Annotated in this window: 58 protein-coding genes, 5 tRNA genes and 1 pseudogene; 16 read left to right on the top strand and 48 right to left on the bottom strand. The window is 57.7% G+C overall.

Annotation, left to right across the window (positions count from 1 at the left end; translation table 11 throughout):
* From ACFIQF_RS23320 to ACFIQF_RS23295, 6 genes are all read right to left on the bottom strand, one after another.
* A partial coding sequence (locus ACFIQF_RS23320) for a GTP-binding protein (protein WP_243738762.1) occupies nucleotides 1–110 on the bottom strand: 110 nt, incomplete at its 3' end.
* 68 nt (nucleotides 111–178) lie between these two features.
* Nucleotides 179–253 (bottom strand) — tRNA-Thr (locus ACFIQF_RS23315).
* 38 nt (nucleotides 254–291) lie between these two features.
* Nucleotides 292–365 (bottom strand) — tRNA-Gly (locus ACFIQF_RS23310).
* Between the two features lie 52 nt (nucleotides 366–417).
* Nucleotides 418–503 (bottom strand) — tRNA-Tyr (locus ACFIQF_RS23305).
* A 152-nt stretch (nucleotides 504–655) separates the two neighbouring features.
* Nucleotides 656–732: transfer RNA gene (locus tag ACFIQF_RS23300), tRNA-Arg, on the bottom strand.
* Between the two features lie 567 nt (nucleotides 733–1,299).
* Nucleotides 1,300–1,887, bottom strand: a complete 588-nt coding sequence (locus ACFIQF_RS23295) for a hypothetical protein (protein WP_393946053.1) — start codon at nucleotides 1,885–1,887, stop codon at nucleotides 1,300–1,302.
* Between the two features lie 86 nt (nucleotides 1,888–1,973).
* On the opposite strand from ACFIQF_RS23295, the gene ACFIQF_RS23290 reads away from it, so the two are divergent.
* Nucleotides 1,974–2,627 carry a serine integrase family protein gene (locus ACFIQF_RS23290; RefSeq protein ID WP_393946052.1) on the top strand — a complete coding sequence of 218 codons (654 nt, stop codon included), beginning with the start codon at nucleotides 1,974–1,976 and terminating at the stop codon, nucleotides 2,625–2,627.
* Nucleotides 2,628–2,656: 29 nt separating this feature from the next.
* On the opposite strand, the gene ACFIQF_RS23285 is transcribed toward ACFIQF_RS23290, so the two are convergent.
* From ACFIQF_RS23285 to ACFIQF_RS23225, 13 genes are all read right to left on the bottom strand, one after another.
* Nucleotides 2,657–3,829, bottom strand: coding sequence for a GIY-YIG nuclease family protein (locus tag ACFIQF_RS23285; protein WP_393946051.1), 1,173 nt, complete (start codon nucleotides 3,827–3,829; stop codon nucleotides 2,657–2,659).
* Nucleotides 3,822–5,876, bottom strand: coding sequence for a DEAD/DEAH box helicase (locus tag ACFIQF_RS23280; RefSeq protein WP_393946050.1), 2,055 nt, complete (start codon nucleotides 5,874–5,876; stop codon nucleotides 3,822–3,824). The genes ACFIQF_RS23285 and ACFIQF_RS23280 overlap by 8 nt, the downstream gene beginning before the upstream one ends.
* Nucleotides 5,873–8,641, bottom strand: a complete 2,769-nt coding sequence (locus ACFIQF_RS23275; RefSeq protein ID WP_393946049.1) for a class I SAM-dependent DNA methyltransferase — start codon at nucleotides 8,639–8,641, stop codon at nucleotides 5,873–5,875. The genes ACFIQF_RS23280 and ACFIQF_RS23275 overlap by 4 nt, the downstream gene beginning before the upstream one ends.
* A 100-nt stretch (nucleotides 8,642–8,741) precedes the next feature.
* The gene (locus ACFIQF_RS23270; RefSeq protein WP_393946048.1) at nucleotides 8,742–8,999 is read right to left on the bottom strand and encodes a hypothetical protein; all 258 of its coding nucleotides are present in this window, start codon (nucleotides 8,997–8,999) and stop codon (nucleotides 8,742–8,744) included.
* Complete coding sequence (locus tag ACFIQF_RS23265; RefSeq protein WP_393946047.1) at nucleotides 8,996–9,262, bottom strand: hypothetical protein; 267 nt, start codon at nucleotides 9,260–9,262, stop codon at nucleotides 8,996–8,998. The genes ACFIQF_RS23270 and ACFIQF_RS23265 overlap by 4 nt, the downstream gene beginning before the upstream one ends.
* 10 nt (nucleotides 9,263–9,272) lie before the next feature.
* Nucleotides 9,273–9,812: a hypothetical protein gene (locus ACFIQF_RS23260; protein WP_393946046.1), complete on the bottom strand. Its 540-nt coding sequence runs from the start codon at nucleotides 9,810–9,812 to the stop codon at nucleotides 9,273–9,275.
* A 4-nt stretch (nucleotides 9,813–9,816) separates the two neighbouring features.
* Entirely contained in the window at nucleotides 9,817–10,713 is an 897-nt protein-coding gene (locus tag ACFIQF_RS23255; protein WP_393946045.1) for a WYL domain-containing protein, read from the bottom strand.
* Nucleotides 10,714–10,734: 21 nt separating this feature from the next.
* On the bottom strand, nucleotides 10,735–11,160 hold the full coding sequence (locus ACFIQF_RS23250) for a guanosine-3',5'-bis(diphosphate) 3'-pyrophosphohydrolase (RefSeq protein ID WP_393946044.1): 426 nt from the start codon (nucleotides 11,158–11,160) through the stop codon (nucleotides 10,735–10,737).
* A gap of 85 nt (nucleotides 11,161–11,245) precedes the next feature.
* Entirely contained in the window at nucleotides 11,246–11,470 is a 225-nt protein-coding gene (locus tag ACFIQF_RS23245) for a helix-turn-helix transcriptional regulator (RefSeq protein ID WP_393946043.1), read from the bottom strand.
* A 102-nt stretch (nucleotides 11,471–11,572) separates the two neighbouring features.
* The gene (locus tag ACFIQF_RS23240) at nucleotides 11,573–12,379 is read right to left on the bottom strand and encodes a hypothetical protein (protein ID WP_393946042.1); all 807 of its coding nucleotides are present in this window, start codon (nucleotides 12,377–12,379) and stop codon (nucleotides 11,573–11,575) included.
* 125 nt (nucleotides 12,380–12,504) lie between these two features.
* A complete protein-coding gene (locus tag ACFIQF_RS23235) occupies nucleotides 12,505–13,755 on the bottom strand; it encodes a tyrosine-type recombinase/integrase (protein ID WP_393946041.1) in 1,251 nt (416 codons plus the stop codon).
* Between the two features lie 163 nt (nucleotides 13,756–13,918).
* Nucleotides 13,919–13,994, bottom strand: a tRNA-Arg gene (locus ACFIQF_RS23230).
* 96 nt (nucleotides 13,995–14,090) lie between these two features.
* Nucleotides 14,091–14,801, bottom strand: a complete 711-nt coding sequence (locus ACFIQF_RS23225) for a TetR family transcriptional regulator (RefSeq protein ID WP_393946040.1) — start codon at nucleotides 14,799–14,801, stop codon at nucleotides 14,091–14,093.
* A gap of 140 nt (nucleotides 14,802–14,941) precedes the next feature.
* Here ACFIQF_RS23225 and ACFIQF_RS23220 point away from each other — a divergent pair, with 140 nt between their 5' ends.
* The 4 genes from ACFIQF_RS23220 to ACFIQF_RS23205 all read left to right on the top strand — a co-directional run bounded on the left by ACFIQF_RS23220 (nucleotide 14,942) and on the right by ACFIQF_RS23205 (nucleotide 21,988).
* Nucleotides 14,942–16,240, top strand: coding sequence for an efflux RND transporter periplasmic adaptor subunit (locus ACFIQF_RS23220; RefSeq protein WP_393946039.1), 1,299 nt, complete (start codon nucleotides 14,942–14,944; stop codon nucleotides 16,238–16,240).
* 15 nt (nucleotides 16,241–16,255) lie between these two features.
* Nucleotides 16,256–19,495 carry an efflux RND transporter permease subunit gene (locus ACFIQF_RS23215; RefSeq protein ID WP_393946038.1) on the top strand — a complete coding sequence of 1,080 codons (3,240 nt, stop codon included), beginning with the start codon at nucleotides 16,256–16,258 and terminating at the stop codon, nucleotides 19,493–19,495.
* 2 nt (nucleotides 19,496–19,497) lie between these two features.
* Entirely contained in the window at nucleotides 19,498–20,925 is a 1,428-nt protein-coding gene (locus tag ACFIQF_RS23210; RefSeq protein WP_393946056.1) for an efflux transporter outer membrane subunit, read from the top strand.
* A gap of 196 nt (nucleotides 20,926–21,121) precedes the next feature.
* A complete protein-coding gene (locus ACFIQF_RS23205) occupies nucleotides 21,122–21,988 on the top strand; it encodes a c-type cytochrome (RefSeq protein ID WP_393946037.1) in 867 nt (288 codons plus the stop codon).
* A gap of 64 nt (nucleotides 21,989–22,052) precedes the next feature.
* Here the strand turns inward: ACFIQF_RS23205 and ACFIQF_RS23200 are convergent, their stop codons facing one another.
* Entirely contained in the window at nucleotides 22,053–22,613 is a 561-nt protein-coding gene (locus ACFIQF_RS23200; RefSeq protein WP_393946036.1) for a DUF2946 family protein, read from the bottom strand.
* A gap of 159 nt (nucleotides 22,614–22,772) precedes the next feature.
* Here ACFIQF_RS23200 and ACFIQF_RS23195 point away from each other — a divergent pair, with 159 nt between their 5' ends.
* The 3 genes from ACFIQF_RS23195 to ACFIQF_RS23185 are packed head-to-tail and all read left to right on the top strand — an operon-like array spanning nucleotide 22,773 to nucleotide 24,811.
* Complete coding sequence (locus ACFIQF_RS23195; protein ID WP_393946055.1) at nucleotides 22,773–23,366, top strand: LemA family protein; 594 nt, start codon at nucleotides 22,773–22,775, stop codon at nucleotides 23,364–23,366.
* A 6-nt stretch (nucleotides 23,367–23,372) separates the two neighbouring features.
* On the top strand, nucleotides 23,373–24,299 hold the full coding sequence (locus ACFIQF_RS23190) for a TPM domain-containing protein (protein WP_393946035.1): 927 nt from the start codon (nucleotides 23,373–23,375) through the stop codon (nucleotides 24,297–24,299).
* On the top strand, nucleotides 24,299–24,811 hold the full coding sequence (locus tag ACFIQF_RS23185; protein WP_393946034.1) for a TPM domain-containing protein: 513 nt from the start codon (nucleotides 24,299–24,301) through the stop codon (nucleotides 24,809–24,811). Before ACFIQF_RS23190 ends, ACFIQF_RS23185 begins: the two co-directional genes overlap by 1 nt.
* A 114-nt stretch (nucleotides 24,812–24,925) precedes the next feature.
* On the opposite strand, the gene ACFIQF_RS23180 is transcribed toward ACFIQF_RS23185, so the two are convergent.
* The 9 genes from ACFIQF_RS23180 to ACFIQF_RS23140 all read right to left on the bottom strand — a co-directional run bounded on the left by ACFIQF_RS23180 (nucleotide 24,926) and on the right by ACFIQF_RS23140 (nucleotide 32,067).
* On the bottom strand, nucleotides 24,926–25,342 hold the full coding sequence (locus ACFIQF_RS23180; protein WP_393946033.1) for a F0F1 ATP synthase subunit epsilon: 417 nt from the start codon (nucleotides 25,340–25,342) through the stop codon (nucleotides 24,926–24,928).
* Nucleotides 25,343–25,416: 74 nt separating this feature from the next.
* The gene (gene atpD, locus ACFIQF_RS23175) at nucleotides 25,417–26,820 is read right to left on the bottom strand and encodes a F0F1 ATP synthase subunit beta (protein WP_393946032.1); all 1,404 of its coding nucleotides are present in this window, start codon (nucleotides 26,818–26,820) and stop codon (nucleotides 25,417–25,419) included.
* A 34-nt stretch (nucleotides 26,821–26,854) separates the two neighbouring features.
* Nucleotides 26,855–27,724 carry a F0F1 ATP synthase subunit gamma gene (gene atpG / locus ACFIQF_RS23170; protein WP_393946031.1) on the bottom strand — a complete coding sequence of 290 codons (870 nt, stop codon included), beginning with the start codon at nucleotides 27,722–27,724 and terminating at the stop codon, nucleotides 26,855–26,857.
* Between the two features lie 18 nt (nucleotides 27,725–27,742).
* Nucleotides 27,743–29,302 (bottom strand): F0F1 ATP synthase subunit alpha, encoded by a 1,560-nt coding sequence (gene atpA, locus ACFIQF_RS23165; RefSeq protein WP_393946030.1) that lies wholly within the window; start codon nucleotides 29,300–29,302, stop codon nucleotides 27,743–27,745.
* A gap of 41 nt (nucleotides 29,303–29,343) precedes the next feature.
* Nucleotides 29,344–29,892, bottom strand: a complete 549-nt coding sequence (locus ACFIQF_RS23160; protein ID WP_393946029.1) for a F0F1 ATP synthase subunit delta — start codon at nucleotides 29,890–29,892, stop codon at nucleotides 29,344–29,346.
* An 11-nt stretch (nucleotides 29,893–29,903) separates the two neighbouring features.
* Complete coding sequence (locus ACFIQF_RS23155; protein WP_393946028.1) at nucleotides 29,904–30,374, bottom strand: F0F1 ATP synthase subunit B; 471 nt, start codon at nucleotides 30,372–30,374, stop codon at nucleotides 29,904–29,906.
* 35 nt (nucleotides 30,375–30,409) lie between these two features.
* Nucleotides 30,410–30,658 carry a F0F1 ATP synthase subunit C gene (atpE, locus tag ACFIQF_RS23150; RefSeq protein ID WP_021025615.1) on the bottom strand — a complete coding sequence of 83 codons (249 nt, stop codon included), beginning with the start codon at nucleotides 30,656–30,658 and terminating at the stop codon, nucleotides 30,410–30,412.
* Between the two features lie 52 nt (nucleotides 30,659–30,710).
* A complete protein-coding gene (atpB, locus tag ACFIQF_RS23145; RefSeq protein ID WP_393946027.1) occupies nucleotides 30,711–31,574 on the bottom strand; it encodes a F0F1 ATP synthase subunit A in 864 nt (287 codons plus the stop codon).
* 19 nt (nucleotides 31,575–31,593) lie between these two features.
* The gene (locus ACFIQF_RS23140) at nucleotides 31,594–32,067 is read right to left on the bottom strand and encodes an ATP synthase subunit I (RefSeq protein ID WP_393946025.1); all 474 of its coding nucleotides are present in this window, start codon (nucleotides 32,065–32,067) and stop codon (nucleotides 31,594–31,596) included.
* A 219-nt stretch (nucleotides 32,068–32,286) separates the two neighbouring features.
* Here ACFIQF_RS23140 and ACFIQF_RS23135 point away from each other — a divergent pair, with 219 nt between their 5' ends.
* From ACFIQF_RS23135 to lipA, 3 genes are all read left to right on the top strand, one after another.
* Nucleotides 32,287–32,598: a YbeD family protein gene (locus ACFIQF_RS23135; protein WP_393946023.1), complete on the top strand. Its 312-nt coding sequence runs from the start codon at nucleotides 32,287–32,289 to the stop codon at nucleotides 32,596–32,598.
* Between the two features lie 62 nt (nucleotides 32,599–32,660).
* Nucleotides 32,661–33,353, top strand: a complete 693-nt coding sequence (gene lipB, locus ACFIQF_RS23130; RefSeq protein ID WP_393946022.1) for a lipoyl(octanoyl) transferase LipB — start codon at nucleotides 32,661–32,663, stop codon at nucleotides 33,351–33,353.
* A gap of 9 nt (nucleotides 33,354–33,362) precedes the next feature.
* Nucleotides 33,363–34,343: a lipoyl synthase gene (gene lipA, locus ACFIQF_RS23125; RefSeq protein WP_393946021.1), complete on the top strand. Its 981-nt coding sequence runs from the start codon at nucleotides 33,363–33,365 to the stop codon at nucleotides 34,341–34,343.
* 75 nt (nucleotides 34,344–34,418) lie between these two features.
* Here lipA and ACFIQF_RS23120 read toward each other — a convergent pair whose 3' ends face one another.
* The gene (locus tag ACFIQF_RS23120) at nucleotides 34,419–35,462 is read right to left on the bottom strand and encodes a YwqG family protein (protein ID WP_393946020.1); all 1,044 of its coding nucleotides are present in this window, start codon (nucleotides 35,460–35,462) and stop codon (nucleotides 34,419–34,421) included.
* Nucleotides 35,463–35,553: 91 nt separating this feature from the next.
* Between ACFIQF_RS23120 and ACFIQF_RS23115 the strand changes: the two genes are divergently transcribed.
* Nucleotides 35,554–35,679: a hypothetical protein gene (locus tag ACFIQF_RS23115; RefSeq protein ID WP_393946019.1), complete on the top strand. Its 126-nt coding sequence runs from the start codon at nucleotides 35,554–35,556 to the stop codon at nucleotides 35,677–35,679.
* A gap of 27 nt (nucleotides 35,680–35,706) precedes the next feature.
* Nucleotides 35,707–36,141, top strand: a pseudogene (locus ACFIQF_RS23110) (GNAT family N-acetyltransferase); the annotation flags it as partial.
* A gap of 3 nt (nucleotides 36,142–36,144) precedes the next feature.
* Here ACFIQF_RS23110 and ptsP read toward each other — a convergent pair.
* The 4 genes from ptsP to ACFIQF_RS23090 all read right to left on the bottom strand — a co-directional run bounded on the left by ptsP (nucleotide 36,145) and on the right by ACFIQF_RS23090 (nucleotide 39,502).
* Nucleotides 36,145–37,923: a phosphoenolpyruvate--protein phosphotransferase gene (gene ptsP / locus ACFIQF_RS23105; RefSeq protein ID WP_393946018.1), complete on the bottom strand. Its 1,779-nt coding sequence runs from the start codon at nucleotides 37,921–37,923 to the stop codon at nucleotides 36,145–36,147.
* A 200-nt stretch (nucleotides 37,924–38,123) separates the two neighbouring features.
* Nucleotides 38,124–38,393 (bottom strand): HPr family phosphocarrier protein, encoded by a 270-nt coding sequence (locus ACFIQF_RS23100; protein ID WP_393946016.1) that lies wholly within the window; start codon nucleotides 38,391–38,393, stop codon nucleotides 38,124–38,126.
* A complete protein-coding gene (locus ACFIQF_RS23095; RefSeq protein ID WP_393946015.1) occupies nucleotides 38,362–38,811 on the bottom strand; it encodes a PTS sugar transporter subunit IIA in 450 nt (149 codons plus the stop codon). The genes ACFIQF_RS23100 and ACFIQF_RS23095 overlap by 32 nt, the downstream gene beginning before the upstream one ends.
* Nucleotides 38,812–38,962: 151 nt before the next feature.
* The gene (locus tag ACFIQF_RS23090) at nucleotides 38,963–39,502 is read right to left on the bottom strand and encodes a hypothetical protein (protein ID WP_393946014.1); all 540 of its coding nucleotides are present in this window, start codon (nucleotides 39,500–39,502) and stop codon (nucleotides 38,963–38,965) included.
* Between the two features lie 236 nt (nucleotides 39,503–39,738).
* Here ACFIQF_RS23090 and ACFIQF_RS23085 point away from each other — a divergent pair, with 236 nt between their 5' ends.
* Both ACFIQF_RS23085 and ACFIQF_RS23080 read left to right on the top strand, forming a co-directional pair.
* Complete coding sequence (locus ACFIQF_RS23085; protein WP_393946013.1) at nucleotides 39,739–40,251, top strand: TlpA disulfide reductase family protein; 513 nt, start codon at nucleotides 39,739–39,741, stop codon at nucleotides 40,249–40,251.
* A 107-nt stretch (nucleotides 40,252–40,358) separates the two neighbouring features.
* A complete protein-coding gene (locus tag ACFIQF_RS23080; RefSeq protein ID WP_393946054.1) occupies nucleotides 40,359–40,853 on the top strand; it encodes a GNAT family N-acetyltransferase in 495 nt (164 codons plus the stop codon).
* Between the two features lie 27 nt (nucleotides 40,854–40,880).
* Here ACFIQF_RS23080 and ACFIQF_RS23075 read toward each other — a convergent pair whose 3' ends face one another.
* The gene (locus tag ACFIQF_RS23075; RefSeq protein WP_393946012.1) at nucleotides 40,881–41,567 is read right to left on the bottom strand and encodes a cytochrome b/b6 domain-containing protein; all 687 of its coding nucleotides are present in this window, start codon (nucleotides 41,565–41,567) and stop codon (nucleotides 40,881–40,883) included.
* A 140-nt stretch (nucleotides 41,568–41,707) separates the two neighbouring features.
* On the opposite strand from ACFIQF_RS23075, the gene ACFIQF_RS23070 reads away from it, so the two are divergent.
* On the top strand, nucleotides 41,708–42,163 hold the full coding sequence (locus ACFIQF_RS23070; protein ID WP_393946011.1) for a c-type cytochrome: 456 nt from the start codon (nucleotides 41,708–41,710) through the stop codon (nucleotides 42,161–42,163).
* A 301-nt stretch (nucleotides 42,164–42,464) separates the two neighbouring features.
* Here ACFIQF_RS23070 and ACFIQF_RS23065 read toward each other — a convergent pair whose 3' ends face one another.
* The 13 genes from ACFIQF_RS23065 to ACFIQF_RS23005 form a co-directional block, all read right to left on the bottom strand.
* The gene (locus ACFIQF_RS23065) at nucleotides 42,465–42,971 is read right to left on the bottom strand and encodes a peroxiredoxin (protein WP_393946010.1); all 507 of its coding nucleotides are present in this window, start codon (nucleotides 42,969–42,971) and stop codon (nucleotides 42,465–42,467) included.
* Nucleotides 42,972–43,098: 127 nt separating this feature from the next.
* Complete coding sequence (gene rpsQ / locus ACFIQF_RS23060) at nucleotides 43,099–43,368, bottom strand: 30S ribosomal protein S17 (RefSeq protein ID WP_393946009.1); 270 nt, start codon at nucleotides 43,366–43,368, stop codon at nucleotides 43,099–43,101.
* Nucleotides 43,369–43,379: 11 nt separating this feature from the next.
* Nucleotides 43,380–43,577 carry a 50S ribosomal protein L29 gene (gene rpmC, locus ACFIQF_RS23055; protein ID WP_184711657.1) on the bottom strand — a complete coding sequence of 66 codons (198 nt, stop codon included), beginning with the start codon at nucleotides 43,575–43,577 and terminating at the stop codon, nucleotides 43,380–43,382.
* 17 nt (nucleotides 43,578–43,594) lie between these two features.
* Complete coding sequence (gene rplP, locus ACFIQF_RS23050) at nucleotides 43,595–44,011, bottom strand: 50S ribosomal protein L16 (protein ID WP_184711656.1); 417 nt, start codon at nucleotides 44,009–44,011, stop codon at nucleotides 43,595–43,597.
* A 2-nt stretch (nucleotides 44,012–44,013) separates the two neighbouring features.
* On the bottom strand, nucleotides 44,014–44,877 hold the full coding sequence (rpsC, locus tag ACFIQF_RS23045; RefSeq protein ID WP_393946008.1) for a 30S ribosomal protein S3: 864 nt from the start codon (nucleotides 44,875–44,877) through the stop codon (nucleotides 44,014–44,016).
* Between the two features lie 16 nt (nucleotides 44,878–44,893).
* On the bottom strand, nucleotides 44,894–45,226 hold the full coding sequence (gene rplV / locus ACFIQF_RS23040; protein WP_021025597.1) for a 50S ribosomal protein L22: 333 nt from the start codon (nucleotides 45,224–45,226) through the stop codon (nucleotides 44,894–44,896).
* Between the two features lie 10 nt (nucleotides 45,227–45,236).
* Nucleotides 45,237–45,512, bottom strand: coding sequence for a 30S ribosomal protein S19 (gene rpsS / locus ACFIQF_RS23035; RefSeq protein WP_024001800.1), 276 nt, complete (start codon nucleotides 45,510–45,512; stop codon nucleotides 45,237–45,239).
* Between the two features lie 10 nt (nucleotides 45,513–45,522).
* Nucleotides 45,523–46,347, bottom strand: a complete 825-nt coding sequence (rplB, locus tag ACFIQF_RS23030) for a 50S ribosomal protein L2 (RefSeq protein ID WP_393946007.1) — start codon at nucleotides 46,345–46,347, stop codon at nucleotides 45,523–45,525.
* Between the two features lie 2 nt (nucleotides 46,348–46,349).
* On the bottom strand, nucleotides 46,350–46,661 hold the full coding sequence (gene rplW, locus ACFIQF_RS23025) for a 50S ribosomal protein L23 (RefSeq protein ID WP_393946006.1): 312 nt from the start codon (nucleotides 46,659–46,661) through the stop codon (nucleotides 46,350–46,352).
* Nucleotides 46,658–47,278 carry a 50S ribosomal protein L4 gene (rplD, locus tag ACFIQF_RS23020; RefSeq protein ID WP_393946005.1) on the bottom strand — a complete coding sequence of 207 codons (621 nt, stop codon included), beginning with the start codon at nucleotides 47,276–47,278 and terminating at the stop codon, nucleotides 46,658–46,660. The genes rplW and rplD overlap by 4 nt, the downstream gene beginning before the upstream one ends.
* A complete protein-coding gene (gene rplC, locus ACFIQF_RS23015; protein WP_393946004.1) occupies nucleotides 47,278–47,949 on the bottom strand; it encodes a 50S ribosomal protein L3 in 672 nt (223 codons plus the stop codon). Before rplC ends, rplD begins: the two co-directional genes overlap by 1 nt.
* A 212-nt stretch (nucleotides 47,950–48,161) precedes the next feature.
* Nucleotides 48,162–48,473 (bottom strand): 30S ribosomal protein S10, encoded by a 312-nt coding sequence (gene rpsJ / locus ACFIQF_RS23010; RefSeq protein WP_021025591.1) that lies wholly within the window; start codon nucleotides 48,471–48,473, stop codon nucleotides 48,162–48,164.
* 27 nt (nucleotides 48,474–48,500) lie between these two features.
* The coding region (locus ACFIQF_RS23005; protein ID WP_489672292.1) for an EF-Tu C-terminal domain-related protein at nucleotides 48,501–48,608 on the bottom strand (108 nt) is incomplete at its 5' end.

Genomic DNA, 48,608 nt, shown 5'->3' with positions numbered 1-48,608 from the left:
GACAGAACGGTAGCGATAGCAGCCGTCAGGGTGGTCTTACCGTGGTCAACGTGACCGATGGTGCCCACGTTCACGTGAGGCTTGGTGCGCTCGAATTTTCCTTTTGCCATTCTTGACTCCGAAAAAACCTAAACCTAAAGGGATTAATAGCGCAACCAGGACCGTGCGCACTTAAATATGGTGCCCATGGGCAGGATCGAACTGCCGACCTCTCCCTTACCAAGGGAGTGCTCTACCACTGAGCCACATGGGCAATTTTTAAAATTGCAACAGCATCGCTTTACTGCATGTTGGAGCGGGAGACGGGAATCGAACCCGCGTCATCAGCTTGGAAGGCTGGGGTTCTACCATTGAACTACTCCCGCATCAACCGCGCACCAGGCGCAATTGCTGCAAAGCTGCTTCTTCAACCATTTCTGGTGGAGGGGACTGGATTCGAACCAGTGTAGGCGTAAGCCAACAGATTTACAGTCTGCCCCCTTTAGCCACTCGGGCACCCCTCCGAAGAAGAACTAGATTGTAGCATCATTTTTGGGAGTTTTTAGAAACTTTCGATTTCTCTCAAATTTCTTTCAAGGCCGCAACCCCGATAAACCCGCAACAACGCTTCACTCTATAAAAAAGCCTCAAGACCAACTTGAGGCTTTTCTTTTTTTGGTGCGGCTGGCAGGAATCGAACCCACGACCCCTTGGTTCGTAGCCAAGTACTCTATCCAGCTGAGCTACAGCCGCTAAGCTGCGTATTGTAGCGCAATTTACAGACACAAATTGCAAATACTTCGAAGTCAATCCATATTTGCCATGATCTGGCAGGCATCGACTTGGCGGCTGGCGGGGATCGAAAAAACAACAAAACACTGCATGAACACTAGGTTCTAGAAATCACTTTTCAAAAGGTGCCAACAAAAGTACCAACAAAATAAAAAGTGACCTTCGATCCTTGCGTCCGTCCCTGTCAGCGGATTCAACCTTCAGATCGATGTTCCTCAACCTTTTCAGGCCATGATCTTCAGGTCATTCGGATCATGCTGACCTACATCTTCGGTAGATGTCTTGCCAACGGGGTTCATCAACTCCATCCATCTAGAACCGTCTCGTAGTCTGTTCAACTGGCTATCCACTTCCTGAATTCAATTTCTTTAGCCCAAGATCATCTATAGGCGGTCGTTGCAACCGTCTTCCTTGTTTCATTGTCGATGTCTGGTTTCCTGTCCCCCGATACGTCGATACGACGGCACCGGGGCGAATTCCGGCAGGCAATTGAACAGCGCCTGCAACTGTACTTATGGAAGGGGAGTTTCAGACGAACGACAAAGGCGCTGGCGGCTTGAATCGGCGCATCGCATCTTCATTGAAGTGAATGATGTCCAGAAGAATCGATTCTTCTAGGTCTTCCTTCGTGCGGCCTTTCAGGAGGTATTCGATCCAGCCAGCATCCCTGTACTTCGTAAAGTCGTGGTTCTTGGGGTCGGCCCACGGAAGACTGACCCATTCGGCTTCGCATATTTCAGCCCAATGATCCGCACGTATGCCCTTGGGGACTTCGATCACGCCATGAAGGTGAAATTGGGTCGCCGTATGATCGTGACGGCTGATCTTGCCTTCCTTGACCACCACGTGTTGAAGTTTGACCCGATTCCTACGGGCAGTGGCCTTCGCGCCGAACGCCTTACGGCATAGGCCGTTGTACCACCGCAGATACGTCGCAATCGCCTGTTTTTCGGTCAAACCCTCCGAATTGCAATATGTCGGAATTCCCGTGTGTTCATCTGGCAGCCACTTCCCCGGCTGGCGCTGCCTGAAGTTCAGTGTGAAGGCGATAGTTTTCCTACCTTCAAACGCACCAGCGAACCAGATTTCAAACTCTTTCTTGATTTCACGCTTCATAAATTTCTCCGAAGTTGGTTTTCGGATGTACTTACGAAAGGTGATGTATAAAATGTAATTTAATCAATGATTACAATTTATATTTCATGAAATTTGTCGCCTATTACCGCGTGTCTGAAATGCATGGGCTTGCGTTGAATTCCTTGCGAAATTCGGTAGAAAGGCATGTCACGCAAGAAGGCGGAAAACTGATCCGCGAATTCATCGAAACCGTGACGGACTTTGGGCAGGTTGGGGAAGTGTTTGAAGCTGCTGTTCGGCAGTGCCGCCGCGACAAGGCTGTGCTTGTATTGGCGGAATCAGACCCGCTGTCGCGTCAACTGGGCATGCTGGCGAGACTGGTACAGCAACACGTGTCCCTGTCTGCCGCTGGTCATTCGGATGTGAACAAGGTATTGGAACCGTTGTTCACTGATGCAAGGGCGGATGGCGGTTCTGGCGCTACAAAATCGCAGACGAAAAAGAAGTCTTCAGGCAATGCGATGCGCGGTAACCCAGAGCTCGAATGCGCCCGAAAAACATCCTCTGAAGTAAGGCGGAAAAAGGCGGATGAATTTGCCGCGAAGTACTACGATGATGTTTTCCAACTACGAACTCATGGACACTCGTTTGCAGCAATCGCAGAGTTATTCAATGCAGCGGGAAGGCAAGGGCCAAGGGGAGGCTCTTGGCACGCAACTTCCATCTCCAATTTAATGAAACGATGCCTATGTGATTCACAAAAGAGACCTACAGGTTGAAGTCGTTCGCACCAGCACCCCTGCCGACCTCAGACTTTTACAAGCTTTGCCGTTTGGGGATCATAGATGTAGTTGGTGATGCTACCGTCCTTGATGCGTTCAACGGCTTCATCGATGACAAACAGGGGGACCAAGAACCATTCTTCTGGCTGAACCGGATGCCCGAAGCGATCATTGATCGTAATGTTCAGCCGAGCAGGTGCAAAAAGCCTGTGGAATAGGCCTTCCATGCGCGTTCGATTGATGCCCGCAAGTTTGTATGTAGCGACAACTTCAACCTTCGCCAATAGATAGGTAGCCTCGTTCTCCGCATTCGCGATACGTGTCTCCACTCTGCCGCCAGTTACGCCCAATTTGTGAAGAATTTTGCGGTTTTCTGCGACATAGGGATGATCCGATAAAGACCGGAGCACATAGATGGTGCCACTTTCAACATCATCCGCGTCAAGTTCCCCGCCAAAGGAAAGCTGACCACTTTCGGGCGAAACCAACTTGCGCGCAGATTGGTCGTCGTAAAACGCCCGCTGGAGTGAACGCAGAAGCAAATTGCTTTCTGTTCCATTGGAAAAAATTAGGCGCAACCGACGATCTACTTCCCGTGCTGTGGTCTTCAGCGGATCGCCGACTTCAGCGACATACACCGTGATGCCATCCAGAATGAAGAAATCACCGACTTCAATTCCCCGGTTGCTTGCGGTAATCGGCTGCGATTGACGAAGTCCCGTCGATATTTCCGTTTGCACCTGTTCAAACAACGGACGGAAAGACTCATAGTCCTCACAAGGCTTGCGATCCGCAATCTCTTCAGCTGCGCGTTTTTCCGCGTTGGTACGGACATGACGCAAAACCGTGATGTCTTCAGCGCCATCGACACCGGCCAGCTCGGCAGCCAAGTCGTCGATATTCAACTCCGATTCTGCGTTCACGGCAGTGCCCAGCAACCCTTGGTGGTCTATGGACTCAAGCAAGGCTCGGTAGTCTGGCAAAGCGCGCAATCGGTCGAGACGCACGGCATACAGTCGTTCAAAAATGTCTCGATCTTCGCCGTGCTGCGGCACTCGCCCGTGTTGCTCCACATATCGTTGGATTTCTTCAAAACCCGCAATAACTCGCTCCTCGCTAGCCGAGCGTCCGGCTTTCTTCTCAGCTGGCGCGAACTCTGAAAGTTCTGACGCAAGTTCATCAAGGTCAGAGTCACGCATACTTTCCCTCCGCTTTGAAGCGCATAAAGGCCGCAGCCCCTTCCGCAAGGTGCTTCTCCCAGCTGTCTGATGCGGTTACCAAGGGAACTCTTCCACGTTCACGCTTGAATTCAACCGCGCGAATGGCAATGACTTTGGCCTCGTCCGGCGTGAGGTTCGTACGCTTTCCAGAAATGGTTGCGGCCACTTGCTTCAGACTTTCCTCGCTCATAGATTTCGCGAGAATCGCGTAGGCTTCTCCGAATGGATTGATACGGTCGATCAGGTCAATATCCAACTCGCGCACGTCCATTGCGAAACGGCGAACACCGTCAATCATCGCTGTATTGGGCGAGCCTTCAGTACTCTCTTGGGTCACGACACGCTTGGCCTCTTGAGTCAGATTCAGTGCCGCAATGGCGTGTTGACGCACCGCCTCTTGGTCTTCTACGTCCAAATCAGGGTACTTGTCTTTGATGATCTTGCCCATTCGAACCTGTGTCAGTTCCTCCGGCACCAGTTCTTCATCAAATAGCCCACGTTCGATGTTTCGTTTGTCTTGAACGAATGCCGCGATGACTTCGTTCAAGTCTTCTTGGCAAATTCGAGTGGCTTCCCGGCTCTTGGGTTCTGCAAGGCCACTGATTTCAATCTGATAAGCCCCAGTCTGTTCATTGACACCATAGTTGCATCGTTCGAAGTCATATCCACCATCTCCGTAGTGATAGCCCGGTGTTGGAGCGTTATCCGGATTCTTTGCCCTGAATTCGAAACGTGGGGCAAGTACTTGCTCCATCAACAGGCTCGCCGCAATCGCTTTCAACGTATCGTTCACAGCCTCTGTAACCGCGTCTTCACTGGCGTCAGGTTGGGCAATTAAGTTGGTGAAACGGGCTCGGGACTTCCCCGGTGCGTCGCGGGTTGCGCGACCGATGATTTGTACGATTTCTGTCAGGCTGGCGCGGTAGCCCACCGTCAGCGCGTGTTCGCACCATATCCAATCGAATCCCTCTTTCGCCATTCCCAAGGCGATGATGATGTCAACGTGGTCTCGGTTGTTCTTCTGTGCTGGATCCTTCAGTGCTGTGGAGACGCGGTCACGCTTGGCGGCATCGTCGTCCACAAGATCCGCAATACGCAGGATGCGGCCATCTGGACGTTTGACCAACTGGAAACCCGTTGCAGGGTCAATACCTTGCCATTCACCTAGTGCTTCAATGATGTGCTCCACCTCTCGCACTTTGTCCTTCGTACTTTCGCGCGAATTGACGTTGGGGATGTGAATGATGGTCTTCTGGGTTGGATCGAGAACATTCAGAATGTCATCGGCGTACGAACCGCTGTAAAAGAAATAGCCGATATCGAGTTGTTTAAGGTGTTCGTAACCATTGAGTTGTTCGTAATAGGTATACGTTACGGTATCGAACTTGGCTTCATCTTGAGGGGCAAGAACGGCCTCTGCGTCTCCACGGAAGTAAGATCCCGTCATGGCGACGATATGCACCTTACCGCGCCCAATGAATTCCCCGAGATGTGCCCCCAACTTGTTATCAGGGTTGGCAGAAACGTGGTGAAACTCATCGACTGCAATCAAGCGGTCATCGAACGCTTCTATGCCGAAGGCATCGACAGCGAAACGGAATGTCGCATGGGTACAGACCAGTACCTTGTCGTTACTTTCAAGGAAAGCGCCCAATGACTTCACCTTGCCGCCATTGTCGTTGCCGGGGGCGTTGCAAAGGTTCCATTTGGGTTCAACCCGCCAATCGGCCGAAAAACCGTACGTTGTCAACGGCTCGTCATTGAAACTGGAGCCAATGGATTTTTCCGGCACCACGATGATGGCTTGCTTCACACCTTGGCTGTTCAGCTTGTCCAGCGCGACATACATCAGAGCGCGGCTCTTGCCGGAAGCTGGGGGCGATTTGATCAGCAGATATTGCTCTCCACGCTTCTCGTAAGCCCGCTCCTGCATAGGGCGCATTCCAAGGGCATTGGCCTTGGTCGATACGCCGCTACGAGCGTAGGTGACGGAAACGGAAGGAACGGATTTGATTTGTTCACTCATGCATTGGCTTTCACGTTGCGCTTTCCAGCCAAGGTTGGAGAAACTTCGGCGGTCATCTTGGAATAAAGGTCAAACAGCTTTTCCAGCCGTTCTGTATCGTTTTTGAAGCGTCGTCCGATGTAGATGCGCTCCAGCACCTCGTCATTGCGTTCATGCGCTGCGAGTAGGTCGGCAGGCATGGTTTCGGGACCATAAAGATCTGCAATACTGGCCGGGAAATGGCGTTCCCGCGCCAGCAAGATCTCCTCCGCGCAGCGCGTCAAATCAGCTTTATTTTTTTCAGTCAGAAGTGGGATTGGGAATGCGTTGTAAGTAAGAAGAGATGAATATCGAATACCTGAACCGAGGCCACCAGATACGGCTTCTGCCCATACGCGATGCAAGGTAGATGAGAGTATGGCTAGTACCCAAACTTCACTAGTGAATGTTACAAATGCAAGATCAGTTGTAATCGTGTTGCTTGATACAAAGTCCGGCGTTAGATAGGGGAGTCCTTCCGCTGTATTTTTTGGAACTACGATCGAACTCGACTCTTTATGACAACGCTGCGCAAATCGATGTGGAATGCGCGAATAACCAATGGTTGTTGGCGCACTGGATTGCGCTCTAAAAACGCGAGTTGCCTCAATTCGATTTCGTACAGCCTCAATCGACATCGCGAAATCAATTTCATTGTCGTCTACCCAAATGCACCAGCGACGAATACCCTGCCTGATTTCAGTTGTACCAATTAACGGCCGAAGTATTGGTCGTGCCTTCGGTGAATCCACAAGCAGCGCTCGCTTTTCTTCCTCGGTAAAGATTAGATTGCCACCATCTCTTGCCATGTTTCCTGAAACCAGCTTTGGAAGTTGCGTTGACAGTGCTCGACTTGCCTGCCGAATGTAATCTTCTTTCCCTGATATCAAGTATGGAGAAATTGACGCAACTTGTCGGACCACATCTACTTCGAAGATACGCCGAACTTTAGATTTATCTCGCGAGACACCGACGATGACACACCATACACCTGCATTCAACTTTGCATTATTCGACCACCTGAACTGAGTATGGCCAAAAAAAATCGAGTCACCATTTGAATATAGCCGAGACCATAAATGTTCGACCTGCTCACCTCTGGAAATAGAGTTCGTAGATACGAATGCAAAGTCAGTTGGTGCAACATTCGAAAAATTCGATGCTTTGATGTACCACGCCGTTACATAATCGCAATCTTTGTAGGCATTCCCTCCGCCAAATACCAACTCTAAATCAGATTTTTGAGCAGCGGTCTGCTTTCTAGCCCCTTTAAAAGGAGGATTTCCGCAGATGTAAGTTTCGCCACCTTCATTCTCGAAGTCGATTTCACTTGAGTTTGTCGGTGTATCGAAGAGGCCTTCACCCTGAATTTTTACGCTTCGACCTGTTGGCGGGCAGACACTTATCCAGTCAAGTCGTAGCGCATTTCCAGATATAATCCAGTTTTCATGCCGCAATGGAAGGAATTCGGCAAGCGCCAGTCTTTGACCACGATATAGCACGTCACATTGATATTCAGCAATAACCAAAGCCAAGCGTGCAATTTCCGCAGGGAAATCACGTAGTTCAATACCGCGGAAATTGGTAAGTGGAATGCCAGAAGGTCGATCTGGCTCGTGACGTCTTCTGTTTATTTCAGCCTCGATAGCTCGCATTTCCTTGTACGCGATGACTAAAAAATTCCCTGAACCACAGGCTGGGTCAAAAATTCTTACTCGGGAAATTCGCTTGCGAAGGTTAAGCAGGACTCGAGCATTATCACCAGCTTCTGCCAATTTTTCCCGCAATTCGTCGAGAAACAATGGATTCAACACCTTCAGAATATTCGGCACGCTGGTGTAATGCATTCCCAGCTCTCCACGCTCCTCGTCGTCAGCAACCGCTTGAATCATGGAGCCGAAAATATCTGGATTGATTTGGGTCCAGTCCAACCCACCAACGTGTAGCAGATAGGATCGAGCGATCCTGCTGAAAATTGGCACGTCATCCGCGCCAGAGAACAATGCACCGTTAACGTAGGGGAAATTTGCGGCCCATCGAGGCGTTTGACTTACCACCCGATCTTCGGGCCTTGTGTTCATGACTCGAAACAGTGTTGCAAGCACTTCATGCGTGTTGGATGAGTCCTTCGCACTCATCCGAGCAACGGTATCAGTAAAACGTCCTTGTCCGACAAAGATATCCGTATCTTCCGCAAAGAAACAGAAGATCAGCCGGGCCATCAACTTGTTCATGTCGTGACGCCGTTCCGCAGCCCCCCACGCGGGGTTGTCCTTTAATAGTTCGACATACAGTCGGTTCAGGCGGCTGGTTGCCCGGATATCGAAGGCGTTTTCACTGATCTGACGGACAGTGCTGATCCCCGCCAAAGGTAGGAAGAACCCGAAATGGTCAGGGAAATCCTTGAAGGCACAGGCAATGGTTTCGCCACTGGTCAGGTCTTCGGCCTCGAAGTCTGTGCCGTCTGTCGCTAGAACAAATTTGGCCTTGGCCTTAGTGGTGGCGGGGCTTTCTTTGAGTGCTTGGAGCGATACGGTCACTTGACCTACATCACAGGCAAGGAGGTGAATGTGGTTGGTCTGTAGAACGCCGTTCAGATCAGACTTGTTAGAGGCCCCAGCCCGCAGGCGCTTGATGGTAGTTGCCTTGTTGCCAAAGGCCTCCAAAAAGGCATAGGGAAACTCAACGGGGTCAAAAGGTCGCTCCGCAAGGTCGGTGATAGCTTGTTCAATTTCTACGGCATTCATGGGCTGGGACTCTTTACGGGCAAGCCCGTCAGCTTACTATCTTTCTTATGACCGTTTGGCGGTGCCCTGAACCTCGCGGGCCGCGTCTTTCCCTGCCAAGTTATCGATGGACATTCGAGATTTCATTGACGACTGCATCGAGACGGCTACTGTCAGCACCTGACATCAGGCAGTCTTCCCAGAACCACTTTTCGAACACTTGGACTATGGCTGGTCGTAGTGGTGTTCCAGCGGCTACTAGGGACGCAATTTCTTCAGCTTGAAATTCGTATTCATCGCGCATGTCTTCGTCGCCAGCGCATCCGGTTCGCATGGGATCAAGCTGCCAAAGGACGATTGATATCTTGTCTGTGTTCATGTGTTTTTGGGGACGACTTTATTTCTGCTGTAAGGCCTATGCGCGACAGCAAAACAATCATCGTTCCCATCTTGAGATCGTCTGGCATTGATCTCTTGCGCGAATTTTTCAGCGGCCTCCTCGCTGGGAAATTCACTAGTCCCTTCAAAACGATCCCCCCAGCCTTCTTCACACTCGTAGACATCAACACACCAAACCTGCGGCCCTGCGGGTGGGGAGACTGTTTTAGGCTTCTTTCCAAATTTTGACTTCATCTTGGACATTGCTGACTCCTTATTGATGGGGTTTTCTTGTCACTCCGGCAGGGGCATCTGTGCGAAATTTATGGATCGCATTGCCGTACTCCGTTTCAATAACGGCGCATGGAACGGGCAGATGGTCTCCGTCTTTGAAGATTCCATAGCCATATTTCGAATACATCAAGCCCACTTGGGTCGACGGCGCAATCGGTATGCGACCACAGCCCCGAAAGCCGATATAGCGCGATGACATGTCGGCAGATCGAAAGGCATCATGGATACCGTCGTGGATTTCAATGCTGGTCGTATCGAAGCCATCTTCATCTGGAAGAAATAGTCCGAATTTGTAGCTAAATGTACCATCGGTATTCAGGTACACCGCTTGAACGTCGCAGCTGTTCTCGACATCTTTTAGGTGAACTTTCACGTGGCCGGTCAACAATTCCAGATAGCGACCGAAAACATACCAGTCATAGCTGTGTCGACACAGCATGTCTGCCGTACTGGACGTATCCGTGATCTCATGTATGGACGTAAGGTCTGACCTTCCCTCGTCCCTTCGAAATGAATTCATGACATCAACCCTCTTTCTTGGATACGAGAAAGCCCGGTGAAAGCGCGGCACTGCCCGCGTCATTCAGTTCACTGGGATCGGCCAGCCGTAAGCGGATTTCATGTCCACGCATGCTGGCGTCTGGACTGCAATCCACCTGCCATTGACGCATCACGTAGCCAGCCACGGCCCCGCGCAGTGAGACTTTCAACTTCCCATCCTTCATTCCAAAGTCTTTCGCGATGACCTCAGGATGCGGGCGTGATGGATGCGGAATCAGAGTCAGTGTGAATGTGCGATTCCATTGAATGTCGGCGGTGATTTGTTCCTGTGGACTTGGGGGTATGCAATCAGTCAGCGTCCGAACTTCTTCCATGCGCGTCAACACCAAGTCTCGAAAATGGCCCTTGGTACGGTCGAACGCGCGAACATGCCAGCGCAGCCCCGAATCCACCAACGAATGGGGAACAATGACCCGTGGACTGGGGCCTTTCTTCATAGAAAGATAAGTCAACGCCAGAACCTGACCACCGTGAATGGCGCGAGTGACGGTCGCCAACGTGTCTAGGTCAGGTTGGTTCAATCGCTTCGGCGAAGCATGGGATATTGTTTCGCTACTTGTCCCAGAATCAGCCGCTGTGGCACCAGTGGTCAGCGCCATCAACACCTTGTCTGGATCGTGCTGAAACAACGGCTTGAAGGTCGACTGATAGTGGTACAGCTTGTGTTCGTAGCCCACGTTGTTCGGGGCCAATTGCTTGTACAGCATCAAGTCACGGGTACCCGCAGCAGTTGCAACTTCAAAGCGTTCCAAGACATGTTTCCGCGCCACTGATCCATAGAACCACACGCGAAATTCGATGAAGATCAGACGCAGGCGTTGCGCTGCGGACAGACCAGAAAGTAGTTCTTCGTTATGCATTGATGACATCTTGCGTTTGAACTACCCAGCAGCAAGAAGAATGGCGCGCACCTGTTCGTACTCGCGATGGCGAGCGAAGTCAATTTCGGTGGGGTTCGGAGTCCGCGACAAATCCATGTTCAGCCCGTTATCAACCAACTTGACGGTTCTGGCGATGAGATTAAGCGCCGCACGCTTGGCGGTCTCTATGCGCGTTTCACCGGGGCGCTTGGTCAGCGCGTCAACCGCGTCCACTACCTCCGGCGGAAAACCCTCTTCTCTTAAATCGTCAAGAGTGAACGCAGAGTCTTCCACCACGTCATGCAGTATCGCCACCATCTTCTCCAACTGGCCGCTGACATTAATCATGACTTTCGCAGGATGCACGATGTACGGGAGTCCCGCCTTGTCGTACTGCCCCTCGTGGGCGATCCTCGCAATCTGAATGGCTCGTTTCAGTGTTGGCATGATCATCCTTTAACGTAGTTTGATCAGTGCATCTTAACAAATAAGATCAAATTGATCTTATTTTTCGGATCAAATTGATCTTATTTTAATGGTGTTGCGCTGAATGCACGCGGGCGGTGTTATGTACAAGTGGTGCTGCATCGCGCCAATTCTGTAGTTCGGAAGCGTTGAATACGGTACAGCGTGGGCCGAGTTTTCGGGCCTTGGGAAAGTCACTTCGATCCTTTGACCAGCGCCACAGTGTGCTGACTCCGATTCCCAAGTATTCGGCGGCGGCTTTCGGGCGAAGGGACGAATTAAATTGAACCATTGATGAACTCCATATTGATGCCCGCTATCACTTGTGTTGGGCGGTATGGAGCAATTTCAGCATGCGAGTCTTCTGGCCGAAAGGGGTAGCATGCTGGCATAGTCATGACGATGCCGGTGAGGTCGTGACGGTGCAGGCAGACGCGGCATGCCATTCACGACACCAGCGTTTAATGACATCTGCACTGGTCAATTCCTCGTACTTGAACATCATGTCGCGTGCGAAGGCCGCAGCACTTTTGTAGTTCTGTGGGGCAAGCTGCCACATCTCCCAGCATTCTTTAACTTGTTGCTTCGCGATGGCTTTCGGATCATTCCCCCATCTGGCTTCGGCACCAGATTTCGCCATGGCGCGTCTGGAATTCTTCAGAACTTCAGTTTCAATCTTGCGTATCTGATCTGTTGTTACGTTCGGCAGTTGCGCCAACACCTGTTCTCGTTCGGCGGTGCAGACCATTTCCATGGCCTCGATGGCAAGCGTGGACGCTTGATACATGGATTGGTCTATGGATCGTCCAACCTTGCTTTGTTCAGAAAACAAGGCATCGACCATGAACACCTTTTCCAGCGCAATCAGGGCGTAGCACTGTGCGTCTGTCGGACAGCCTTCCTGTGGGTTCCGTCGCCGTTGATGAAGAATTTCCTCCAAGATTTCAATGTCTGAAAACTGCTGGTCAGGGTATCCATCGGGCAGCCGGGTCGGATCGGGCCAGTTGTTCAGTAGCGCGATTGCATCTTCGCCGATGAAATTCCATGCGCCGTCGTCATCACGCATATAGTCTGGAAAGAATTGAAGCTCCCAGCCTCCATCCTGAATCAGACGACGCGCGAATTCACCGCCGAACTCTTCCAATTCCTTGGTTTGCAAGCTGGCCTTCAGCGCGTCCATTTCTGTTCGGAGTGTGTTCATGTGGGCTTGCCATTGATTGCGATTGCAACCATTAAGAACATGGCTTGCGCGCTGATAGATTGCGCCAGTCAGCGGAAACTGCGTGTGCGGGTGTTGATTCATTGCACTACTGCCATCCAACTTCATCAACGCTGGCCGACTGACTTGAATGGAATCACGTCAGCGCCAGCCTTCAACTTGTCCAAGTAGTCCGCCCATGTCTGCATCATGGTTCGACGTTGATCCATAAACTCGGCCCGGTCATACGCGGCACCTAGCGGGCCAGACTTGCCGTGCGCAAGCTGGGCTTCGATAACGTCGGTATGAATTCCCGGCAACCGTTCTATGATCAATGTTCGCGCCATCGCCCGGAAACCATGGGCCGTCATTTCATCGCCGGAATAACCAAGACGGCGAAGCGCGGCGTTGATGGTCATGTCGGACATTGGGCGGCCCTCCCCCCGGGTGGAAGGAAAGACAAATGTTCGATACCCGGTCAGTGGTTGAATCTCGCGCAGTACCTCCACCGCCTGCGGGGCCAGCGGAACAAAGTGCGGTCTGCCATTCAATTTCTGAGCGACAGTGCGCTTCATGGACACTGAAGGAATGGTCAGCATTCCAGCGTCAAGGTCGATCCAAGACCATTCCATCTTACGAATGTTGGCTGGGCGCTGGAATAGAAGTGCCGACAGTTGCAACGCCGCCTTGGTGATGGGCTGACCACTGTAGGTGTCGAAGGCCCGCAGTAGCTCTCCAACCTTCAATGGTTCCAAAACGGCAGGCATGTGTTTCACGACTACTGGTTCCAAGGCTCCGCGCAAGTCTGGCATGGGGTTATGCGTACAGCGACCGGTCTGGATGCCATACCGAAACACTTGTCCTGAATTCTGGGTCAAGGTATGTGCGGCGTCGCGGTTGCCTCGCTTCTCGACCTTCCGCACCGCGTCCAGAATCATCGGCCCAGTGATGTCAGGCAATGGCAACCGCCCCACATACGGGAAGATGTCTTTTTCCAGTCCACGCAGCCACTTGGCGGCGTACTTTTCGCTCCAGCCAGACTTTTTGATGCCATGGTATTCACGGGCTACCGCTTCGAACGTACTTTCACCCGCCACCACGCGGGCAATCTTGGCAGCATGTTTGACAACCCCGGGGTCAAAGCCATCTGCCAATTGGGCCTTGGCCTCGTCCCTGCGCTTTCTGGCCTGCGCCAGAGTGACGACAGGGTAGACCCCAAGGGCCAGAGTCTTTTGCTTGCCTCCGAACCGGTAAGCCATCCGCCAATACTTGCCTGCGGCCTTAATGTGAAGGTACAGGCCACCACTATCACTGTGTTTGTCGCCAGCGGGCTTGCCCGAGTGTTTGGCCTGTTTGATGAAGGTATCGGTAAGTGGCATTGTTGGTATCTAGGGCTGTTGGTACGTCAGATACCAACAAAAATACCAAGAAAATGTTGGTATGTCCATAGACCAAATGAGACTACCCTAGACAACAAAAAACCCGCAATGCTAGAAAACATGCGGGTTTCAAGATGATTCGAGACAATCTGGGATGACTCGTTGGCGCGGCTGGCGGGGATCGAACCCACGACCCTTGGCTTCGGAGGCCAATACTCTATCCACTGAGCTACAGCCGCGCATACACATGCTGTCTTTCGACAACGGCGTGATTATGGCATGGGAAACCCGCTTGCCGCCGTGTGATCGCGACAGCGAAACCCCGCCACCCCGGCCTAGCGCTTGGCCGGGAAGCCCAGGCCCGACAAATAGGCTTCCACTGACACCGCGCCGATTTGCCTCAGGGGAAAATTTCCCCCAGTCAACACCCAGCCATGTATGAGACCGACAAACAACGAGTGCAAACCCAAGGCGGCATCTTCCGGTGACATGGGCATTTGCACACCCAGTTCTTGCGCGGCCCGTGCCAGGTCGCTGGCAAATTTGCGCTGCGAGAACTCGAAGCTCTCCACATGGCCTTCGCGCACGCTTTCCAGCTCGCCCACGTATTCGAGCTTGAAGAGCGCCGTGTCGAACACCTTGCGCCTGCGCTCATCGCCATCCATACTGTCAAACACTGCATATATGGATTTGCGTATGCGTTCGAGCGGCGCCAGCTCCTGGTACTTGTCGTCGCACAGCTCCTCGAAAGGCATGCAGATGCGCGAGAGCATGGAGGTGAAAACATCCACCTTGTCCTTGAAATGCCAATACACCGCCCCGCGCGTAGCACCGGCACGTTGCGCGATTTCATTGAGCGAGGCTCGCGCCACACCCTTTTCAAAGAACACCTGTTCTGCTGCATCCAACAGCTTGGTGCGGGTTTCATCCGCTTCTGCTTTTGTGCGCCGGGCCATAGCGAGTTCATCTACTCCTGTTAAAGCGTTGCCCACAAGCCTCGCTTGAGGCCAATGACCATTTTTTACGAAAACGATGCAATTATACATGTATGCATGTATGTATAATCACGAAGCAATTTTCTGGGGATTGGGGCCAGCCGCGTCCTGGCGAGCTCCTCCCGCACCGAACCCTCCGGGGTTCGCTTTGTTTTTCACTCACACCTTCCGAAGGGACTTTCATGCAGCCGATGTATGAAGCAAACCAAGCCGCAGAGCAACGACCGCACCATATCCGCCGCAGCCGTGCTGGCGTTTTCGCGTTGACTCTGGCGGCCGCGCTGGCCTTGACGGCCTGTGGCGATAAAAAGCAAGAACAAGCCCCGCAGGGCGCCCAGAAGCCGCCAGAAGTCAGCGTGCTGACGGTGCAACTGCAAAGCATTCCGCTGGTGTCCGATCTGCCAGGCCGTCTGGAGCCTTTCCGCGTAGCCCAAGTGGGCGCCCGTGTCGCCGGCATTTTGCAAAAGCGCCAGTTCACTGAAGGCTCGGACGTGAAGGCCGGCCAGACGCTGTTCCAAATTGACAATGCGCCCTACCGCGCCAGCCTGGAAAGCGCACAAGCCACGCTGGCCCAAGCACAGGCCAATCTGGCGCAAGCCGCATCGACCGCCAAGCGCTACAAGCCGCTGGTCGAAGCCAACGCCATCAGCAAGCAAGATTACGACGTTGCTGTGGCCAACGAAAAAGCCGCACAGGCCCAAGTGGCTGCTGGCAAGGCTGCGGTGACCAATGCTTCCATCAACCTCGGCTATGCCACCGTGACGGCTCCGATCTCCGGCCGCATTGGCCGCGCCCTGGTGACCGAAGGCGCTTTGGTCGGCCAAGGCCAGGTGACCGAGCTGGCAGTCATCCAACAAATCAATCCGCTGTACGTGAACGTCACGCAGTCTTCGTCTGAAGTGCTGCGCATGCGTGAAGCGCTGAACTCCGGCAAGCTGGCCAAGGCTGGCAACAACGCTGCCAAGGTCAAGGTCTACACCGATGACGGCAAAGAGTTTGGCCAGGAAGGCAAACTGCTCTTCACGGATTTGACGGTAGACCCGACGACCGGCCAGGTGAGCCTGCGCGCCGAGTTGCCCAACCCCGATGGCATGTTGCTGCCCGGCATGTACGTGCGCGTGCATATCGAAGAAGCCCAGGTGGACAACGCCGTGCTGATTCCGCAGCAGGCTGTGACCCGCAACGAAAAGGGCAATACCGTGATGATCGTCGCAGACGACGGCTCGGTGGCTCCTCGCGCTGTGCAGGTGAGCCAGTCCAAGGGATCAAACTGGGTGGTGACCGATGGTCTCAAGCCCGGTGACAAGGTCATGATCGACGGCTTCATCAAGCTGGGCATGGGCGCCAAGAAGGTCACGCCAGTGCCATGGAAGAGCGATGCCAAGGGCGCTGCACCAGCCGCTGCAGGCAACGGTGCCGCAGCTGCTGCACCTGCAGACAAGGCTCCCGCAGCGGGCGAGGCAGGCAATAACGCAGCCGCCAGCAAATAAACAGGACCCAGCGGAATGTCAAAGTTTTTTATTCACCGACCGATCTTTGCCTGGGTGATCGCGATATTCGTGATCCTCGCAGGTATCGTGTCCATTACCCGCCTGCCGGTGGCGCAGTTCCCATCGGTGGCGCCTCCAACCATCACGGTGCAGGCCACCTACCCCGGTGCCACCGCCCAGACGATGACGGACTCCGTGTTGCAGCTGATCGAGCGCGAGATGAACGGCGCCGATGGTCTGATGTACATGGAAGCTTCTGCCGCAGCTACCGGCACCGGTACGCTGACCATCACCTTCCAGCCGGGTACCAACCCCGAACTGGCCCAGGTGGACGTGCAAAACCGCTTGGCTCGCGCCACGCCGCGCCTGCCTTCCATCGTGCAATCGCTGGGTGTGCGCGTCGACAAGTCGATGAGCAACTTCCTGATGATTCTGGGCTTCCAGTCAGAGACGGGCGAGACCTCGCGTGACGATATCGCCGACTACGTCAACCGCAACGTGTTGCCGGAAATCCAGCGTGTCGAAGGCGTGGGCAAGGCCCAGCTGTTTGCCTCGGGCCGCGCCATGCGCGTGTGGGTTGACCCCACCAAACTGCAGGGTTACGGCATGTCGATCACGCAGATCAACGGTGCCATCGCTGCGCAAAACCAGCAGATTTCCGGTGGTGCCTTGGGTGATACGCCCAGCCTGCCCGGCACCAACATGAACGCCACCATCGTGGTGCCAGGCCAGCTCAAGACGCCAGAAGAATTTGGCGAAGTGGTGCTGCGCTCCAACTCGGACGGTTCCACCGTGCGCTTGAAGGATGTGGCCCGCGTTGAGCTGGGTACCGAGAACTACGGTTTCAACTCCCGCCTCGATGGCAAGCCTGCCGTGGCACTGGCCGTGCAGCTGACCTCAACCGCCAACGCCATGGCCACTGCCAAGGCCGTGTACGCCAAGATGGATGAGCTCGAAGCCTTCCTGCCCGCTGGCGTGAAGTGGTCAGCACCTTACGACACCTCGAAGTTCGTCAAGATCTCGATCGAAAAAGTGGTGCACACCCTGCTCGAAGCCATCGTGCTGGTGTTCATCGTGATGCTGATCTTCTTGCAAAACATCCGCTACACGCTGATCCCCACCGTGGTGGTACCTATTGCACTGCTCGGTACGTTCGCGGTGATGTTCAGCATCGGGCTGACCATCAATATTCTGTCGATGTTCGCCATGGTGCTGGTGATCGGTATTGTGGTGGACGACGCCATCGTGGTGGTGGAGAACGTCGAGCGCATCATGGCCGAAGAAGGCTTGCCGCCGCTGGAAGCCACGATCAAGGCCATGGGCCAGATCCAGGGCGCCGTGGTCGGTATTACCGTGATTCTGGTGACCGTGTTTGTTCCGCTGGCGCTGTTCACCGGCGCAACCGGCAACATCTACCGCCAGTTCTCACTGGTGATGGCGATCTCGATTTTCTTCTCGGGCTTCTTCGCGCTCACCTTGACGCCTGCTCTGTGCGCCACCTTGCTCAAGCCCATTCCCAAGGGCCATGCGCATGACAAGAAGACCGGCTTGCTCGGCCCCTTCTACAACTGGTTCAACCGCATGTTCGCCAAGGCTACCAAGGGCTACCAAAAAACCCTGGTGGGCGTGGTCAAGCGCACCTTCCTGTCTTTCCTGGTGTATGCCGCAGTGATCGTGGGGGTGGTGTTCGGCTTCCGTACGCTGCCCACCTCGTTCCTCCCCAACGAAGACCAGGGCTTTGTGATCTCGCTGGTGCAGCTGCCTCCGGGCGCTACGCAAGAGCGCACCAGCGCCACCATGAAAGAGCTCGAAGACTTTGTGCTGAGCCAACCCGAAACCGCGCACATCGTGAGTATTCTGGGCTTCAGCTTCGCCGGTCAGGCACAGAACATGGGCTTGGCCTTCACCACGCTCAAGGACTGGTCCGAGCGCACGAAGCCGGGCTCGGATGCCAAGTCGTTCGCCGGCAAGGCACTGGGCGCGATGATGAGCCTGAAAGACGGTTTCATCTACACGCTGACGCCGCCTTCCATCATGGAGCTGGGCAACAGCGACGGCTTTACCATGCGTCTGCAAGACCGTGCCAACCACGGCCACAACGCTTTGCTGCAAGCCCGCAATGAGCTGATTGGCAAGGCCTCGCAAAGCGCGCTGCTGACCAGCGTCCGTTTCGACGGCGTGGAAGACGCGCCGCAGTGGCAGGTCGACATCAACCGTGATGCGGTCTACGCGCAAAAGGTCAGCATGGGCGATATCGCCACCACCTTGTCGACCGCGCTGGGCTCGTCCAACACGACCGACTTCCCGAACAAAGGCTATATGCAGCGCGTCACCATCCAGGCCGACGCCGCCAACCGCATGCAGCCCGAAGACGTGTTGAAGCTGACCGTGCCCAATGCCAATGGCAAGCTGGTCGAGCTGTCCACCATGGCCACCGCCAAATGGGTGACCGGCCCCATGCAGATGACGCGCTACAACGGCTATCCGTCGATGAACATCACGGGTTCTGCCAAGCCCGGCTACACCAGCGGTCAGGCCATGGCCGAGATGGAAAAGCTCGCCGCCGAACTGCCACCCGGCTACTCGTTCGAATGGACGGGCCAGTCGCTGGACGAAAAGAAGGCTGGCTCCTCGGCCCTGATCCTGTACGCGTTCTCGATTCTGGCGGTGTTCCTGTGTCTGGCTGCGCTGTATGAAAGCTGGAGCATTCCGCTGGCTGTGATGCTGGTGGTGCCGCTGGGCGTGCTCGGTGCGGTGGCTGGCGTGCACATGCGCGGCTTCCCCAACGACATCTACTTCCAGGTGGCGCTGATTACCGTGATCGGCTTGTCGGCGAAGAACGCCATCTTGATTGTGGAGTTCGCCAAGGATTTGCACGACCAGGGCATGAGCGCGCTCGATGCGGCGCTGGAAGCCGGGCACCTGCGCTTCCGCCCGATCTTGATGACCTCGCTGGCCTTTATTCTGGGCGTGGTACCGCTGTACATTGCCTCGGGCGCCAGCGCGGTGAGCCAGCACGAAATCGGAACCGGCGTGTTCTGGGGCATGTTGATCGGCACTTTCTTTGCCGTCTTCCTGGTGCCCGTGTTCTTTGTGGAAGTGTTCCGCCTGTTCGGCGGCAAGGGTGAGAAAAACGGCCACGGCCCACGCGGCGGCGGCGCACCTGGCGCACCCTCGGCACCGGCCGCACACGCCCACGCACCCACTTCTGAAGGCCTGCCCACCGTCGTGACGGGGAAAGGAACCTCGCTTTGACCATGAAACTCATCCCCACCGTGCTGGCAGCGGCGCTGCTGGCCTCGGGCTGCTCGCTGATCCCGCAGCTCGACAAGACCGAGGCCCCGGTGGCCTCGCAGTACCCCGCAGCCTCGGCCGAAGGCCAACAGGCTGCGGCGGATATTCCGTGGCAGAACTTCTACACCGACCCGCGCCTGCAGCAGCTCATCCAGATCGCGCTGGACAACAACCGCGATCTGCGTGTGGCCGTGCTCAATATCGAGCAGGCGCGTGCGATGTACCAGATTCAGGGCTCGCAAGAGTTCCCTGAGGTGGGCGTCTCCGGCTCGGCCTCGCGCCAGCGCAGCCAGATCACAGGCCAATACGGCAACGCCTTCAGCGTGGGCGTAGGTATCCAAAGCTGGGAAATCGACTTCTTCGGGCGCGTCAAGAGCCTGAAGGAGCAAGCCCTGGCCCAGTACCTGGCCACCGAAGAAGGCCGCAAGTCGGCCCAGATCAGCCTGGTCGCCGCCGTGGCCAATACCTGGCTCACTTTGCAGGCCGACGAGGAGCTGCTCGACATCTCGCGCCGCACCTTGGAGACGCGGGAAGAATCGATCAAGCTGACCAAGCTGCGCCTGGACTCGGGCGTGGCCTCGGAGCTCGACTACCGCCAGGCCCAGTCGCTGACCGAAAGCGCCAAAGCCACGCTGGCCCAGCAAACCCGCCAACGCGCGCTCGATGTGAACGCGCTGACCTTGCTGCTGGGCCAAACGCCGCCCGCCGAGCTGCTCAACAGCCTGCAAGGCAAGCGCCTGGTCGATCTGCCGGTGATGGCCGATGTGCCCGCCGGCCTGCCCTCGGACCTGATGCTGCGCCGCCCGGACATCCGCCAGGCCGAGCAGTCGATGGTGGCCGCCAACGCCAACATCGGCGCCGCCCGCGCGCTGTTCTACCCCAGCATTTCGCTGACGGCCAGCGCCGGTTTTGCCAGCTCGCAGCTGTCGGATCTGTTCGACTCCAAGTCCAAGGGCTTCAGCATTGCGCCGTCGATTTACCTGCCGATCTTCAACGCCGGACGCAACCAGGCCAACCTGGAAGTGGCCGAGGCGCAAAAGAAGATCGCAGCCGCGCAGTACGAAAAGTCCATCCAGACCGCTTTCCGCGAAGTCTCCGATGCGCTGGTCAGCCGCCAGACCCTGGTCGACCAGCTGCGCTCGCAGCAAGCCCAGGTGGAGGCCGAATCGGCACGCCTGAAACTGTCTGATCTGCGCTACCGCAACGGCGTGGCCAGCTACATGGACCTGCTGGACGCTCAGCGCTCGCTCTTCGCGCTGCAGCAAGCTGTGGTGCAAGTGCGCCTGGCCCAGCTGCAAAACCAGGTCGGCCTGTACAAGGCGCTGGGCGGCGGCTGGAGCGAAGCGGCCCCGGCTGTCGCGCAGGCGGCCCCGACTGCTGGCAAACCATAGGTTTTTGCCCGCAGCAGCTGTCGCAAAATGGCTTGCCACACCCGGTGGCAAGCCATTTTTTTATGCCCGGCCAGACCCGGTGTGGCTGAAACGACGCAGGTATTAGCCCGAGGGCGACAAAAAAAGGCCCGTCGATATAATCGATCCGGCCTCTGCACGATGAACAACAAGCCCCCAAAAAGAATTTGAGGACGTAATGAGCGACATCCAGCACGACGAAGCACACACCGGCCCCATCAAGACCCCCAAGCAGCTGTTGTGGACGGTGATCTTTTCTTTTGTGGTGCCGGTGTTCGCCATCATTGGACTGGTGATGTACGTCACCGCCGCCAACAAGCCTGGCGCTGGCGCGGCCGATGAATCGGCCCAGATTGCATCGCGCCTGCAAAAAGTGGGCAGCGTGGAAATCCGCGATGCCAACCGCCCGCTCAAATCGGGCGAAGAAGTTTTCAAAGCCCAATGCGCTGCCTGCCACGCCACTGGCGCAGCAGGTGCACCCAAGTTTGAAGATGCGGCCGCCTGGGCCCCACGCATCAAAACCGGGCTGGAAGCCCTGGTCCACTCATCGCTCGCTGGCAAAGGCGCCATGGCAGCACAAGGTGGCGGTGATTTTGACGATGTGGAAATTGCCCGTGGCGTGGTCTATATGGCCAATGCGGCTGGCGCCAAGTTCCCGATTCCTGAGCGCGCAGCCGCCCCTGCAGCCAATGCCGAAGCAGCGCCTGCAGCTGCTGCGCCTGTAGCCGCGGCCACGCCAGCACCTGCGGCTGCCGCACCGGCGCCTGCAGCAGAAGCACCCGCCGCCGCCCCGACTTTGAGTGCCGCTGTCGAAGGCAAAGCGCTCTACGACAAAGCCTGTTTTGCTTGCCACGCCGCTGGCGTAGCCGGCGCACCCAAGTTTGGCGACAAAGCCGCCTGGGCGCCGTTCATTGCCCAAGGCATGGAAAGCATGGTGAAAATCGCCATCAGCGGCAAAGGCGCCATGCCGCCCAAAGGCGGCTCTGCCGCGAGCGACGCTGAAATCCACGCCGCCGTGCAATACATGGTGGACAACGCCAAGTAAGCAATCAACACGCGCAAAGCAAAACCGGCTGTTGAGCCGGTTTTTTCATGCGCCGCGTTCGTAGCTACGCCTTGGCAGCCGGTAGCGGATTGATTACATACCCATAGCGGCCGGGCAGCGCTTCACGCTCAACGCTTTGCGGCTCGGGCAGCCAGCCTGCCTCCAGCGCGGCGGCGGCGTCCAGCACATCCTGCGTATGTACCATGCCCAGGCCTTGCGGCGCCACCAGGTAGAGCGCGCCATGTTCATCGAGCAACACTTGCTGCACATCGGTCAAGGCCAGCGCAGCGCCCGTGTGGCTGTGAATTTGCACACTGCCACTTTGCTGTTGCACGCGCCAGATCCAGGGCGTAGCTTCCAGCTCCACAAACACCTGCTGCGGCCCATTTTGAAAATACCAGCAGCCGCGCTCATCGCTCAAATAATTGCGTCCCATGAACTCGGCCAGTTTGGCATGCTCCACGCGCGAACCCTTGGCACCCGCAGCGCCGCTGGCAAAGCTGCCGCAAGCCTGTGCGGCTGCGTCGCGCAGCCACCAGTTGCCACGCGCATCCAGGCCCAGCCAGCCATAACAGGCGGGGACATTCGGCCACTTGGCCATGGCTTGTTTGACGATCTCATCCATTGCTGCATTGCTCCATAGCCGCCATGGTACGGCCCCTGCAATAATCGCTGACAAATCTGCAGGCCATTGGCTGTCACAATGGGCGCCTGTCAAACAGCTCAAACTGCGGCGCACCTGGCCTGCGCCGCTGAGGAACGCACAATGAATGCAAGCAAGACGATCAAGCGATTGGTGATCACCGTGGCCGCAGCGGCCGCGCTGACGGGCTGCGGCTACAACGATTTCCAGCGCCTGGACGAAGAGTCCGGCGCCGCCTGGAGCGAAGTGCTCAACCAGTACCAGCGCCGTGCCGACCTGGTGCCCAACATCGTGGCTTCGGTCAAAGGCGAGGCCAATTTTGAGCAAGACACGCTGACCAAGGTGATCGAGGCCCGCGCCAAGGCTACCTCGATCCAGGCCACACCCGAGCTGGTGAACAACCCGGAGGCTTTCAACAAGTTCCAGCAAGCGCAGGGCGAGCTGTCGAGCGCGCTCTCGCGCCTGATGGTGGTGGCCGAGCGTTACCCGGATCTGAAGGCCAACCAGGCTTTCCGCGATCTGCGCGTCACGCTGGAAGGTACAGAAAACCGCATTGCCGTGGCCCGCGACCGCTATATCGGCACCGTCAAGGCCTACAACATCCTGGCGCGCCAGTTCCCCACCAACCTCACTGCCAAAATCTTCAGCTACGCGCCCAAGGCCAACTTCACGGTGCAGAACGAGGCGCAGATTTCGCAGCCGCCGAAGGTGGATTTTTCGTCTGACAAAAAGTAATCCGGTTTGAAACTGCTGTTCGAGCGCGTACTGCGCCATCTCCTGCTGGTTGTTCTGCTTGCGCTCAGCCCCTGGCTGGCGCAAGCGGCGGTACAAGCTGTGCCCCCCCTGACGGCCCATGTCATGGACCAGACCGGCACGCTCAATGCGCAAGAAGTGGCGAACCTCGAAACGCAGCTCAACCAGCTGGAGCGAGATACCGGCGCGCAGGTTGTGGCGCTGCTGGTGGCCACCACCGCGCCCGAAGAGATTGCAGCCTACGCCAACCGGGTAGCCAATACCTGGAAGATCGGCCGCAAAGACATTGGCGACGGTCTGCTGATCATCGTCGCCAAGAACGACCGGCGCATGCGCATTGAAGTGGCCAAAACGCTGGAAGGCGCCGTGCCTGATTTGCGGGCAGCGCGCATCATCGACGAAGCCATGAAGCCCGCCTTTGCTGCAGGCAACTACGGCGCCGGCCTGACTGCGGCGGTCAACCAGATCAGCGCCCTGGTCAAAGGCGAGGCGCTGCCCGCGCCCAGCCGCCAGCCCTCTCGCCAAGGCGGGCCATCTGCTACCCAGTCCATGGATTTTGGTGAGCTGCTGATTTTCTTTTTTGCCTTCGTCATGATTGGCGGCGGCTTTTTGCGTGCCCTGCTCGGTCGCGGCTTTGGCTCGCTCGTCACCGGTGGCGCAGCCGGTGTAATAGCCAGCATCCTCACCTCCAGCGTGTTGATTGGCGTGGGCGCTGGCGTGGTGGCCTTGTTCATGGTGCTGCTGACAGGCGGCCTGCGACCGGGTAGCGTGATCACCGGCGGTGGTGGTGGCGGAGGCTTTGGCGGCGGCGGGTTCGGTGGTGGTGGCGGCTTTGGTGGCGGCGGCGGAGGCGGTGGCTTCAGCTCGGGCGGTGGCGGCAATTTTGGTGGCGGCGGCGCCTCGGGGAGCTGGTAATGGGCAACTGGATACAACGCCTGGGCCGCCAGTTGCAACACCGCATTCTGGACCGCGATGCCTCGCATGCCTTGCCAACAGCCGCGCGCGAGCGTATTGCGCAAAGCATTGCGGCGTCAGAAGCCAAGCATACCGGCCAGATCCGCGTCTACGTGGAAACCGCCCTGCCCTGGAGCTATATCCGCCGCGATGCACCCGCCCGCGAGCGTGCGGTGATGGAGTTTGCCAAGCAACGTGTCTGGGACACCGAGCACAACAACGGCGTGCTTATCTACTTGCTGCTGACCGAGCACGCCATCGAGATCGTGGCTGACCGCGCAGTGGCACGCCGCGTAGATGCCGCGCAATGGCGAAGCATCATCAACACCTTGTCGAGCGATTTGCGCAGCAGCCAATACGAAAAGGCACTGAGCAAAGCCATTGCACAAGTCTCGCTGCTGTTAGAGAAAGATTTCCCGCGCGGCAGCAGCCCTGCCGACAATGAGTTGGCGGACGCGCCGATTGTGCGCTGAGTGAGGTGCTTTGTGCTTCTTGGTGCCGATAGAACTTGCGCCCGTGCTGGACGCCCAAAAACAAAAGCCACCGCAAGCGGTGGCTTTTTGCTGGGCTGACAGCCAGAAGGCTGATCAACGCTTTTTGCGGTACTTTTGCAGTGCTGCGATCTGGGCGGCCATGACGGCCAGCTCGGAAGTGGCACGGGCCAGGTCGAGTTCGCCCTTGGCGTTCTTGACGGCTTCTTCAGCCTTTTGCTTGGCTTCAACCGCCTTTTGCTCGTCCAGATCCTTGCCGCGCACAGCGGTGTCGGACAGCACGGTCACGCGATCGGGTTGCACTTCCAGAATGCCACCGGCCACGAAGATGAACTCTTCGCCGCCGTCGGTCTTCTCAATGCGCACCGAACCCGGCTTGATGCGGGTGATCAGCGGTGTGTGGCGGGGATAGATGCCGAGCTCGCCCATTTCACCGGGCAGAGCCACAAAACGGGCTTCGCCGGAGAAGATGGATTCTTCAGCACTGACCACATCAACGTGGAAGGTGTTCATCGTTGCTCCTTAAAGGGTGAAAGATCGGGGTACTCCAACAGGCGGCGGCGCGGGCGCTGCCGCCTAGTGCAGACTTAGATCTTCTTCGCCTTTTCGATGGCTTCGTCGATGGTACCCACCATGTAGAACGCTTGTTCTGGCAGGTGATCGCATTCGCCGTTCACGATCATCTTGAAACCACGGATGGTTTCCGACAGAGGAACGTACTTGCCGGGAGCGCCCGTGAACACTTCGGCCACGTGGAAAGGCTGCGACAGGAAACGCTGGATCTTACGAGCGCGGGCCACGACGAGCTTGTCTTCGGGGGCCAGTTCGTCCATACCCAGAATCGCGATAATGTCGCGCAGTTCCTTGTAGCGCTGCAGCGTGCCCTGCACTTGGCGGGCCACGGAGTAGTGCTCTTCGCCCACCACTTGGGGGTCCAGCTGGCGGCTGGTCGAATCCAGAGGGTCCACAGCGGGGTAGATACCCAGCGAAGCGATGTCACGCGACAGCACAACGGTGGAGTCCAAGTGAGCGAAGGTGGTGGCTGGCGAAGGGTCGGTCAAGTCGTCAGCTGGCACGTACACGGCCTGGATCGAGGTGATCGAGCCAACCTTGGTCGAGGTAATACGCTCTTGCAGACGGCCCATTTCTTCGGCCAGGGTAGGCTGGTAGCCCACAGCCGAAGGCATACGGCCCAGCAGAGCGGACACTTCGGTACCGGCCAGGGTGTAACGGTAGATGTTGTCCACGAAGAACAGCACGTCCTTGCCTTCGTCACGGAAAGCTTCAGCCATGGTCAGGCCGGTCAGCGCCACGCGCAGACGGTTTCCTGGTGGCTCGTTCATCTGGCCGTAAACCATGGCCACCTTCGAGTCGTTCAGCGACTCTTGGTTCACCACACCGGCGTCCGACATTTCGTGGTAAAAGTCGTTACCTTCACGGGTACGCTCGCCGACACCAGCGAACACCGACAGACCGCTGTGGGCCTTGGCGATGTTGTTGATCAGCTCCATCATGTTCACGGTCTTGCCCACACCGGCACCACCGAACAGACCGACCTTACCGCCCTTGGCGAACGGGCACACCAGGTCAATCACCTTGATGCCGGTTTCCAGCAGTTCTTGCGAAGGCGACAGTTCGTCGTACGCAGGAGCCTTGCGGTGGATCGACGCAGTCAGCGTCTGGTCCACAGGACCGCGTTCGTCGATGGGGTTGCCCAGCACGTCCATGATGCGGCCCAGCGTTGCCTTGCCCACGGGCACGGTGATCGCCTTGCCGGTGTTGGTGACCATCAGACCGCGCTTGATACCGTCGGACGAGCCCAGCGCAATGGTACGCACCACGCCGTCGCCCAGCTGTTGCTGCACTTCCAGCGTCAGGGCCGTGCCTTCGAGCTTGAGTGCGTCAAACACGTTAGGTACCTGGCCGTGTGGGAACTCTACGTCCACCACAGCGCCGATACATTGAACAATCTTGCCTTGTACTTGAGCCATTTTGTTGCTCCAATATTGATTTCAGTCGAGCTGCTTACACAGCCGCGGCGCCTGCGACGATTTCCGACAACTCGGTCGTAATCGCAGCCTGACGCGTCTTGTTGTAGACCAGCTTCAACTCGTTGATGACGTTGCCGGCGTTATCGGTAGCGGCCTTCATGGCCACCATGCGGGCAGACTGCTCGGAAGCCATATTGTCTGCAACGGCTGAATAGATCAGCGATTCCACATAACGCACGAGCAGCTCGTCGATCACACTTTGCGCATCGGGCTCGTAGATATAGTCCCAGCCGTGGGATGCCGGCGCTTCACCCTGGATCGCTTCTTGCGACAGGGGCAGCAACTGCTCCACCACCGAGTCTTGCTTCATCGTATTGATGAACTTGGTGTAGCACAGATAGACCGCGCTCAGCTTGCCCTCAGCGTACTGGTCGAGCAAAACCTTGACGGGGCCGATCAGCGTGTCCAGATGCGGCGTGTCGCCCAGAGCGGTGGCATTGGCCACCACCTTGGCGCCCACGCGCGTCAGGAAGCCCAGGCCCTTGCCGCCAATGGCGACGGCCTCTGCACTGACACCAGCGGATTGCAGATCCTTGAGCTTGTTCGTCACGGCACGCAGCACGTTGGTGTTCATGCCGCCGCACAGGCCCTTGTCAGTCGTCACCACGATCATGCCCACCTTCTTGGCGTCATGCGCCACCATGAAGGGGTGAACATATTCGGGGTTTGCCTGGCTCAGGTGAGCTGCAATTGCGCGAATCTTATCGCTGTATGGACGGGCAGCCTGCATCCGCTCTTGCGCCTTGCGCATTTTGGATGCAGCCACCATTTCCATGGCCTTGGTGATCTTCTTGGTGTTTTCCACCGATTTGATCTTGCCGCGTATTTCCTTGCCTGCTGCCATGATGACTCCTCGCCCGGCTTAAGCGAAGGACTTCTTGAATGCAGTGATGGCTGCAGTCAGTTCAGCTTCGTCCTTGCCTTCCTTGTCGAATGCCTTCTTCTCGTTCAGGCGATCCACCAAGGCTGCGTGGCTGGTCTTCAGGAACTGGTGCAGACCAGCTTCGAAAGGCAGCACCTTCTTGACGTCGATGTCGTCCATGAAACCCTTGTTCACGGCGAACAGAGAAGCGCCCATCAGAGCCACGGGCAGCGGGCTGTACTGAGCTTGCTTGAGCAGTTCGGTCACGCGGGCACCGCGGTCCAGTTGCTTGCGGGTAGCGTCGTCCAGGTCCGAAGCGAACTGCGCGAAAGCAGCCAGTTCACGGTACTGTGCCAGGTCGGTACGGATACCGCCGGACAGGCCCTTGATCAGCTTGGTCTGTGCGGAACCACCGACGCGGGACACCGAGATACCTGCGTTGATAGCAGGACGGATGCCGGCGTTGAACAGGCTGGTTTCCAGGAAGATCTGGCCGTCGGTAATCGAAATCACGTTGGTAGGCACGAAGGCCGACACGTCACCCGCTTGGGTTTCGATGATTGGCAGGGCGGTCAGCGAACCGGTCTTGCCCTTGACTTCACCCTTGGTGAAGGCTTCGACGTAGTCAGCGTTCACGCGAGCGGCACGCTCGAGCAGACGGCTGTGGAGATAGAACACGTCGCCAGGGAAAGCTTCACGTCCTGGTGGGCGACGCAGCAGCAGCGACACTTGGCGGTAAGCCACAGCTTGCTTGGACAGGTCGTCATACACGATCAGAGCGTCTTGGCCGCGGTCGCGGAAGTATTCGCCCATCGTGCAGCCCGAGTAGGCCGACACGTACTGCATGGCAGCCGATTCAGAAGCGGTAGCAGCCACAACGATGGTGTATTCCATGGCACCGGATTGCTCCAGAGCGCGCACCACGTTCTTGACCGACGAAGCCTTCTGACCGATAGCCACATAGATACAGGTAACGCCTTGACCCTTTTGGTTGATGATGGCGTCGATAGCGACAGCCGTCTTACCGGTCTGGCGGTCACCAATGATCAGCTCGCGCTGGCCACGGCCCACAGGCACCATCGCGTCGATCGACTTGATACCCGATTGCAGAGGCTGGTCCACCGATTGACGTGCGATAACGCCGGGAGCGACCTTTTCGATCACGTCCGTCATCTTGGCGTTGATCGGACCCTTGCCGTCGATAGGCTGACCCAGGGCGTTGACCACGCGGCCCACCAGCTCGGGGCCCACGGGCACTTCCAGAATACGGCCGGTGCACTTGACGATGTTGCCTTCCGAGATGTGGGTGTATTCACCCAAAATCACGGCGCCCACCGAGTCGCGCTCCAGGTTCAGAGCCAGACCGTAGGTAGGCTGGCCATCGGCGCCAGCTGGGAATTCCAGCATTTCGCCTGCCATCACATCGGACAGACCATGCACGCGCACGATACCGTCGGTCACCGACACCACCGTACCTTGGTTACGGATGTCGGTATTGCCTGACAGACCCTCAATGCGGCTCTTGATCAGTTCAGAAATTTCTGCGGGATTGAGTTGCATCACTCTTTCCTTTTCATTGTTTAGCCGAATCCTCGAACTGCTTACGCAGTGAGGGTTGCTTTCATTTGTTCCAGACGGGCCTTGACCGAGGTGTCGAGCACCTCGTCGCCCACCACAACGCGAACGCCGCCAATCAGCGACTCGTCCACGGTGGTGCTCAGATTCAGTTTGCGGCCAAAGCGTTTTTCCAGCACGGCGCCCAACGCATTCAATGCGGAGTCATCCATGGGGAAGGCGCTGTACACCAACGCATCGGAAGAACCGTTTCCACGGTTCACCAAGGCGCGAAATTGCTTGGCCACTTCTGGCAGGGCTTCGAGGCGGCGGTTTTCCACCAACGTGCGCAGGAAGTTGCGAGCCAGGTCTGACAAGGCCCAACCGCGTGCCAGCGTCACACCGGCCATCACATCCACCACCTGGTCATTGCTGACGTTGGGGTTGTCGGCCAGTTGGCGCATTTCCGGATCGGCGGCAATCGCCGCCAGTTCGTCCGTCCAAGACAGGGCTTCGGTCAGACTTGCACCTTTGTCGGCGCAAGCCTTGAACAAGGCTTCAGCGTAAGGACGGGCAATGGTGGCGAGTTCTGCCATTTGTTGCTTCCTTACAGCTCAGTCTTCAGGCGATTGAGCAAATCACTGTGAACCGCAGGATTGACTTCCTTGCGGAGAATTTGCTCAGCACCCTTGACTGCCAAAGCTGCAACTTGCTCGCGCAGCGATTCGCGCGCTTGGATCACTTGCTGCTCGGCTTCTGCACGAGCGGCGGCAATGATCTTGTTGCCTTCTTCGGTAGCACGGGCCTTGGCCTCTTCTACGATTGCTTGGGCACGACGGTCTGCGTCCGCGATACGCGACGCTGTTTCATTGCGGGTTGCGGAAAGTTCTTCCTCAACGCGCTTGTTCACAGCTGTCAACTCGGACTTTGCCTTATCGGCAGCGGCAAGACCATCGGCGATTTTCTTTGCTCGCTCATCCAACGCCTTGGCAATAGGTGGCCACACGAATTTCATCGTGAAGAGCACCAGAATCAAGAAGACAATGGCCTGAACGAACAGGGTCGCGTTAATACTCACGGCAACACCTTTCTATCTACGGCGTTGATCGGAGCTTAGGCCAGTTGGAACGGATTGGCGAAAGCGAACAGCAGGGCGATAGCAACGCCGATCAGGAATGCAGCGTCGATCAGACCAGCCAAGATGAACATCTTGGTTTGCAGTTCGTTGATCAGCTCAGGCTGACGTGCCGACGATTCCAGGAACTTGCCGCCCATCAGAGCGATACCGATCGAAGCGCCGATAGCGCCCAGACCAACAATCAGACCACAAGCCAGAGCGACGAGACCGAGAACGTTTTCCATGATGACTCCTGAGATAAAAAAGAAAGGTTAAGAGAAAAGGAAAGGGGAAAGTTTAGTGAGCTTCATGCGCCTGGCCGAGGTAAATCAGCGTCAGCATCATGAAAATGAAGGCCTGCAGGGTGATGATCAGAATGTGGAAGATCGCCCAGATAGAACCCGCAATGATGTGCCCCACGGGGAGCAACACACCAGAGAGCGACATAGCGGCTGCACCACCCATCAGAGCAATCAGCATGAACACCAACTCACCAGCGTACATGTTGCCGAACAGTCGCATACCGTGCGAAACCGTCTTGGCAACGTATTCAATGATCTGCATTGCCAGGTTCACAACACCCAGAACGACAGCAAAAATAGGGTTCTTCGAGGTGCCGAAAGGTGCGGTCACCAGCTCGTGCGCCCAGCCGCCCATGCCCTTGATCTTGACCGAGTAGATCAAGCACAGGATCAGCACGGCGCTAGACAGGCCCAGCGTGGTCGACAGGTCAGCCGTAGGCACAACACGCAGGTAAGCGTGGTGGTCGCCAGTAGCGCCTTGCCACAGCACGGGCAGCAGATCGACAGGCAGCAAGTCCATGGCGTTCATCATGAAGATCCAGACGAACACGGTCAGCGCCAGAGGAGCGATGAACTTGCGCGATTCAGCGTTGTGGATATTGGCCTTGGCCTGGTTGTCCACCATCTCAACCAGCATTTCGACAGCCGCCTGGAAGCGACCTGGAACGCCGGCCGTAGCCTTGCGCGCCGCCAGCCACAGCACGAACAGGCTCAATGCGCCCAAGATCACGCTGACAGCGATCGAATCGAGGTTGATCACCGAAAAGTCGATGATCGACTTTTGCTTGATATTTTGAAGATGCTGCAAGTGGTGAACGATGTATTCACTTGCAGTGGGTGCATTCGCTTCTGCTGCCATCGGACAACTCTTCTTTAAATTACAAAATTTTTGCAGATCTGGTCAGCAGCCAAAGCGCCAACCAGTACGTCTTCATCACCACAACCAGGCCCAACACCAGCGCCAACCAGTTAAGCCCTGGTACCACCCACGGCGCCAGCACAAGCAGCACCACAGTCAGCACCAATTTTGCGATCTCCAGACCAAAAAACCGAACCATGGCAAGATTTTCCTGCCCGGCGCCCAGATGCAGCCGCAAGCCACGTGCAAAAAAAGCAGCAGGTATCACCACTGCCGCTGCACCGTACGCTACCGACCACGCCCAGCCAGCACGTTGCGTGATCAGACCCACTGCAACAGCGAGCACCACCCCGACCAGCAACTGCCACTTCACAACGCGCACCACCGAAACCGGGGGATTGCGCCGGCGCCACTCCGCTGCTTCTTCAGCAGTCAGGGGCTTGAAGTCCGGCTCTTCGGCCACATGTTCATCTTCTGGAGCACTTGTAGTCATTTTGCGGGCCCCTTGGGTAGATCAACTAGCCAAAGCCTGCGATTATAAGGATAAACCCGTTGAATTCGGAAGGCGTCCGCTGTTGCGGCAGGTTTTTTGCTGCACGTAAGTGTTTACTCGTAACGCATATGGGTAACATTTGCTTAACAAATCCGCATCAACGAAAATGGCTCGACTGCTGACGAAACATCATCACTAAGCTTCTGTTTTCATAGCAAAATGACCACTTCCAACACCCCTGCCACCCCCACCGAAACCGGTGCCGATCCGCGCAAAGATTCACTCATTGAATACCCCTCCGACTTTCCGATTAAAGTCATGGGCCTCAACCAGGACGGCTTTGTGAACGCGGTCACCGAGATCGCCAAACAGCACGATCCGTTCTTCGATGCCAGCAAGATCGAGCTGCGCCCCAGCAGTGGAGACAAGTACCTGGGCGTGACCATCACCGTCACCGCCACCAGCCGCGAACAGCTCGACAACCTGTACCGCGCGCTCACTTCCAGCCCGATGGTCAAGGTCGTGCTCTGAGCACGACCGCCTCTGTCACCTGCGCGAACCCCACCGGCCCTGACCAGGCCGGTTTTTTGCCCATGCACACCCGATTTCTTGGCCCGGCCGACTACCTTGGCACGCTGGAAGCCATGCAGCAATTCACCAGCCAACGCACGCCCGACACGGCAGACGAGCTATGGATTTGCGAGCACCCTGCCACCTTCACCCAAGGCATAGCCGGCTTGCCCAGCCACCTGTTGCATACGGGCGACATCCCGGTCGTACAAACCAACCGCGGAGGTCAAGTAACCTACCACGGCCCCGGCCAGGTGGTGGCCTACCCGCTGGTCGATCTGCAACGCGCCGGCTACTTCGTCAAAGAATACGTATTCCGCCTGGAAGAAGCGGTCATTCGCACACTGGCGCAGCTCGGCGTCACCGGCCATCGCGTGGCAGGCGCGCCTGGCATCTATGTACGGCTGAACGATCCGTTCTCGCACGCCATGCTTGAGCAGCGCCCACAATTGCGCGAGGCTGGCGCCCCGGCACCCGAGCCCGTGTTCGACGGGCTAGGAAAAATTGCCGCACTGGGCATCAAGGTCAGCCGCCATTGCACCTACCATGGCGTGGCGCTGAATGTAAAAATGGACCTGGAACCCTACCACCGCATCAACCCTTGCGGCTATGCAGGGCTGCAAACAGTCGACCTTTCTACAATAGGCGTCGATACCACCTGGGAAGCAGTGGCGCCCATACTGGCCGCCGAACTGTCTGCCCGACTCTCACCCTGAGACCCCGCCATGAGTACCAACGAAGTCGTGCGCGAAGCGCAATCCGCCGAAAACTACAACCCGCTGGCCAAACAAAAGGCTGCGGCCAAGCTGGCCCGCATCCCGGTCAAGGTGCAGCAAGCCGAGGTACTCAAAAAGCCCGAGTGGATCCGCGTCAAAGCCGGCAGCCCCACCACGCGCTTCTACGAAATCAAGGACATCCTGCGCGAGAACAAGCTGCACACCGTGTGCGAAGAAGCCAGCTGCCCCAACATCGGCGAATGCTTTGGCAAGGGCACGGCCACCTTCATGATCATGGGCGACAAGTGCACGCGCCGCTGCCCGTTCTGCGATGTGGGCCACGGCCGCCCTGACCCGCTCGACAAAGACGAGCCGCTCAACCTCGCCAAAACCATTGCCCAGCTGCGCCTGAAATACGTGGTGATCACCAGCGTGGACCGCGACGACCTGCGCGACGGCGGCTCGGGCCACTTTGTCGAGTGCATCAAGAACATTCGCGAACTCTCGCCCAGCACGCAAATTGAAATTCTGGTGCCCGATTTCCGCGGCCGCGACGACCGCGCGCTCGAGATTTTGAAAGCCGCGCCACCCGACGTGATGAACCACAACCTGGAAACCGCGCCGCGCCTGTACAAAGAAGCGCGCCCCGGCTCGGATTACCAGTTCAGCCTGAACCTGCTGAAAAAGTTCAAAGAACTGCACCCCAACGTGCCCACCAAGAGCGGCATCATGGTGGGCCTGGGCGAGACGGACGAAGAGATTTTGCAAGTCATGCGCGACATGCGCGCCCACAACATCGACATGCTCACCATCGGCCAATACCTGGCCCCGAGCAACAGCCACCTGCCGGTGCGCCGCTACGTGCACCCCGACACCTTCAAGATGTTCGAAGAAGAGGCCTACAAAATGGGCTTCACGCACGCCGCCGTGGGTGCCATGGTGCGCTCGAGCTACCACGCCGACCAGCAGGCGCATGCGGCTGGGGTGTAAGCCCGTCCCATTCGAGCTGGTAAGCTGAGAAAACCGCTGCCCTTTGCAGCGGTTTTTTTATGGCTCCAGCCCGCTTCAATAGCACTGCAAGATCACCTGCACCCGTTCAAAGCGGCGGGCTTGCAAATCGTCGCGGCGAATCCAGACATAGACCTGTCCGCTGTCGCCCCAGGCAAGACCGCTTTTTTCATCGCTGCCGATTTGCGCCAGCAGCAGCCATTGGCAGGCTGTGTCACGAATACCTTGCAGATCGGGGTTCCGATACGCGTCGGAATTGCCGCAATAGTGCCCGGCGGCGACCAGAGCGGCCCTCACTTGCATATCTTGCTGAACAGGCGTGGGCCAACCTCCGACATGATGACAAGCCCAGTCCTCCCCACCCTCGGTGGAGCTCAGCTCTGCGTCATCCATCCACCAGTCATAAAACGCATCGGCCACCTCCTCGGGCAGCCCCAACTCCTGGAATTCAGCAGTGTGTGCCGGCAAAGGCGTCATACAAGCGAAGGGCTCGCACGCCGTGGCATGAATGCGGTAGTAAGCGGGCAAATCCAACAAGGGCTGCGGCATGCTCAGGCGCGTCAAGGTCTGCGTTTCATGGAATTGAATGGCGTAGCCCACGTTTTCCTGCGGATCGTAGCCCCAGGGCTGTTGCACACAGTCATAGAAGATGGATATCAGGCCGCTGCGCGGCAGATCCTCATCCACCGGGCCAGCCGCCCAGATGTCGGCCAAATTGATCTGCGCCAGAAAACCCAGAGGAAAAGGGTTCTCGATACTGTGGACGCGCTGGCGAGCCTCTTCGCGATACTGCTCACACTCCTCTGCACTTTTGGCCCACTTCAGTTCCGAATCCGCGGTTGCGGCACTGCGTCGATGCGACTCGCTGAGTTTTGCCGCGTTGGGGTAAGCCGAGCGATGTGGCCAGCTGCTGCCGGGTGGCAAATCCGGGCAGCCACCGATCTTGGTCGTTCCCACGGTGATCTCACTGTCATCAGCGACCAGATCGGTTCGCAGCCAGACCGCAGGTCTGGCACGCTGGCTCAGTTGCTCAGCAAAATGCGGATCAATTCCTGCCTCGGTCAAGGCGGCATGGATCTCTGCAGCATCATTGAATTGCATGATTGCCTTTCTCAGCGTGAACGCACGATCATGACAGAAGTCCAAGTAGCACCGCCTTGACTCAATCTCCTGCCACGACAGAATCCAAGACATGCATACCGTTCCCTTACACCACCAAGGCTTGGAGCTGCGCCTTTGGCAACCCTGCGATGCCAGCGCATTGGTAGAAGCCGCGCAGGAGTCGATCGATACAGTGGGCCGCTGGATGGACGACTGATGCACGCCGGCCTTCAATAACGACAGCGCCACAAATTGGTCTGCCCATTGCAAGATGCATGCAGACATGGGCATGGCCTACGAGTTTGGCCTCTTCTGCGCAGAAAGTGGCCGCTTGCTCGGCGGCGCCGGGCTCAACCGCATCGACACCGTCAACCGGCTATGCAACTTGGGCTATTGGGTGCGGCAGTCGGCGCAGCGCCAAGGCGTAGCGGCGCGCTGCGTGCAAGCCCTGCCGACACACGCATTTTCTGCGCTGGGCATGCAGCGTGTGGAGATCGTGGTGGCAGTGGGCAATACCGCCAGTGCAGCCGTGGCGCACAAAGCCGGCGCGAAATTGGAATGCGTAGCGCGCAACCGGCTGCAGTTGAATGGCCAAGCGGTGGCGGCGCAAGTGTTTTCCTTGGTGCCACCAACTATGGCAGCCGGGCTGAAGGCCGTATCTCCGCCGCCAGCTCAATAACGATCAGGCCAGGTCGCCTGCTTCCAGCATCTGCGCCGGGTCTTCTGACTCGATCACCTGCTGCGCCCAGGCAGCAAGCTCGCTGGTGTCGGCGCGCAGCACTTCTTGTTTGATGGCCAGGATCTGCGCGGGCTGCATCGAGAAGCTGCGCAGGCCCAGGCCCAGCAGCAGTTTGGTGAGGCTGACGTCGCCCGCCATTTCGCCGCAGACGCAGACTTCTTTGCCGGCCGCTTTGGTAGCCTGGATGACTTCGGCGATCAGGCGCAGCACGGCCGGGTGCAGCGGGTCGTAGAGCTGGGCCACGGCTTCGTCGGCGCGGTCGATGGCCAGGGTGTACTGAATCAGGTCGTTGGTGCCGATGGAGACAAAGTCGAAATACTTGAGGAAGGTACGCACGCTGAGCGCAGCGGCGGGTATTTCGATCATGGCTCCGAGCTTGACGTGGCCTTGCGGTATGCCGCGCTCGCGCAGCTCTTGCGAGGCTTGCTCGACCAGGGCCAGCGTCTGCTTGATCTCGCTGACATGCGCCAGCATGGGGAACAAGAGCTGTACCGGGCCGTGCGCAGCAGCGCGCAAGATGGCACGCAATTGGGTGCGGAACATGTCCGGGTCGGCCAAGCTGAAGCGGATGGCACGCAGGCCGAGCGCCGGGTTGAGGTAATAGTCTTTGGGCTGGGCTTTGTCGAGCGGTTTGTCGGCGCCCACGTCCAGGGTACGGATGGTGACGGGCATGCCTTGCATGCCTTCGAGCGCCTCGCGGTAAGCTTGGTATTGCTCTTCTTCACCGGGCAGTTTGCCGCCGCGGCCCATGAAAAGAAATTCGGTGCGGAACAGGCCCACGCCCACGGCGCCGGCTTTGACTGCGCTGGGGCCATCGCCCGGTTGCTCGATGTTGGCGAGCAGCTCGATGCGCTCGCCATCGAGCGTGACGGAAGGCGTATCGCGCAGGCGCGACAAACGCTCGCGCTCCAAGCGGATCTGGCGCTGCTTGAAGCGGTATTCCTCCAGCAAGATCGGCGAAGGGTCAACGATGACTTCGCCCGCATCGCCGTCGATGATGACCCAGTCGTCGGCCCGAATCAGGTGGCTGGCCGTACGCGCGCCCACCACGGCCGGAATGTCCATGCTGCGCGCCACGATGGCGGTGTGGCTGGTTTTGCCACCCACGGCGGTGACGAAGCCGGCAAACACGCTTTGCTTGAACTGCAGCATGTCGGCGGGCGAGAGGTCGTTGGCGATCAGCACCATCGGCACATCGCGGCTGCCTTCCACCCAGTCTTGCTGGCCGTCGTTCAAGTCGCAAGCCGCGCCGCCACTGGTGGGCGCAGCCACCGGGCTGGAGACGCCGCGCATGTGGCGCAAGATGCGCTCTACCACCTGCTGCAAGTCGCCTTTGCGCTCGCGCAGGTACTCGTCGTCCATTTCATCGAACTGGCGGCACAACTGCTCGAGCTGCGCGGTGAGTGCCCATTCGGCGTTGTACAGGCGTTCAGTGATCAGTTGGCGCACACCGGCGGCCAGCATGTCGTCTTGCGCCAGCATCAAGTGCACATCGAGCAGCGGAGCCAGCTCTTGCGGCGCATCCACGCCCAGGTCGCCACGCAGGCGCTGCAACTCTTCGATCACCGCCATGCGGCCAGCGCGTACGCGGTCGATCTCTCGGTCGATCTGCTCGGCCTCGATCAGGTAATGGGTGACATCGAGATGGCTGGACGCTGCCATGACGGCACGCCCAATGGCAATGCCGCGGGCCACTGCAATTCCGTGGATGGCAAATGTCATGCGGGATTTCCTCTCTGTAGCGCGGCAGTCGGCAAGCCTGCGCGGCAATGCCCTCGTTTATACGCCCGCCAGGCACCGTTTCGGCAAGAGAAGAGAAAAAATGCTGGGAATGGCGGCCTCAGGGCTTGCTCAGCCTGTTGCCTGCCAGACTACGCCACGCGGGCGCAGCGCCGTGATGGGCTTTCGCCACCGAGCAGGCTTTATTCGCCTTCGCCGAATTTGTCGTTGATCAGGGCCAGCAGCGCGTCCATGGCTTGTTGCTCGTCGGCGCCATCGGTCTCGATCGAGATCTCGGTGCCGATGCCGGCGGCCAGCATCATTACGCCCATGATGCTTTTGGCATTGACGCGGCGCTCGCCACGGGTGATCCAGACTTCGCAGGCGAAGCTGCCCGCCAGCTTGGTGAGCTTGGCCGAAGCGCGGGCATGCAGACCCAGTTTATTGCTGATGGTGACGTTGGTCGTGATCATGGACTCGGGTATTTTGGTTTTGCGGCGTGGTCTGTGTGACCTGCATGATGCCTTGGCTGCCCCCCGCAATGGCGCGGGCGACAACGCTGTCTAAATCTTCCTGGCGGTAGCAAATGGCGCGCAGCAGCATGGGCAGGTTCACGCCCGCGACTAGGCGGGTGTTGGCACGCTGCCTGGCCAGCTCTTGCGCAATATTGTGGGGGGTGGCGCCGAACACGTCGCTCAGCACCAGTACGGGGTTGCTGCCGCTCGCTTGCAGCAAGGCCTGGGCCTCGGCCAGAGCGCTCACCGGATCGGCGCTGGCCACGATGTCGAGCGCCTGCACGTGTTCGCCGCTGTCGGGGAACACGTGCGCAGCACACTGCGCCAGCGCTTGGGCCAGCGGTGCGTGGGCGATCAACAAAATCCGGGTACTCATGTCTCAGGTGTCAGATATAGAAAATCAGCAGCAGTCTTGAAATTGATGCAATGCAGCAATTACCCAGTGTAGCCTTTTATGCGGCAGCGCAGCATTGGTATTGTTGCTTAGCCGCCCTGCAGTATGTACCAGACAGACAAGCGGTAGCTTGTCAGCGCAACTGCAGGCCTTGCACAAAGGTATCACGCGCAGCAAGCGGCACAGGTTGACGCGGTGATAACACCATGGCCTGGTAGACACGGGCGCTACCGCCTTCCAAGCGCACCCACCAGCGCGCGTCGGCCACTACGGGTGCGCCTTGCGCATCACGCCCCTGCCACTGCACCTGTACGGCCTGCGGTAACTCCAACGCGCCTTGCAGCACAAAAGGGCTGCCTGCAGGAGCTGCTTCTGGCATTTGCAATTGTTTTTGCAGCGCCTGCTGCCAGCGCGTGAGCATGGCGGGTGCTTCTTGCGGCTGTGCCAGCAAGACGTGCGAGACCGCCCAGGTCGCCCCGTCAGCCTGGCAGCCCACCATGGACAATTGTTGTTTGCCCGCGCCCCAATCCACATCGCGTACCGCATGATCGGGCTTGCAGGGCAGCATCAGCGTCAGCGGTGCATCAGCCAGCGCGATGCTGCGCCAATTGAGCGCAGGGCTGCAGGCAGTCAGCAAGCCCAGCAGGGCCAAAAAAAGAGAGCAAGAGCGCATGGCGGCATTATCACCACGGGCTGGCGGCGGCCACTGTCGCGCCCGGTGTGTTGGCCTCCGCATGCACCTGCGCTCTCAATACCAGAGCTGGCATGCCCGTTGGCCTTTGGTTGGGCATATTTCAAGCCAAGTGAGCCCAACGCGCGCTAAAAACCACGCTGCCAAGCCAGTTCGCCACGATGCGCATAATGGCGGTTGCGCGAACTTTTTGACGCATTTCGCACTCCATACCACCTATGGTCACCAAATCTTCCACCACCTTGATCGCCGGTATCGCCATTGCAGCTGCAGTGGGCGTAGGTGCCTACGTGTACTACGGCACCGGCCAGGCGGCTGCGCCCGAGAGCCAGTTTGTGCTGCTCAACGGCAGCACCAAGACCACGGCAGACCTGAAGGGCAAGGTCACCCTGGTCAACTTCTGGGCGACCAGCTGCACCACCTGCGTGGCGGAAATGCCCGAGATCATCAAAACCTACGACAAGTACAAAAACCAGGGCTACGACACCCTGGCCGTGGCCATGAGCTACGACCCGCCGAGCTATGTGGTGAACTTCGCCGAATCGCGCAAGCTGCCTTTCCAGGTGGCGCTCGACAACACCGGCAAGATCGCCAAGGACTGGGGCGACATCCAGCTCACGCCCACCACCTTCATCGTCAACAAGCAGGGCAAGATCGTCAAGAGCTATGTGGGCGCACCCGATTTCGCCGAACTGCACAAGCTGATCGAAAAACTCCTGGCAGAAGCGTGATCCGGCACAAGCATTACCGAATACCGCCTTGTACAGGCGGTTTTTTCATGGCGACGCCACGCAGGTGTGGCGCTACACTGGGCTTTTCATCTTTACCTGCCCAGGCTGTGGACCGCCCAGAGATAACGCTTATCCATCCCACCACCCCCGAAGAGCTGGCCGCAACGCGCGAGATTTTTCAGGAATACGCAGACAGCCTGAACATCGATTTGGAGTTTCAGGGCTTTGCCGAAGAGCTCAGCGACTTGCCCGGGGAATACGCAGCGCCCCGCGGCGATCTGGTGCTGGCTCTGGTGGAAGGTGCTGTTGCCGGCTGCTGCGCACTGCGCCCCATCGATGATGTGGATTACGCCAACGCCTGCGAGATGAAGCGCCTGTACGTGCGCAAAGCCTTCCGCGGCTTTGGCCTGGGCCGCCAGCTGGTAGACCACACCTTGCAAAGCGCCGCCCAACTGGGCTACGACTGCATCTTGCTCGACACGCTGGACAGCATGGAATCAGCCCGCGCGCTGTACGCCGACTTCGGCTTTGAAGAGATTCCGCCCTACTACCACAACCCGATTGCGGGCACGCACTACCTCAAGGCCGATATCCGGCTGTAAAGCAGCACAGGCGCCGTACTGCGCGGATCAGAGCCTGGACACCCACCACATCACGCCAGCGCATACCAGGGCCAAAACCAAAGCCAGCAAGCGCGTGCCAGCGGTGTCTTTGGAGGCCGGCGGCGAGAGCTTGGCGGGCAATTGCTTGTCGCCCAGCAGCATCGGGGTGACGATGGTTTTCTTCAGCCGCACGATGTAGAACACGATGGCCGCGATGTGCAGCCCGATCAGACCCAGCAACACCCACTGGCCAATATGCGCATGGTAGTTGGTGGCTTGGGCCGCGGTGGCGCCAGAGACAAAGCGCGAAAGAGGCCCGGCAAAAGCGATCTCGTCGTCGCTCAGCAGGCCAGAGAGCACCTGCAGCGCCAAAAACACCAACATGGTCAGCACCGCCCAAGCACCTGTGGGGCTGTGGCCAATCTCGTCACGCACCTCTGGCTTGCCGCTCACATAGCGCAGCACCCGCCCCGGCGCCAAGCCCAGTTGGCCAAAGCGCGACCAGTAACCTCCCAACACGCCCCAGAGCAGCCGAAAAAGCAGCAAGGCGCCAATCGCATAACCGCAACGCTGGTGCCACAGCATGGCGTTGCCACCGATCTTGACGCTGACAAATGCACCCACAAAGCACAGCACCAGCAGCCAATGGAACAAGCGCGTCGGCAGATCCCAGACGCGGACAGGAGTCAAAGCAGGCAGAGAGTTGGCGGTCATGGTCTTCCAAAGCGGGATGTGCTACAAAGCGGACGTGCTCAGCCATTGTTAGCCGAAACCGGCAAACAAGGCAAACGCCTGCACCGCCCAAGCGCTGGCGATGCGCACACCGCAAACGCACCCACAAAGGACGACCCACGATGAAAAAACAATTCCTGCTCGCCGCCCTGGCCTGCGCTGCTGCGCTGACGGGTTTCAGCACCAGCGCCTCGGCCCAGTTCGCCAAGGCCGAAGACGCCATCAAATACCGCCAGTCCAGCCTGTTCCTGCTGGGCCAGCACTTTGGCCGTGTCGGTGCCATGGCCAACGGCAAGGTGCCGTTCGATGCCAAGGTGGCCGAGCAAAATGCCGACATCGTTGCCCAGATGGCCAAGCTGCCCTGGGCCGGCTTTGAGGCAGCGCACGAAGGCGGCAAGGCCAAGCCCGAAGTGTGGAAAGAACAAGCCAAGTTCAAAGAGCTGGCCACCAAGCTGGAAACCGAAACCGGCAAGCTGGCCGCCGCCGCCAAGACCGGCGATCTTGACAAGCTCAAAGCCGCCTTCGGCCCGGCTGCCGCCACCTGCAAGGCCTGCCACGACGATTTCCGCAATCGTTGATAAGGGCCTCGGCGCTCTTTGGGTACCGGGCCGGTATTCAAACAGCGTCATTTGACAGCGCAGCGGGCGCAGGAACTCACAGCCCAAATGGTGAGATGGCCCCGTAGGCTAGGCGTCCGAGGCGCAGACATTACTTTGGTAAGGCTAGGCTCGGCAACAACGCATACGGGGCCATATCGCCACCTCAAAACGAAGACTCCATGTGCAAGCGCTGCAACTGGCTTCGTCATAGCACTCGCCCACAGCTAGTACCCAGAATACAAAAAGCACGCCGAAGCGTGCTTTTTTCATGCCTTCGGCTTTATGCCTTGGCTTGCTTGAGCATGGTGTCGGCGTCGCTCACTTCGAACTTGCCGGGGCCTTCGATGTTCAGCGTCACCACCTTGCCGTCCTTGACCAGGGCGGAATAGCGGTTGCTGCGCAGGCCCAAGCCCTTGCCGTTCAGGTCCAGCGTCAGGCCGGTGGCCTTGGCGAACACGGCATCGCCGTCACCAATCATGCGCACCTTGCCGGCGGTGTTCTGGTCTTTGCCCCAGGCGCCCATCACGAAGGCGTCGTTCACCGACAGGCACCAGATTTCGTCCACGCCAGCGGCCTTGAGCTCAGCAGCCTTGGCCACATAGCCTGGCACGTGCTGGGCCGAGCAGGTGGGCGTGAAAGCGCCCGGCACGGCAAACAGTGCCACGGTCTTGCCAGCGGCTTCCTTGGCCACGTCAAACGCGTTGGGGCCCAGGCTGCAGCCATTGCCTTCGACAGCGACAAACTCGCTCACGGTCACGGATGGCAGCGAATCGCCTACTTTGATCATGGTGTACTCCTTGTAAATTGCCAATCTGGCAGTGGGGCCGCTCGCTTGCGCGCCAAGCGGCCATAAAAAAACGACCCACAGATTGTGGGTCGTTTTTCAAGTTGCGTTGGCAAAAGTCAGAAAAGACTTAAACCAGAGCAGCCTTTTGCACCAAGCGGGTAGCCACCCAGTTCTTGGTCTTGGAGAGCGGACGGCTCTCGACGATCTCGATGGTGTCGCCCATCTTGTACTCGCCATTTTCGTCATGGGCGTGGTACTTGCTGGACTTGATCATGATCTTGTCGTAGATGGGGTGCTTGACGCGGCGTTCTACCAGAACGGTCACGGTCTTGGCACGCTTGTCGCTGACCACCTTGCCAATCAAGGTGCGCTTGAGGGATTTTTTAGCTTCCGTCATGTCGGCTCCTATTACTTGGCGGCTTGCTTTTCAGCAAGAATGGTCTTGGCACGGGCCACGTCGCGGCGGGTAGCCTTGAGCGTAGCGGTGTTACCCAGTTGTTGCGTTGCCTTTTGCATGCGCAGACCGAAATGGGCCTTTTGCAAGGACTTGATTTCGGCTTCCAGGCCAGCAACGTCTTTTTGGCGCAGTTCAGCAGCTTTAGTCATTTCTATCGCTCTCCTGATTAAGCGCCAAGTTGACGGGTAACGAACGTGGTGCGCAGCGGCAGCTTGGCGGCAGCCAGGCGGAACGCTTCACGGGCCAGTTCTTCGGGCACGCCAACGATTTCGAACACCATCTTACCGGGCTGAATTTCAGCCACGTAGTACTCTGGGTTACCCTTACCGTTACCCATACGGACTTCAGCAGGCTTGGTCGAAATTGGCTTGTCGGGGAACACGCGGATCCAGATACGGCCGCCACGCTTGACGTGACGAGAGATTGCACGACGTGCAGCCTCGATCTGGCGAGCCGTCAGGCGGCCGCGGTCCGTGCATTTCAGGCCGAAGTCACCGAACGCAACCGAGTTACCTCGGGTTGCGATACCAGTGTTGCGACCCTTTTGCTCCTTGCGGTATTTGCGGCGAGCAGGTTGCAGCATGTTTATTCTCCTTTACCGTCCGCTGCAGCAGCGGGCGCGTCAGTCTTGCGAACGCGCTTAACGGAATCGGCACCAGCGCCGGCAGGCTTGTCGCTACCGTCAGCAGGGGCCACGTTACCACCAGCGGCACGGCGTGGACCGCGCGATGGACGGTCGCCATTGCGGTTGTCACGACGTGGGCCGCGTGGACGACGCTCATCTTCAGGACGTGGCGTCTCTGCCGCTGGCAGATCGTTACGGCCCAGAGTGTCACCCTTGTACACCCACACCTTGACACCGATGATGCCGTAGGTGGTCTTGGCTTCAGAGAAGCCGTAATCGATGTCAGCACGCAGGGTATGCAGAGGCACGCGGCCTTCGCGGTACCACTCGGTACGTGCAATGTCGATACCGTTCAGACGGCCCGACGACATGATCTTGATACCTTGAGCACCCAGACGCATCGCGTTCTGCATCGCACGCTTCATGGCGCGACGGAACTGGATACGCTTTTCGAGCTGCTGGGTGATCGAGTCAGCGATCAGTTGAGCATCGATTTCAGGCTTGCGCACTTCTTCGATGTTCACTGCCACTGGCACGCCCAGACGGGTAGCGAGTTCCTTCTTCAGGTTCTCGATGTCTTCACCCTTCTTGCCGATCACGACACCAGGACGAGCCGAGTAGATCGTGATACGGGCGTTCTTGGCAGGACGCTCGATCAGAACGCGTGCCACAGCAGCGTTCTTCAGCTTCTCTTTCAGGTACTCACGAACCTTGATGTCTTCGGCCAGCATGCCGGCGAAATCACGGTTGCTTGCGTACCAGCGGCTAGCCCAGTTGCGGCTCACCGCCAGACGGAAGCCGGTAGGATGGATTTTCTGTCCCATATTCTTCCTTTAGGCCTCAGTTACCCACGGTCACATAAATGTGGCAGGTAGGCTTGCTGATGCGGTTGCCGCGGCCCTTGGCGCGAGCGGTAAAACGCTTGAGCGTCGTGCCTTGCTCGACGAAGATGGTCTTGACCTTCAATTCATCGATGTCAGCGCCGTCGTTGTGCTCAGCGTTGGCGATAGCGGACTCGAGCACCTTCTTGACGATCACGGCAGCTTTTTTCTGCGTGAACTCAAGGATGTTCAGAGCTTGGTCAACCTTCTTGCCGCGGATCAGATCCGCAACCAGACGGCCTTTGTCAACCGACAGGCGAACGCCGCGGAGGACTGCACGTGTTTCAGACATGGTCTACTCCTTACTTCTTCGCTTTTTTGTCAGCGGGGTGACCCTTGAAGGTACGAGTCAGTGCGAATTCGCCCAACTTGTGACCCACCATTTGGTCGGTTACGTACACAGGCACGTGTTGCTTGCCGTTGTGCACGGCAATGGTCAGACCGATGAAATCGGGCAGAACCATGGAACGACGCGACCAGGTCTTGACTGGCTTCTTATCCTTGGTGGCGATGGCCTTTTCGACCTTGGCCAGCAAGTGATGGTCAACAAATGGACCCTTCTTGAGAGAACGTGTCATTTGCTACCCCTTACTTCTTGCGACGCGACACAATCATCACTTGTGTGCGCTTGTTGTTACGGGTACGGTAGCCCTTCGTCAGATTGCCCCATGGGTCAACTGCGTGACGGCCTTCACCGGTCTTGCCTTCACCACCACCGTGTGGGTGATCGACAGGGTTCATCACCACACCGCGGACGGTAGGACGAATACCCATCCAACGCTTCACACCGGCCTTACCCAGTTGGCGCAGGCTGTGTTCTTCGTTGGCAACTTCACCAATGGTCGCACGGCACTCGATGTGGATCTTGCGCACTTCGCCCGAACGCATACGCACTTGAGCGTAGACGCCTTCGCGAGCCAGCAAGGTCGCCGAGGTACCAGCGGAACGTGCGATTTGCGCGCCGCCACCGATGTTCAGCTCGATGCAGTGGATGGTCGAACCCACAGGGATGTTGCGGATCGGCAGGGTGTTACCCACGCGGATCGGCGCTTCAGAGCCGCTGATGATGGTTGCGCCCACTTCCAGGTTGCGAGGAGCAATGATGTAACGACGTTCGCCGTCTGCATAGCACACCAGAGCGATGTGAGCGGTACGGTTAGGGTCGTATTCAATGCGCTCGACCTTGGCGGGGATACCGTCCTTGGTGCGCTTGAAGTCCACCACACGGTAGTGGTGCTTGTGACCACCGCCCTTGTGACGGGTAGTAATGTGACCGTTGTTGTTACGACCGGCCTTCTGGAATTGCGATTCCAGCAGGGGTGCGAAACCTTCACCCTTGTGCAGGTGACCACGGGTGACCTTCACCACATGGCGCTGGCCGGGGGACGTTGGTTTGAGCTTGATAACAGCCATGATTAAGCAGCCTCCCCGAGGTTCAGCTCTTGACCGGGCTTCAGGCGCACATAAGCCTTGCGAACGTTGTCGCGGCGGCCAATGGTCTTGCCAAAGCGCTTGGTCTTGCCCTTGGTGTTCACTACGGACACGCCCAGCACTTCGACCTTGAACAGCAGCTCAACAGCGGCCTTGATCTCGGGCTTGGTGGCGTTCTGCAGCACCTTAAACGTCACAGCGTTGGACTTTTCAGCAACCATGGTGGCCTTTTCGGACACGATGGGAGCGACCAACACTTGCATCAGACGACCTTCGTCAAACTTCAGCGTGCTCATGCGAACATCTCCTTGAGTTTGTCGAGAGCGCCCTTGGTGACGAGCACTTTCTTGAATTGCACCAGCGACACTGGGTCAGCGTAGCGTGGCTCGACCACGAACACGTTCTTCAGGTTGCGCGATGCCAGGTACAGGTTTTCGTCCACTTCGTCAGCGATCACCATCACCGAGTCCAGGTTCATGGCCTTGAACTTGTCAGCCAGAGCCTTGGTCTTGGGCGAGTCCACCTTCAGCGAATCAACCACAGCCAGACGGCCTTCGCGGGCCAGCTGCGAGAAGATCGAAGCCATACCGGCGCGGTACATCTTCTTGTTGATCTTCTGCGTGAAGTTTTCTTCAGGCAGATTCGGGAAAATGCGACCACCGCCACGCCACAGAGGCGAGGACGACATACCAGCACGTGCACGACCGGTACCCTTTTGCTTGAAAGGCTTGGCGGTGGTGTGACGGACTTGTTCGCGGTCTTTTTGAGCACGTGTGCCTTGACGGCCATTGGCGCGGTAAGCAACGACGATCTGGTGAATCAGGTCTTCGTTGAAATCACGACCAAACACGGTCTCAGGCGCGTCTACTTGCGACGCTGCCTGACCTTGTTCGTTCAGGAGTTCGAGCTTCATTAGTTCGCTCCTTTAGCGACTGCCTTGACAGCGGGACGCACGGTCACGAAGCCATTCTTCGCGCCAGGGATTGCGCCCTTGATCAGCAGCAGTTGACGGGCTTCGTCGATACGAACCACGTCGAGATTCTGGGTAGTCACGGTTTCATCGCCCATGTGACCGGTCATGCGCTTGCCGGGGAACACGCGACCTGGGTCTTGTGCCATACCGATCGAGCCGGGGACATTGTGCGAACGGCTGTTACCGTGCGAAGCACGCTGCGAGCTGAAGTTGTGACGCTTGATGGTACCGGCGTAGCCCTTACCGATCGAGGTGCCTTGCACGTCGACCTTTTGGCCCACGGCAAAGATGTCTGCCACGGGCAGCGACGCACCAGCGGTGTACTTGCCAGCGGTGTCTGCACCAACGCGGAATTCTTGGGTGATTTCACCGGCTTCCACACCCGCCTTGGCCAGGTGGCCAGCGATGGGCTTGGTCACGCGCGAAGCGCGGCGTTGACCAAAGGTGACCTGCAGGGCCACATAGCCGTCGTTCTCTTGGGTTTTGACCTGGGTCACGCGGTTGTTAGACACATCCACCACGGTGACAGGCACTGCATCGCCGTCATCCGTGAACAGGCGCATCATGCCTACCTTACGGCCCAGCAACCCGAGGGAGTTGCTTTGACTCATTTGTTGCTCCAAAACTTCCGCCACCGAAACTGCAATTGGCTCGGTGTTGCGACCAGCTGGTATGCCGCCCGCACGAAAGAAGGTTGATAAAAACCTCGCATTTACCCTCTATGGGTAGTACGAAGCCATAAATTCTAACGCGAACTTCCCAAATAGGCAAGTTCGCGTCAGAAAGGGCAAGCAACCACAGCTTGCGCTGTGGTTTTCCAGCCTTATTGCAGTTTGATTTCGACGTCCACGCCGGCAGCCAGGTCCAGCTTCATCAGAGCGTCAACGGTCTTGTCGGTAGGATCGACAATGTCCATCAGACGTTGGTGAGTGCGGATTTCCAGCTGGTCACGCGAGGTCTTGTTCACGTGGGGCGAACGCAGAATGTCGAAACGCTTCATGCGGGTCGGCAGGGGCACGGGACCCTTGACGATCGCGCCGGTGCGCTTGGCGGTTTCAACGATTTCGGCAGCCGATTGGTCGATCAGCTTATAGTCAAACGCCTTCAGGCGGATGCGGATTTTTTGCTTGGACATGGAGTTTCCTAGTTCTTTGAAAAAGGATTACGCCAGGATCTTGGCAACCACGCCAGCGCCGACGGTACGACCACCTTCGCGGATAGCGAAGCGCAGACCTTCTTCCATAGCGATAGGAGCGATCAGCTTGACGGT

This window comes from Comamonas trifloxystrobinivorans (assembly GCF_043359985.1).
Lineage (GTDB): Bacteria > Pseudomonadota > Gammaproteobacteria > Burkholderiales > Burkholderiaceae_C > Comamonas > Comamonas trifloxystrobinivorans.
The sequence above is the reverse complement of the archived record's forward strand: the minus strand, read 5'-3'. Positions and strand labels throughout refer to the sequence as shown.

Coding starts and splice junctions, on each gene's coding strand:
- ACFIQF_RS23160 (WP_393946029.1), bottom strand. CDS start 29,892: ATGGCAGAACTCGCCACCATTGCCCGTCCTTACGCTGAAGCCTTGTTC.
- rplD (WP_393946005.1), bottom strand. CDS start 47,278: ATGAAGCTCGAACTCCTGAACGAACAAGGTCAGGCAGCGTCGCAAGTA.
- ACFIQF_RS23085 (WP_393946013.1), top strand. CDS start 39,739: ATGGTCACCAAATCTTCCACCACCTTGATCGCCGGTATCGCCATTGCA.
- rpsJ (WP_021025591.1), bottom strand. CDS start 48,473: ATGTCCAAGCAAAAAATCCGCATCCGCCTGAAGGCGTTTGACTATAAG.
- ACFIQF_RS23260 (WP_393946046.1), bottom strand. CDS start 9,812: ATGAATTCATTTCGAAGGGACGAGGGAAGGTCAGACCTTACGTCCATA.
- lipB (WP_393946022.1), top strand. CDS start 32,661: ATGCACACCCGATTTCTTGGCCCGGCCGACTACCTTGGCACGCTGGAA.
- ACFIQF_RS23290 (WP_393946052.1), top strand. CDS start 1,974: ATGAAATTTGTCGCCTATTACCGCGTGTCTGAAATGCATGGGCTTGCG.
- ACFIQF_RS23295 (WP_393946053.1), bottom strand. CDS start 1,887: ATGAAGCGTGAAATCAAGAAAGAGTTTGAAATCTGGTTCGCTGGTGCG.
- ACFIQF_RS23265 (WP_393946047.1), bottom strand. CDS start 9,262: ATGTCCAAGATGAAGTCAAAATTTGGAAAGAAGCCTAAAACAGTCTCC.
- atpD (WP_393946032.1), bottom strand. CDS start 26,820: ATGGCTCAAGTACAAGGCAAGATTGTTCAATGTATCGGCGCTGTGGTG.
- ACFIQF_RS23205 (WP_393946037.1), top strand. CDS start 21,122: ATGAGCGACATCCAGCACGACGAAGCACACACCGGCCCCATCAAGACC.
- atpA (WP_393946030.1), bottom strand. CDS start 29,302: ATGCAACTCAATCCCGCAGAAATTTCTGAACTGATCAAGAGCCGCATT.
- rpsS (WP_024001800.1), bottom strand. CDS start 45,512: ATGACACGTTCTCTCAAGAAGGGTCCATTTGTTGACCATCACTTGCTG.
- ACFIQF_RS23070 (WP_393946011.1), top strand. CDS start 41,708: ATGAAAAAACAATTCCTGCTCGCCGCCCTGGCCTGCGCTGCTGCGCTG.
- ACFIQF_RS23135 (WP_393946023.1), top strand. CDS start 32,287: ATGACCACTTCCAACACCCCTGCCACCCCCACCGAAACCGGTGCCGAT.
- ACFIQF_RS23180 (WP_393946033.1), bottom strand. CDS start 25,342: ATGAACACCTTCCACGTTGATGTGGTCAGTGCTGAAGAATCCATCTTC.
- rplP (WP_184711656.1), bottom strand. CDS start 44,011: ATGCTGCAACCTGCTCGCCGCAAATACCGCAAGGAGCAAAAGGGTCGC.
- rpmC (WP_184711657.1), bottom strand. CDS start 43,577: ATGACTAAAGCTGCTGAACTGCGCCAAAAAGACGTTGCTGGCCTGGAA.
- rplB (WP_393946007.1), bottom strand. CDS start 46,347: ATGGCTGTTATCAAGCTCAAACCAACGTCCCCCGGCCAGCGCCATGTG.
- ACFIQF_RS23095 (WP_393946015.1), bottom strand. CDS start 38,811: ATGAGTACCCGGATTTTGTTGATCGCCCACGCACCGCTGGCCCAAGCG.
- rplV (WP_021025597.1), bottom strand. CDS start 45,226: ATGTCTGAAACACGTGCAGTCCTCCGCGGCGTTCGCCTGTCGGTTGAC.
- ACFIQF_RS23285 (WP_393946051.1), bottom strand. CDS start 3,829: ATGCGTGACTCTGACCTTGATGAACTTGCGTCAGAACTTTCAGAGTTC.
- ACFIQF_RS23270 (WP_393946048.1), bottom strand. CDS start 8,999: ATGAACACAGACAAGATATCAATCGTCCTTTGGCAGCTTGATCCCATG.
- ptsP (WP_393946018.1), bottom strand. CDS start 37,923: ATGACATTTGCCATCCACGGAATTGCAGTGGCCCGCGGCATTGCCATT.
- lipA (WP_393946021.1), top strand. CDS start 33,363: ATGAGTACCAACGAAGTCGTGCGCGAAGCGCAATCCGCCGAAAACTAC.
- rplC (WP_393946004.1), bottom strand. CDS start 47,949: ATGAGTCAAAGCAACTCCCTCGGGTTGCTGGGCCGTAAGGTAGGCATG.
- ACFIQF_RS23280 (WP_393946050.1), bottom strand. CDS start 5,876: ATGAGTGAACAAATCAAATCCGTTCCTTCCGTTTCCGTCACCTACGCT.
- rplW (WP_393946006.1), bottom strand. CDS start 46,661: ATGAGCACGCTGAAGTTTGACGAAGGTCGTCTGATGCAAGTGTTGGTC.
- ACFIQF_RS23255 (WP_393946045.1), bottom strand. CDS start 10,713: ATGCATAACGAAGAACTACTTTCTGGTCTGTCCGCAGCGCAACGCCTG.
- ACFIQF_RS23075 (WP_393946012.1), bottom strand. CDS start 41,567: ATGACCGCCAACTCTCTGCCTGCTTTGACTCCTGTCCGCGTCTGGGAT.
- ACFIQF_RS23115 (WP_393946019.1), top strand. CDS start 35,554: ATGCATACCGTTCCCTTACACCACCAAGGCTTGGAGCTGCGCCTTTGG.
- rpsC (WP_393946008.1), bottom strand. CDS start 44,877: ATGGGACAGAAAATCCATCCTACCGGCTTCCGTCTGGCGGTGAGCCGC.
- ACFIQF_RS23220 (WP_393946039.1), top strand. CDS start 14,942: ATGTATGAAGCAAACCAAGCCGCAGAGCAACGACCGCACCATATCCGC.
- ACFIQF_RS23065 (WP_393946010.1), bottom strand. CDS start 42,971: ATGATCAAAGTAGGCGATTCGCTGCCATCCGTGACCGTGAGCGAGTTT.
- atpE (WP_021025615.1), bottom strand. CDS start 30,658: ATGGAAAACGTTCTCGGTCTCGTCGCTCTGGCTTGTGGTCTGATTGTT.
- ACFIQF_RS23235 (WP_393946041.1), bottom strand. CDS start 13,755: ATGCCACTTACCGATACCTTCATCAAACAGGCCAAACACTCGGGCAAG.
- ACFIQF_RS23100 (WP_393946016.1), bottom strand. CDS start 38,393: ATGATCACGACCAACGTCACCATCAGCAATAAACTGGGTCTGCATGCC.
- ACFIQF_RS23140 (WP_393946025.1), bottom strand. CDS start 32,067: ATGACTACAAGTGCTCCAGAAGATGAACATGTGGCCGAAGAGCCGGAC.
- ACFIQF_RS23210 (WP_393946056.1), top strand. CDS start 19,498: ATGAAACTCATCCCCACCGTGCTGGCAGCGGCGCTGCTGGCCTCGGGC.
- ACFIQF_RS23185 (WP_393946034.1), top strand. CDS start 24,299: ATGGGCAACTGGATACAACGCCTGGGCCGCCAGTTGCAACACCGCATT.
- ACFIQF_RS23090 (WP_393946014.1), bottom strand. CDS start 39,502: ATGCGCTCTTGCTCTCTTTTTTTGGCCCTGCTGGGCTTGCTGACTGCC.
- ACFIQF_RS23240 (WP_393946042.1), bottom strand. CDS start 12,379: ATGAACACACTCCGAACAGAAATGGACGCGCTGAAGGCCAGCTTGCAA.
- ACFIQF_RS23120 (WP_393946020.1), bottom strand. CDS start 35,462: ATGCAATTCAATGATGCTGCAGAGATCCATGCCGCCTTGACCGAGGCA.
- atpG (WP_393946031.1), bottom strand. CDS start 27,724: ATGGCAGCAGGCAAGGAAATACGCGGCAAGATCAAATCGGTGGAAAAC.
- ACFIQF_RS23275 (WP_393946049.1), bottom strand. CDS start 8,641: ATGAATGCCGTAGAAATTGAACAAGCTATCACCGACCTTGCGGAGCGA.
- ACFIQF_RS23215 (WP_393946038.1), top strand. CDS start 16,256: ATGTCAAAGTTTTTTATTCACCGACCGATCTTTGCCTGGGTGATCGCG.
- ACFIQF_RS23225 (WP_393946040.1), bottom strand. CDS start 14,801: ATGTATAATTGCATCGTTTTCGTAAAAAATGGTCATTGGCCTCAAGCG.
- ACFIQF_RS23250 (WP_393946044.1), bottom strand. CDS start 11,160: ATGCCAACACTGAAACGAGCCATTCAGATTGCGAGGATCGCCCACGAG.
- rpsQ (WP_393946009.1), bottom strand. CDS start 43,368: ATGACGGAAGCTAAAAAATCCCTCAAGCGCACCTTGATTGGCAAGGTG.
- ACFIQF_RS23245 (WP_393946043.1), bottom strand. CDS start 11,470: ATGGTTCAATTTAATTCGTCCCTTCGCCCGAAAGCCGCCGCCGAATAC.
- ACFIQF_RS23200 (WP_393946036.1), bottom strand. CDS start 22,613: ATGGATGAGATCGTCAAACAAGCCATGGCCAAGTGGCCGAATGTCCCC.
- atpB (WP_393946027.1), bottom strand. CDS start 31,574: ATGGCAGCAGAAGCGAATGCACCCACTGCAAGTGAATACATCGTTCAC.